This is a genomic window from Zhongshania aquatica (assembly GCF_027257955.1).
GTDB lineage: Bacteria > Pseudomonadota > Gammaproteobacteria > Pseudomonadales > Spongiibacteraceae > Spongiibacter > Spongiibacter aquatica.
In genome coordinates, this window is sequence record NZ_JANZNQ010000004.1 from 169273 (window position 1) to 226505 (window position 57233).

Consider the following 57233-nt stretch of genomic DNA (forward strand, 5'->3'; position numbering starts at 1 on the left):
GGAGGTGCGAATGCCGCGCATTTTTTGATCTAAAAATTGCCCAGCCTGCATTAAGGCAGTTTGCTCTTCGGGCGGACAGGCGACCTGATATTCTTTGTCTAATATTTTTAAAGTGACGGTGTTAGTGCTCACGACTCTTTCTCCAGCGCGCGCAGGCGCTGAATCATGGACTCAACTTTTGCACGGGCAATATCTGTTTTTTCGATCAGTTGTTCGCGTTCAGAACGCCAGTGAAGTGCGTCCGCTTTTAAAGCGCGATTTTCTTTGTCTAATTGCTCGCACAACTGGACAATTTCGTCCACTTTTCGTTCCAAAAGTTGCAACTGTCGCTGATCCATTTTTAGATTGCGTCCGTTTGTAGAAAGATATCGGATAATAGTAGAGCGGGCGCTGCGGGTGGGTCAATGTAATTAAATAACACCGTAACAGGATTGCGCTTTTGTCCGTTGTTAGCGTTGTCTGCGCGCGGCTTATAGTGCGAAAAGTTCGTTTAATGGGCGATTCATGGGTATAAAGCGCCGTTATTAAAGTACTTTTGCCGTATTTCCGGCGGAGGCGTGGGGTTTTTATAGTGGTCATGCATAGGTATTCATAAATCTATTGCTTTGACATTCGATTTTATCCGGCTGCGGCGCTACCATTGCCGGCCAATGATGTCGTTATGGAATTGTATAAATGACCGCCAGTTTAGAGCACGATGATCTCGCCAATTTGTTTTTGAGCCTAGGTGCTTTGCAGCCCCCCGCTGAGTTGCATGGCTACGCCGCTGGATTCGTCTCGGTAGGCGGACGCCTCGAGGCTGATGGCTGGCTCAAACACTGCATCGATTTGCTGGATTGTGAGACTCCCGATCCAGAGCAAAGTCAGGCGTTATATGCGGTTTACACCTCTGCGCTAGATGGTATGGAATCTGGTGAAATGAGTTTAGATTTACTGCTACCTGATGATGAGTTCGATTTAGATCAACGTATATCGAGCTTGGGGCAGTGGTGCCAAGGTTATTTAACCGGCTTTGCGATGGCTGGCAAGCAGCAGAGTGTGGACAAGCAAAAGGCCTATTCTGCCGATTTGTCCGAGGCGATTAGTGATATTGCCGCTATCGCGCAGGTATCTGCCGATGAGCAAACTGATGAAGATGGCGAGCAGGATTATTTTGCGGTCTGCGAGTATGTTCGCGTGGCGGCCATGACTATTTTTATTGAATGTAATGGCGGCGCCGAAGACGCCGACGACTCTGGTAATGCGCCACGTTTACATTGATTTACATTCGTAGCCGTCACTAAGTCTGGCTGCGCTTGTGATAAGCTTTTGCGACTAACCACCTTGGCGTTTGCGCCAGCTTCATATAGGTATTGAGAAAAGCATGACGATTAGTAAGCAGGAATTTGCCCGTCGCCGTAAAAATTTGATGGCTCTCATGGAGCCAGACAGCATTGCGGTTATACCTTCTGCCAAAATGGTCACTCGCAATCGCGATTCGGAATATGCCTTCCGACAGGATAGCGACTTTTATTACCTAACTGGTTTTGACGAGCCCGATGCCGTATTGGCTTTATTGCCGGGCCGCGCGGCGGGTGAGTGTGTGATGTTCTGTCGCGACCGCGACCCCACGATGGAGCTATGGACTGGATACCGCGCTGGCCCGGAAGGCGCATGCACAAATTTCGGCGCCGACGATGCCTTTCCGATTAGCGATATCGACGACATTTTGCCGGGGCTGCTAGAGGGGCGCCAACGTGTGTATTACGCGATGGGCCGTCACAGTGAGTTTGATCAGCAGGTTATGCAGTGGGTTAATGTGATCCGCTCTAAAGTTCGCACTGGCGCCCAGCCTCCCGGTGAGTTTTTAGATTTAGATCACCATTTACATGATCTACGTTTGTACAAATCTGCCGCTGAATTAAAGCTGATGCGTCGCGCCGGAGAAATTTCTGCCGAGGCGCATGCCCGCGCAATGCGCACATGCCGCCCCGGCGTGTATGAGTATCAGCTTGAAGCGGAAATTCTTCATGAATTTGGCCGCAATGGTGCGCGCTTTCCGGCCTACAGTACGATTGTGGGGGCTGGTAAAAATGGCTGCATCTTGCACTATGTTGAAAATAGCTGCGAAACCCGCGACGGCGATTTGGTGTTGATCGATGCCGGTTGCGAATTGAATTACTACGCCGCAGATATAACTAGAACCTTCCCTGCTAACGGTCGTTTCTCCGCCGAACAGCGGGCTTTATATGAGGTCGTTCTCGATGCTCAAAAAGCCGCTATTGCGGTAGTGAAGCCCGGCAATCATTGGAATCAGCCCCACGATGAAACCGTGCGTGTAATCACTGAGGGGCTAGTGAAACTGGGGCTTCTAAGTGGCGAGGTAGATGCGTTGATTACTGCCGAGGCTTATCGTCCCTTTTATATGCACCGTGCCGGTCATTGGTTGGGCATGGATGTGCACGATGTTGGTGACTATAAAGTGGGTGGTGAGTGGCGAGTACTTGAAGAGGGCATGGTGCTCACGGTGGAGCCTGGTATTTATGTGGCGCCGGACAATATGGATGTGGATGCAAAATGGCGTGGCATTGGCATTCGTATCGAAGATGATGTGGCGGTGACTAAAAGCGGCTGCGAGGTATTGACGGCTGGTGTGCCCAAAGAAGCCGACGAGATTGAAGCATTAATGGCGGAGGCGTGTCTTGCCGCACACTGATTACGACGTCGTTATTGCTGGCGGCGGTATGGTTGGGGCCAGTTTGGCCCTGTGCTTAGATCGCTTTAGTTGTGCCGGTTTACGGGTGTTGGTTGTTGAAAATTTCCCCCTGCCGCCGCTCAGCGACGAAAAGCCTGCGTATCGGCCGAGCTTTGATGCACGTTCCACTGCGCTGTCATTCGGCAGCGCACAAATCTATGAAGAGCTGGCGATGTGGCCGCTGCTTACAGAGCATATTTGTGCGATTTCTCAGGTTCATGTTTCTGATCGCGGTCATTTTGGCAGTGTATTAATGAATGCCGCTAGCCAGGGCTGGCCTGCCTTGGGCTATGTTGTTGAAAATGCCTGGCTTGGGAATGTGTTACTTAGTCAGCTCCGCAAAAATACTAAAGTCGAGTTCTTGTCACCGGCCTCCGTTGAGTCAGTGTCCGTTTTTCAAGGCTATGCAAGCTTGAGTGTGCGGGAAGGCGATGCCGTGAAGGAGGTGACGACCCAGTTGGTGGCGATTGCTGATGGAGCCGACTCGGGCCTGCGCAGTCAGTTAGGTATTGGCGCCAGTATTGATGATTATCATCAGGTCGCGGTGATTGCCAATGTTGCCACAGAGAAACATCATGATGGTTGCGCTTTTGAGCGTTTCACCGAAAGAGGGCCTCTGGCTCTGTTGCCATTATTAGCCGATGAATCCGGCATGTCGCGTTCTGCCCTTGTGTGGACTTTTCCAGAGGCAATGGCTGACGAAGTGGCTGCGTGGTCTGATGAGGAATTTTTAGCTGAGCTGCAGCGTAATTTTGGTTATCGTTTGGGGCGCTTGCGCAAAGTTGGTCAGCGCGGCGCCTTTCCATTGCGCTTGATGCAGGCTGAAGAGCAGGTGCGTGGCCAAGTCGCCGTGCTGGGTAATGCTGCGCATTCCTTGCATCCCGTGGCTGGTCAGGGTTTTAATTTGGCGCTGCGCGACGTGGAGTGTTTGAGCCGTTTAGTGGCGGGTGCTCACCGCCGTGGTGATAATCTTGGTGACTTAGCTTTACTGCAGAAATACACCAGTAGCCAGCGCGGCGACCAGTTCGTCACGACGACCTTTTCAGACCAGCTGACGGGGATTTTTAGTAACCGGAAGCCGGTGTTGAGTCTTCTCAGAAACCTCGGTCTGTCTATGCTGGATATAACCCCGCCGGCAAAATCACAGTTTGTGGCAAGAGCAGCGGGTATTTTGCCCGGTGCGGCAGCGGAGTAATTGTAATGTCGGCAGAGAATGTTGCTGATTTTGATTTGGTGATAGTTGGCGCTGGTTTGGCCGGCGCGGCGCTCGCTTTAGCTGTGGCAGATTTGCCTCTTAAGGTCGCCTTAGTGGAGGCGCAGGCAGTGCGCGAAGGTTGGCCGCCAATTGATGAAAGCGTGTTCGATTACGACGCGCGAGTAAGTGCCTTGACCGAAGCCTCGCGGTCATTCTTGGAAGGCGTTGGCGCGTGGTCTGATATCGCAAGTCGTCGCGCCTGTGCTTATACCGATATGGACGTGTGGGACGGTGAGGGCACCGGGCGTATTCATTTTGCGGCTAGCGAGGTGAAGCGCGCCGCTCTTGGTCATATTGTTGAAAATCGCTTAATTAATGCGTCGTTGATCAATAATCTGCGGGAAAATGGCCGCGTTAAGTGTTACTTCGGTACGCCAGTAGACACCATGAGTCGGCACCAAGGTTTGATTAGCCTGCAGCTTGCCGGTGGCAAAATTGTGCGCAGCCCTGTTGTGGTTGCGGCCGATGGCGCAAATTCAAAGGTGCGTGATTGGGCGGGTTTTGTGACCCGTGAATGGGATTATCATCATCACGCCATTGTCGCCACGGTAGAGACCGAGCGTCCGCACGGCAAAACCGCGTGGCAGCGATTTTTACCCGAGGGGCCGTTGGCCTTTTTACCTTTGCCGGATAACGCCGATGAGCAGCGTTATTGTTCCATTGTGTGGTCGGTAAAACCGGAAATCGCAGAGCAATTGATGTTGTTGGACGATGACGATTTTTGTCGCGAGCTGGGAGCCAAGTTTGAACATCGCTTAGGTGCGGTTGTGGCCTGCAGTCGGCGCTTTAGTTTTCCGCTGCGCCAGCGTCATGCGGCGGATTATGTGTGTGATGGCGTGGTGTTATTGGGCGACGCCGCGCACACCATTCACCCTCTTGCGGGGCAGGGCATTAATCTTGGTTTTCAAGATGCGATGGTGTTGGCTGAAGAATGTCGCCGCGCTTGCGATCGCGGGTTGGCGCTCTCTGATACTGCGGTGCTTAGCCGCTATCAGCGTCGGCGAAAAGGCGGAAACTTAGCGATGATGGCGATGATGGAAGGCTTCCAGCATTTGTTTGAAACCCCTGCCATGCCCCTGCGATTGCTGCGTAACACCGGGATGCGCTGGCTGGATTCTGCGCTGCCCTTGAAGCGGCAGATCATTGCAAAGGCAATGGGCTTGTCGGATAAGCCGCAGTAAATTTTTCGTTTAACCCCTTATTTTGCGCGGCGAGCTTCGTGCCGATCGGGACATTAATTTCGATTATAGTGCGGAATGCATTGAGAAGTTTAATGATAATAATTATCATCTACGCCCGAATTTCTCCTGAGAGGCTTGGATGATGCGAAAAATCGCGCTGATCATTGCAGCAACTATCGTTCTAGGCGCCTGTGGCAAAAGTGAGCCATCCCAGCCAGATGGGCCAGAATTGGTGATTTATAGCTCACGGATCGAGCAGCTGATTAAACCCATATTCGATGACTTTACCAAGGAAACCGGTATTACCATTCGCTATGTCACCGACGAGGCGGGGCCGTTGCTGGCTCGTTTGAAAGCCGAAGGTGAAAACTCCCCAGCTGATATGTTGATTACTGTTGATGCCGGCAATTTATGGCATGCCGCTGATATGGGTATTTTGGCGCCGGTGAAATCTGAGGTTTTGAATACCAATATTCCACCTGCGCTGCGCGATGAGCAGGGGCGTTGGTATGGGGTATCTATTCGTGCGCGCACGATCGTGTACGCGACTGACCGTGTTAAGCCAGAAGAGTTGGCGGGATATGAAGATCTTGCTGGCCCGCAATGGAATGGTCGCCTGTGTCTGCGAACCTCTAAAAAAGTGTATAACCAGTCTCTTGTTGCCAGTTTGATTGTGGCCTTGGGTGCAGAAAAAGCTGAGGAAGTGGTAAGCGGCTGGGTTAATAATTTAGCGGTCTCGCCGTTCGCCAATGACGTCAAAGTGGTTGAGGCCATTGATGCTGGTCAGTGCGATGTCGGCTTGGTGAATACCTACTATCTGGCGCGTATGTTGGAGGAGAACCCAGATTTGCCGGTGGGTCTTTTCTGGGCGAATCAGACCGGTGAGGGCGCAGCTGGGCGTGGTGTGCATGTCAATATTTCCGGTGCCGGTATTACTAAAGCCAGCAAGCACAAAGAGAATGCGATGCGTTTGTTGGAATGGCTGTCTGGGCCGACAGCGCAATACGACTTCGCGCATTTGAATCAGGAATACCCTGTTAATGACAAAACTGCACCGTCTGAATTGATAGAGCAGTGGGGGCGTTTTCGCGCAGACACCATGCCCTTGAGCGAGGCGGGCAGACTGCAGGGTGATGCGATCAGATTGATGGATAGAGTGGGATACCGCTAGGTGCCAGTCGCAGCGCCAATCGTTTCGCATATCGGGCCGGGCCAGTCGAGGGCGGGCTTGTGGGTTCTGCGGCTGGTTGGTATTGCCGCCGTGCTCGGTGTATTGGCGCCTATTTTAGTGGTGGTGATGAGTTGGTCTTCTGCGCAGACCGATGTCTGGCAACATTTGATCGCGACCCAGCTAGGAAGCCTATTATTTAATACCTTGGTGTTATTAGTCGGGGTTGGCTTGTTGGTTAGTGTGTTGGGTATCGGCTTGGCGTGGTTCACCGTGATGTGTGACTTCCCCGGCAGAGGCTGGTTTGAGTGGCTACTCATGTTGCCCATGGCGGTACCTGCCTATGTTATGGCGTTTGTGATTCTTGGCATATTTGATTTCGGCGGCCCATTTCAGAGTTTTTTGAGGCTGCAGTTTGGGCAAGAATACGGCAGCATGGATGTCCGTAATGCCTTTACGGTTATTGTCGTTTTTTCCCTAGTTTTATATCCCTACGTTTATATGTTGGCACGCAGTGCCTTCCTCTCCCAAAGTAGCGATACTACCGAAGTGGCGCGGGCGCTAGGGTGCAGTCCTTGGCAGGCATTTTACCGCGTTGCACTGCCTATGGCGCGCCCAGCGATCATTGCTGGGGTGAGCTTGGCGATGATGGAAACCTTGGCGGATTTTGGCACCGTTGCGGTATTTAATTATGACACCTTTACGACGGCTATCTATAAAGCGTGGTTTGGCTTTTTTAATATTCAGGCGGCGGCGCAGCTGGCATCGATACTGTTATTGTTTGTGGCGATAACCGTGTTTGCCGAGCGTCATTCTCGTGGTGGTCGCCGGTTTGTGCAGGGTGGTCGTTTACAGCATCGCTATCGATTCCCATTGAAGCCAATGAAGGCGTGGGCAATGACTGGGATTTGTTCGCTGGTCTTGGTGTTGGCCTTTGTGTTGCCCGTGTTGCAATTAATTCAATGGGCGGTAGCTGAAGGTGCCGCGCAGTTAACTCAGCGATTTTTTGAGTTGCTACAGCACACTTTGTTATTGGCTGGTTTTGCGGCGCTGATCACGGTGTTCTTGGCGATGGTGCTGGCGTTCAATCGCCGCCAAGTAAAGCGCGGTGGTTTTTTTAGCATGGCCCAGCTTGGTTATGCTTTGCCGGGTTCGGTATTGGCGGTGGGTATTATGCTGTCCTTTACCTTTATTGATAATCAGCTTTTTATCCCCATTCAGAAGTGGTTTGGCATGTCGCCAGCGCCGGTGTTGCTCGGTTCAATTTTAACCTTATTGGCGGCCTACTGGATTCGATTCTTGGCGGTCGCTAGTGGGCCATTGGAGTCGTCTCTTGAACGTATCCGCCCGAGCTTGCCCGAGGCGGCTCGCACCTTGGGCGCCCATGGTACTGAATTAGTCTGGCGCATTTATTTACCAATGTTGCGGCCCGGTCTGCTTACTGCGATGGTGTTGGTGTTTGTCGATGTAATGAAAGAAATGCCCGCCACACTGCTGCTTCGTCCCTATGGTTGGGATACCTTGGCGGTGCGGATTTATGAGATGACCGCGGAGGGGCATTGGCAGCTGGCGGCACTACCCGCATTAGCGCTAGTTGCCGCAGGATTGATTCCTGTGATAATAAGTATCCGTCGAACTAGTCATTGAGCACTTTGTATTTGTTGTTCGCGGCGTTAAAATGCGCACATCTAACGTATCGTCAGCAGAGGACGGCCTTCAATGAGCAATACCCCAAGCGAATTAAAATATGCCACAAGCCACGAGTGGGCGCGCCTCGAGTCAGACGGCACAGTGACAGTTGGCATTAGTTACCACGCGCAAAATGCACTAGGTGACGTGGTTTTTATCGAATTGCCAGAGGTCGGTTCTGAGTATTCACAGGGCGATGAAGCGGCTGTTGTAGAGTCTGTTAAAGCCGCATCCGATATTTATGCGCCGGTGTCAGGTGAAATAATTGAAGTAAACGACGCTTTGGATGAAAGTCCTGAGACAGTAAATGAATATCCCTACAGTGATGGTTGGTTTTTCCGTATTCAGCCCACTGACCTGAGTGAGTTGGATAACCTGCTTGACGCAGAAGCCTATGACGAGCAGTGCGACGAATAATATCCGCAGCTAGTTCATAAAAAAGCCCGGCATTGACCGGGCTTTTTTATGTGCGGCATTTATTAATTTAATCGCGAAGGCTAATGACTGGCCAGCCGGCCTCAATAGCGTTGGCTTTTAATGTATCATCTGGGTCGACTGCGATGGGGTTGTCAACGACCTTTAACAGTGGCAGGTCGTTGTGAGAATCGCTGTAAAAGTAACTGCCTTCGAGAGAGTGATCGGTTTCGGTTAACCAGTTTTGCAGTCGAGTCACTTTGCCGCTTTGAAAACAAGGTATACCGCTGGGATTGCCAGTGTAGCGGCCGTCAATAATTTCCCCTTCGCTAGCTAGCAGTGTTTTTACGCCCAATGCGTGGGCTATCGGTCTGGTGACGAAGCTGTTTGTGGCGGTGATTATCATAACGAAGTCGCCGGCGTCGCGGTGCTGCTGGAGAAGAGCGTCGGCCTTCGGGAGTCGCAGTGGTGCAATGTACTCGGCCATAAATGCTGCGTGCATGCCTGCTAGTTCGTCGCTGTTGTATTTGCTCAAGGGGCTTAAGGCAAAGCGCAGGTAGGCATCTATGTCGAGGCCGCCCTGCTGGTATTGTTGGTAGAATTCGTCGTTTTTAGCTTTAAACTCATCGCTATTCACGATGCCTTTGGCGACTAGAAACTCGCCCCACGCGTGGTCGCTATCACCGGCCAGCAAGGTGTTGTCTAAATCAAAGATTGCGAGGGCCATGCGTGTCTCCAGAAATGCGGTTTGCTAAGGCGGCATAGCATAGCCTTTGATGAGGGCTTTTTCATCTTTATGCGGACTTGGTGGTAGAGTGAATTCCCAGTGTCGGGAATTTGTGGAACAATAGAAAACAGACATAAAATCAAAACAATAGGTGATGTAGTGATTGACTCGGATGGTTTTCGTCCCAACGTTGGCATTGTGCTTGCAAATGAGCATGGTCAAGTGTTGTGGGCGCGCCGTGTCGGTCAAAGTGCGTGGCAGTTTCCCCAGGGCGGAATTCACGAAGGTGAGTCTCCTGAGGCTGCGCTATACCGAGAACTCTACGAAGAGGTTGGGCTGCGTGAAGACGACGTGAGTCTTCTTGCGTGTACCCGCGGTTGGTTGCGATATCGCCTGCCACAGCGATTGATTCGGCGTGACAATAAGCCACTTTGCATAGGTCAGAAGCAGAAGTGGTTTTTACTCCAAATGAAAACCGATGACAGTAAGATTAGCTTTGACTGTGGTGATAAGGCGGAATTTGATCATTGGCAGTGGGTAAGTTATTGGTATCCATTGGGTGAGGTTGTGGCTTTTAAACGTGAAGTTTATCGACGTGCCATGAAAGAATTGGCGCCTCGGCATGCTCGCTTGGTGAAAGATGCGGTGAGTGGTGAATTGCTATGATGCTCGAAGCGCTGCGAAGTATTGTTCAGGCAGTTAATGCTGCGGGCAACCTACAGGCAGCCTTAGACATTATTGTCAGCCGTATTGCCGAGGTTATGGGTACTGAGGTTTGCACCGTTTATTTGCGCGATCCCGAGACGGGTCGGCTCATCTTTATGGCGAACCAGGGTTTAAATCCCGAGCTCATTGGTAAAATAAGCATTAGTCCAGACGAAGGTTTGGTTGGTCAGGTCGCGCGTCGCGAAGAACCGGTTAACCTTGATCACGCGGAAAAACATCCCAATTTCTTATATTTGCCGGGGATCGGCGAAGAACAATATCATTCCTTTTTGGGTGCACCAATTATCCATCAGCGCACAGTAATGGGTGTGCTTGTTGTGCAGCAGAAAGACAGCCGTCGTTTCGATGAAAACGAAGAGGCCTTCTTGGTCACCATGTCGGCGCAGCTGGCCGGCGTTATTGCCCATGCACGTGCCACTGGTTCAATTACAACCTCGCAGAATGCAGTTGGCGCGACGGCGTCGTTTAAAGGTATTGCTGGCGCGACTGGGGTGGCGATTGGGCGCGCGGTGATTGTTGCTCCTGCCGCTGATTTACACTCTATTCCTCGTCGCCAAAGTGACGATCCGCAACTAGAGCTGCAGGCATTCGACGCGGCATTAAACGCCGTGCGAACAGATATTCGTGCCCTGAGCGAAAAATTACTCACCCAGTTGCCCGCCGATGAACATGCTTTATTCGATGTGTATCTGCGCATTATTGATGATGGCTCGTGGGCGGCGGAAGTCATTAAGAAAATCAATGATGGTGAGTGGGCTCAAGGTGCATTGAGTCAGGTTATGTCTAGTCATATCCGTACCTTTGAAATGATGGAAGATGCTTATTTCAAAGAGCGGGCGACGGATATCAAAGATTTAGGTAGGCGTGTGCTCGCGTATTTGCAATCGAGCGACGCTGAGCCAGCCGAGTATCCTGAAAAAACGATTTTGGTTGGCGAGGAACTGACGGCTTCTATGCTCGGTGAGGTGCCCAGAGAAAAGTTGGTGGGCATGGTGTCGGTGCGCGGCTCAAGTAACTCGCATGTTGCTATTTTGGCGCGGGCGATGGGTATTCCCACGGTGATGGGGGCCAGTGATTTACCCTATACCCAAATTGAGAATGCCAACCTTATTGTGGATGGCTACTCAGGGTATGTGCATTACAACCCGTCTGTGGAAGTGTACGAACATTTTCGTTCGGTGTCGGAAGAAGATCAGGTCCTAACCCAGGGGCTTGAGGCCTTGCGCGATTTGCCTAGCGAAACCCTTGATGGTCATCGTATGCCGCTTTGGGTGAATACGGGCTTGATGGCTGATGTGGCGCGTTCATTGGATCGCGGTGCGGAAGGTGTAGGGCTGTATCGTACCGAAATTCCGTTTTTGCTTCGCGAACGCTTTCCTAGCGAAGAAGAACAGCGCGCGATTTATCGTGAGCAATTAATCGCGTTCGCACCTCTGCCGGTGACGATGCGTACCCTAGACATTGGTGGTGATAAAGCGCTGCCGTATTTCCCTATCGAAGAAGAAAATCCTTTCTTAGGCTGGCGTGGAATTCGCGTTACGCTCGATCACCCAGAGATTTTTCTGGTGCAGGTGCGGGCGATGCTAAAGGCAAGTGAGGGCCTCAATAATCTGCGCATTATGTTGCCGATGATTAGTAATGTGCAGGAAGTGGACGAAGCACTTGAGCTTGTGCGACGGGCCTACGACGAGCTGATAGAAGACGGCTGGGATATCACCTTGCCGCCCATCGGCGTGATGGTTGAGGTGCCTGCGGCCGTATATCAGGCCCGACAATTAGCGCGGCGGGTAGATTTTTTGTCGGTGGGGTCGAACGATTTAACCCAATATCTGTTGGCGGTGGATCGCAACAATACCCGTGTTGCAGACTTGTATCATGCTTATCATCCTGCAGTGTTGAATAGTTTGCAGCAGGTTGTGGATGCCGCTCACGCCGAGGGCAAACCGGTGGGGATTTGTGGCGAGCTCGCCGGTGACCCGGCAGCGGTACTTTTATTGATGGCGATGGGCTATGACATGCTGTCGATGAATGACAATAGCCTACTCAGGGTGAAAGCGGTTGTTCGCAGCTGCCGCTTTGAGGATCTCCAGGCTTTGTTAGAGAGCACGATGCTGGTTGATACCTCCGACGAAGTGAAAGCCTTGTTGCGGAAAATGATGATTGATATTGGAATGGAACGTCTGCTTCAACCAATCGGTGCCTGAGCACAGGCTTGGGTATGGCTAGTCGGTCATAAAGCTGAAATGTTTAATCGTGCCTTCTTGGGCGGTGCCATCTGTATATTGTTGTTCCCAGAAGTCCCACTTTCCGCGCTCGCTCAGCGTAACAATACTACTTGAGCGGGTGCCGTAGCTGTCATAACTGACAAAACGGCAGGATAGTGCGCGATAAAGCTCTTCGTCGAGGTTGTCGGTCGGTGTTTTGTCTTGAAGCATAGTAAGTAGGGTTTTGTATTCTGCGCCCGCTGCCAATGTGGTGCGCATGTCATTGCGGCCTTTTTTTGTTTTTTCATTTTCGGCGCTTAAGAGAATATTACCAATGGCGTGAATACCCGCTGGTAACACTCGCCAGCCAGATTCGACATTATTTATGTAGCTAAGTGTTTCGCCGTCGCAGGCAATAAAATTGAATGGCCGATATTGCTGTTTCTCTGCGTCTAACTGGGCGACGAATTCGGTACTTGTTTGCGAGCTAAGTAGGAAATTTTTGACTAAATCGCCTCGACTTCGCTCCCCCGTCGCGGCTTCCTCTCTTAGATTGGTCACTGCCGCGAAGTGTCCGTTGCGGCTAATACCAAGCCAACTGCCGCCAAACTCTAAGTCCTTGCCAGCCAGTATTTGAGGGTGCTCGGGCCAGAATTCTGTTGCTAGGGTGGGGCGCTGAAAAAACTCATCGCGGTTTGCTGCGACAGTTAAAGGCTGCTTGGGGTCATTTTGCCAGCTTATTAATATTAAGCACATCAATCCATTCGCTGTTGTTTACGGTTATTGGTCGTCATAATAGCAGCTTTGCCGAGGGCGTCAGTGGCATGATTTTATTGGTTTACTTGGCCGTTGGCGCTGTCGCCGGGGTCGCTGCGGGTTTGTTTGGGGTGGGCGGTGGTTTGGTTATCGTGCCTGCGCTGGTTGTTTGTTTTAGTTTTTTGTCGGTTGCGCCAGAGGTTACCATGCAGTTGGCGGTAGGTACCTCCTTGGCAACTATTGTGGTGACTTCGCTGAGTTCAGTGCGTACACACCATCAGCTAGGTAACATCGATTGGTCGTGTTGGCGCTCCTTGGCGCCGGGTATTGCTTTGGGTGTCGTGTTTGGCGTCGCAACCGCGGCCTCTTTGCCGGGCCAAGTTTTGAAATTAGCCTTCGGTATTTTTAGTATTGTTATTGCAGCGTACATGGGTTTTGGTAGGCTGCCATCGGCGTCACGGCAGCTGCCTAAAGCAATAGGCCTGGCCGCGGCAGGGACTGGCATTGGATATTTTTCGGCCATGTTTGGTATTGGTGGTGGTTCCTTAACCGTACCGTATTTAAGTTGGTGTAATGTGCGTATGCAGGCGGCGGTGGCAACGTCAGCGGCTTGTGGATTGCCAATTGCAGTTGTTGGCTCGGCTAGTAATATGGTCGCTGGTTTTGGTCAAGCCGATTTACCTGAATACAGTTTTGGGTTTATCTACTTGCCGGCATTTATTGGTATAGCTTTGTTGAGCGCGCCGTGTGCAAAATTCGGCGCGCTCTTGGCTCAGCGTCTTTCGGCTAAGCGTTTAAAACAAAGTTTTGCGATGTTTCTGCTCCTGGTGGGCGGTCAGTTTATATGGGGAGCGCTTTAAGGCATGTTGAGACATCCTGATTTTGATCCGGTGGCGATTAGCATCGGGCCACTGGCGGTACATTGGTACGGGCTAATGTATTTGGTTGGCTTTGCAGCTGCGTGGTTTATTGCTAAAAGCCGAACTAAACAGCCTTGGAGTCCACTGAACGAGGCTCAGGTAGAGGATTTAATCTTTTACGGTGCCGTTGGGGTAATTGTCGGTGGTCGATTTGGCTACGTCATTTTTTATAATTTTCCGCAGTTTTTACAGGACCCTCTGTGGTTGTTCCGTGTGTGGGAAGGCGGAATGGCATTTCATGGTGGGCTGCTTGGGGTGATCGTCGCCGTTGCTTTATACGCTCGTAAGATAAAAGTGCCGGTCGTATCGCTATGGGATTTTATCGCGCCGTTGGCGCCGATAGGTCTCGGACTGGGACGTATTGGTAATTTTATTGGTCAAGAGTTGTGGGGCCGTCCTACTGATCAGCCTTGGGGTATGTTGTTCCCGCGAGATCCCTTGCAATTGCCTCGCCACCCGTCGCAGCTATACCAGTTCGCACTTGAAGGGGTGGTGTTATTTATTATCATTTTTTGGTTTACCCGCAGGCAACGGCCGCCCTATGCAGCGGGGTCTTTGTTTCTATTGTGCTACGGATGTTTCCGATTCCTTGTGGAGTTTGTGCGCGAGCCAGATCAGCATATCGGTTTTGATGTGCTCGGGTGGATGACGCGCGGGCAAGAGCTATCATTGCCCATGATTTTGATTGGCGGTGGTTTGTTTATTTGGGCTTACACACGGCCTAGCATAAAACAGAGGAAGTAAGATGCAGCAGTATTTGGATTTGTTGCGCGACGTACGTGACACGGGCACTGACAAGGGTGACCGCACGGGAGTAGGTACGCGTTCGGTGTTTGGTCGGCAATTGCGCTTTGATTTAAGGCAGGGTTTTCCCCTGTTAACCACGAAGAAAGTACATTTGCGCAGTATTATTAATGAGCTAATTTGGTTTTTACAGGGCAGTTGCGATAATAATTGGCTGCGCGAACGCGGTGTCTCCATTTGGGATGAGTGGGCGCTTGAGAATGGTGATCTTGGTCCAATTTATGGCAAGCAGTGGCGAAGCTGGGCTTGTCCAGATGGTTCGACCATCGATCAGATCAGTGAAGTGGTGGATATGATCCGTCGCAAACCAGATTCTCGTCGTCTATTGGTTAATGCGTGGAATCCCGCCGATTTGCCCGATGAGTCTTTGAGTCCTCAGGAAAATGCCCGACGGGGTAAGGCTGCACTGCCACCTTGTCATACCCTGTTTCAGTTTTACGTTGCCAATGGGCGCTTGTCTTGTCAGCTATATCAGCGAAGTGCAGATCTGTTTCTAGGCGTGCCGTTTAACATTGCAAGCTATGCTTTGCTAACGCATATGATCGCTCAGCAGTGCGATTTAGAGGTGGGTGATTTTGTTCATACCTTTGGTGATTGCCATCTCTACCAGAACCATCTTACCGATGAGATTGTTGAGGAGCAGTTGCGACGTCAGCCAAGGCCACTGCCTCAATTAATTATCAAGCGGCGCGCCGCATCTATTTTTGAATACACCGCGGAGGACTTTGATTTCGAGGGGTATGATCCCTATCCCGCTATAAAAGCGCCGATTGCGATATAACACGAGGAGTAGAGGTGGTTACCGTTTCACTTATTGTTGCCATGGCAAAAAACCGAGTTATCGGTGTAAATAATCAATTACCGTGGCATTTGCCCGCCGACTTAAAGCATTTTAAAGCGACCACCATGTCCAAGCCGATCATTATGGGCCGGAAGACTTGGGAGTCGATTGGTCGGCCTTTGCCGGGGCGCAGTAATATTGTTGTTAGTCGCCAGGAGGATTACGTCGCCGCTGGCGCGGAAGTTGTTGCTACTGTTGATGATGCGCTCGCTTTGGCTCGTCGCGAGGCCCTGTCAAGGGGGCTTGACGAGGTGTTTATCATAGGTGGTGAGACGATCTATCGGCAAGCGCTGCCAGAGGTCGATCAGATGTACGTCACAGAGGTTGATGTTGAGTTAGATGGTGACGCTTGGTTCCCAGAAATTGAACTAAATGAGTGGGAAGAGGTCTCGCGCGAGTGTTACCCAGTAACGCCCGAGGTGTCGCCCGGATTTTGCTTTGTCACTTGGCGGCGTGTGTAAGCGAAATAAGTTGTTTTATAAATGGTCGCGAATATTCCTGCTTTCGGTCTCGCTGTTTTTGTTGTCTTATTGAGCGTTACTTAAGTGGCGCGCTGTGTTACCACTCTTCACGAAACTGTAACTCTTTAACACATATAATTAGCAAGAAATTTTATATTACGAAACATTTAGTTTTGTCGTTGATTCTTATGTTTGCACATGATTAAAATAAGCCCCGCTGTATGAAAGCACGGTCTTACGACTGGCCGTACGGCTGACAGAAGATAATAAGCTCTGCTTTCACTAAACGTCCCAAATAGGAAAAGCAATTCCCATGAAAACGCAACGATTGAAAACAATCGCGCTGGCGGTCAGTGTGGCTGTTGGTATGCTGGCCGGATCGCCGGCCTACTCAGCTGATAAGACTGCTGGGCAAGATCCTGCCGCAGCGCAACCGCCAGCTAAACCACTTATCCCAGTCAGCTCAGTACTTGATGTTGGTATCAAGAGAACGAAGGCAGCAAAGCAATCTCAAGTAAAAGTTGATCGCTTGGCCGCTGAGACTGGTGATCTACTACAAGATTATAAAACTGTGATGAAGCAAGTAGACGGTCTCCGTGTCTACAACGCTCGTCTCGAAAAACAGATTGCTGGCCAATTGCGCCGTATAGCAAGTCTGGGTAAGTCAGTTGATGACGCAACTGTCATTCAGCGCCAGATCACTCCACTGTTGATTCGTATGATTGACGGTCTTGAGCAGTTTGTTTCTCTTGACGTGCCATTCCATAAAGAAGAGCGCGAAGAGCGTGTTGAATTCCTGCGCGCCAATATGGACCGTTCGGATATCACCATTGCAGAGAAATTCCGTCAAGTTCTCGAAGCCTACAAAATTGAAAATGAGTACGGCCGTAAAATTGACAGCTACAAAGGCGTTGCTTCGGTTGGCGGTTCTGACCGTGAAGTTAACTTCCTGCGTATTGGTCGTATCGGTTTGATGTATCAAACAACTGATGGTGAGCAATCAGGTGCTTGGGATCAAGATCAGCGCAAGTGGGTTGAGCTAGATTCTGGTGACTACCGCGGTGCTATCCAAAAGGGTCTGCGGATTTCGAACAAGCAGGCTTCTATCGATATCATGAAACTCCCGATTCCGGCTCCGGAGGCTGCTAAATAATGAAACGTAATCTATTAAAGGCCGCTGTGTTGGCATTCAGCGGTGCGATTGCCGTTGCATCCATGCCGGCGATGGCCGAAGACGCTAAGTCGCTTGACGAACTATTGAAAATGGTTAAGCAGGGCTACGCAACTGATGCTCGCGAAAACAAAGAACGCGAGCAACGCTTTGCAGCCGCTCGTTATGATCAGCAAAAAACCCTTGATGAAGCTAAGCGCACATTGGCTGCTGAAGAAAAGCGTTCGTCTGATCTAGAAAAAACATTTGAAGAAAACGAAACAGTTATCACTGAAAAGCAACGTCAGTTGAAAGAGCGTCTAGGTACCCTGACAGAATTGTTTGGTCACCTAACATCTACAGCGGGCGACCTTCGTTCTAACTTTTTGTCTTCTATCATCAGTGTTCAGTTTCCTAAACGTGACCAATTCATCGATGACCTAATCGCTAAAATGTCTGGCGCAGAAGAGCTGCCAAGCATCGAAGAGATCGAGCGGGTTTGGTTTGAACTTCAGCGTGAAATGACCGAATCTGGTCGCATCGTTAAGTTCAAAACTCCGGTGACAACTGCTGGCGGTGAGACAAACGAGCAAGAAGTTGTTCGTGTTGGTACTTTCAACATGGTTAACACTGAAGGCGAATACTTGCAGTACATCCCTGAAACTGGTGCGCTTGCTATTTTGTCTCGTCAGCCAAGTGGTCCATACATGAGCTGGGCTGAAGACCTTGCGCAAAGCACGTCAGGCATGAGCCCGTTTGGTGTTGACCCTACAGGCCCTACTGGTGGTTCATATCTAGCTGCATTGATTGATAGCCCGACTCTTACCGAGCGCTGGCATCAAGGTGGTGTGGTTGGTTATGTGATTACCGCAGTTGGTGCCTTGGCGATGTTAATTGCTTTCTGGCGCTTAATTGTTCTTTCTATCGAAGATATGAAAGTGAACAGTCAGCTGAAAAGCAAAAAAGCAAACACCAACAACAGCCTTGGTCGTGTGTTGAAAGTGCATGAAGATAATCCAACCATGGATTCAGAGACTCTTGAGCTGAAACTTTCAGAAGCAATTTTGAAAGAAACACCACGCTTAGAGAATTCTCTAAACCTTCTGAAAATTATTGCTGCAGTAGCGCCTCTACTAGGTCTACTCGGTACAGTAACCGGTATGATTATTACCTTCCAGGCGATTACTATCTTCGGTGCAGGCGATCCGAAAGCAATGGCTGGCGGTATCTCTGGTGCACTTGTAACGACTGTACTTGGTCTGGTGGTTGCGATCCCAACAGTTCTGCTGCACACCTTCGTTAGTGGTCGTGCCAAGAAGATTATCCATGTTCTTGATCAGCAAACTACGGGCATCATTGCCGAACACACGGAAGGTCACGCGGGGAATTAAGCGATGTACCTACTGAATGAATGGATCGAGATTATCCGAAGATTCATGGATTCGGGCGGCGACGTACTTTGGGCGATCGCCGGCCTAACTTTCCTGATGTGGACGCTCGCTCTAGAAAGACTTTGGTATTACAAATTTAGCCTGTCGAAAGACGTCAATGGTGCTATTGGTTCTTGGGAAAAGCGTGCGGAGCGCAAATCCTGGAATGCCAAGCAGGTTCGCGAGAAGTTGATATCTGAGGTATCGCTTAAAATTAATGCGAGTTTGCCGATGATCCAGACTATGGTGGCGTTATGCCCACTGCTGGGATTGTTGGGCACGGTTACCGGTATGATTGAAGTGTTTAACATCATGGCGGTAACTGGTGGTGGCGATGCGAAATCGATGGCTGGCGGTGTTTCAAAAGCAACAATCCCGACTATGGCGGGTATGGTTGCCGCTTTGTCAGGTGTCTTTATCAATACTTATGTAAAGAGTATTGCAGACCGTGAAAGCGAGCTTTTGGAAGACCATCTGACAACAGATCACTAAGAGAACGAACATGAGAAGGAATAAAAGAGCCGGAACAGAGGATAATCCCTCTGAAATAGACTTGACGCCGATGCTCGACGTTGTGTTTATCATGTTGATCTTCTTTATTGTAACGGCGTCCTTTATTAAGGAAGCTGGTGTCGAGGTGAATCGCCCTGACGCGTCAACATCAAGTAAGAAAGAGAATGTAAATATTCTGATTGCTGTAACAGCAACTAATGAAATATGGATTGATAAGCGCCGGGTTGATAAGCGTGCGGTTCGCTCTGTTGTTGAGCGGATGCATGCGGAAAATCCTAAAGGTGCCGTGGTTATTCAGGCTGATAAAGCTTCGAATACCGAAACGGTTACTGCGGTTATCGATGCCAGCCGTTCAGCGGGTGTATACGATGTTTCATTGGCCACTGAAGATAGCTGATCAATATGAATATTATTCGACTATTAATTGGTGCGGTATTGGCATTTGTGGTGACAGCATCGCTGTTCATCCTGATGCCATATCTTATCGAGATGGCTGACAAAACGCTGGACGAAAAGCCGCGTACAAAGCTAGCTGATATACAGATGCCGGACACCAAAATTGAAACAATGAAGGACAGCAAGCCCGATAAGCCGAAGGAGCCAGATGAGCCACCGCCGGATATGGAGCAACCTGAGATGGAAGACATCAATCCAAATTTGGATGTTGTCAATATGACCCCAGCTCAGAGTGTTGATTTGACAAATACCGCTGGCGGGCTTTCAGCCTCTGATGGCGAGTACTTGCCAATCGTTAAAGTTGCCCCTATATATCCGCGTCGTGCGCAGAGTCGTGGTGTAACTGGCTACTGTACGGTTGAGTACACGGTAACCAAGGCGGGTACCACTAGGGATATCGTTGCGGTAGATTGCGAGCCGTCGGGATATTTCGAGCGTGCTTCGATCAAGGCAGCTGAGAAATTTAAGTACAAACCGCGTGTGTCTGATGGCGAGCCTATTGAGGTTCCGGGCATACAAAACCGGTTCACTTATGAGTTGGAAAAATGATGTCTGATTATCACTTGAGCACTAAATCGTTGCGTCCGGTGTTGGTCAAGCTGGGTTGTTCTATCGCTCTCGGTGTAGCTACAGTGTTTGCCATGCCAATTGTAAGTTCATCCTTACAGCCGGTGCTTGGTGAGCAGAGCGTGGGCATTGCCCACGCCGCTGAGAAGAAAGAGAAGCCCAAAAAGAGCACACGTAGAACGCCAGCTATCCGCGCTAAAATTTATGAAAAGCTAAATGCAGCGCAGGAAGCGGCGGACGCGAAAAAGTACAATGAAGCCATCAAGTTACTCAATGATCTCCGTGATACAGAGGGTCGGAACTCGCTGAATAGCTATGAGCTTGCCAATCTCTACAATATGTATGCGTTTATTTACTTTACTCAGGAAAAGTATGAGTTAGCGCTAGATGCATATCGTAACGTTGTAAAGCAGCCGGATATTCCGGAAGCCATGGAGTTAAACACTAAATACACCATTGCCCAGCTTTACTTTGTAAAAGAAGATTACAAAGGCGGCGTAAGCACTCTGTTAGAGTGGTTCAAAGCCAAGCAAGCCTTAGGCGAAGATCCTGGTGCTGGCGCATATGCGCTTTTGTCGCAGGGTTACTACCAGCTTAAAGATCTTGACCGTGCGTTGAAGTATATTGAAGTTGCAATCAATGACTACACGAGCCGCGGGAAAGTCCCTAAAGAGCAGTGGTGGGGCTTGCAGCGTTATTTGTACTATGAAAAGAATGATATTAAGCGCGTAGCTGCGATTCTTGAAGAGACGCTAAAGTATTACCAGAAAAAAGCCTACTGGCTTCAGTTGTCAGCAATGTACAACGAACTCAAAATGGATGCTAAGTCTACTGCAGCAATGGAGACGGCTTACACCGAAGGTGTTCTGGATAATGATAAAGAGCTAATCAATATGGCGTACCTCTTCCTGTCTCAGGAAGTGCCATACAAAGCAGCTAAAGTGCTTGATAAAGGTATTAAAAAGGGTGAAATCCCTGCGACATCTAAGAATCTTGAGTTGTTAGGCAACGCCTGGCGCCAGGCTCAGGAATTGAAGAAGGCGATTCCAGAAATGGAAAAAGCAGCAGCGAAATCCGATAAGGGTGAACTGTGGTCGCGATTGGGGAACATCTATCTTGATAATGACGAGTTCGATAAGGCAGAAAAGGCCATAGAGAATGCGTTTAAGAAAGGTGATCTAAAGCGTCCTGATAGCGCGTATTTAGTGCTTGGTATGGCTCGTTTTAACCTTCAAGAGTATGACGGTGCTCGCAAAGCGTTTAAAGAAGCTGCGAAAAGCGAAAAGTCTGCCGACTATGCGAAGTCATGGATGGAGTTCATGACGAAAGAAATTGAACGGCAAGAAGGATTGAAGGATGGCTAAGTAAGCATCTTTGAAATTCTGCGAAAAGGCACCCTAGGGTGCCTTTTTTTGTATTTGAGTGATGGACGGATAGTGTTTCACTTCCTATAGTTCTATTGCGAGTTTTTAAATAAGAGTAGTTTTTTACATGCGCCCGCTGGTAATTAGTTTTAAACAGTTTTCGTTGCTAGCTTGTGCCTATCTATGGCTAGGTGCCGTGCATGCCGGCGATCAAGGAGAGCCGGATGATGAGGCGCGCGGGTTATTCAGTCGCACTCTTCATGGTGCAGAGTCTACTCGAGATACTTGGTCGGAGCGTTGGGTCGATTTTGCAGAGGGCGTTGACTACTTTTTTACGAAAGAAGATTCTCCACCGGACTACCAAAACGAGAGTTATGTTAAGTTGCAGCTAAAGCAGACCTGGGAAGAGCACGGTATTATTCAGACCGATGTTCGAGTGAAAGCGAAGTTTGATCTGCCAAATACTCAGCGAAATGCAAAGCTGTTCTTTAGTAGCGACGAATACACTGAAAACTCTCTGGAGGAGCGGGTTAGAAGTAATTCGACGGGAGAGCGTTTTCGCCGCAAAGAATCAGTGTCTGGTATCGAATTGACGCCAGAGGGCGAGTGGAATAAATGGAAGCGTTCGGCGAGGATCGGTATCAAGTTGCGCGCGCCATTAGTGACCTTCGGTAGATATCGCCTGACTCGTCCCATGGATAACTGGGGGGAGTGGCTACCGGAGTTTACTCAAGAAATTTGGTATTTCAGTGATCGTGGTTGGGGAGAGACTAGCGAGTTTGAAATGCACCGGCCCTTGGGTGAAAAAATGGGGCTTCGCTACTATACCGTTCTCGAGTTTGAGGACCAAAATGACTTTTTCGAAAATGTGCATGTTTTTTCATTAGCGCAGGGGCTATCTCAGCGGTCAGCAATGGAATATCGTGTCGGCACGGTCTTCTCAACGGAAGACAGTGCACGAATGACCGCTTATTTTGTTGGCTCGAACTACAGTTATAAGCTGTATGAGGACTGGATTTTTCTTACCGCTGGACCGGAAGTGTTTTTCCCAAGAACCGAAGGTTGGAATGCGGAAGCAAGTTTTACTATAAAGCTTGATGTCTATTTTTCAAAGTAAGCTTTACTGCATACCCCGTCTGAACTAGATTACCTTCTTCTTCGAGTGATACGTCATCTTTGATCCGCCTTGACGTGGCGAGTGTTAGTTGGCGCGATGTGTGCTAGAACTAGAAGTAGCACTAAGTAGATTGTGTTCCACGGGTTTAAATGTATCCCCCTTCAATCTTCGTGTTTCGCTATAAAGCCGTAGTTAATTTGTAAGGCACAAGGTCTATGCTTATAGGATATATGCATATTGGTCTATCAGAGTTGTTTAGCCAGGCCTTGTGTTTCGTAGATATATTCAATGTATAAACGGATGTTGACGTAAATGCGTTTTCCGCAGGAGAAGTAATGACAATTCGCGTGGCTATTCATCACAAGACTTATTATAGTTTTGACCGCCTAGTTAACCTTTCGCCACACATTATACGCCTGCGGCCGGCGCCGCATAGCAGAACGCCAATTCACAGTTACAGTATGAAGATTGTACCTGAAACGCATTTTTTGAACTGGCAGCAAGACGCGTTTGGCAATTACTTGGGCCGACTGGTTTTTCCAGAGAAAACCGATAAATTCTCGGTCGAAGTCGAAGTCCTGGCGGATATGACCGTTATCAACCCTTTTGACTTCTTCGTTGAGGAATACGCAGAGAAATTTCCTTTCTACTATAAAAAGCAACTTAAGAAAGAGTTGGCACCTTATCTTGAGAAAGAAAAACAGGGTAAATTATTCAATAAATTAGTGAAGTCAATTTCCAATACGAAGCGCCCGGTGAATGATTTTCTGGTTGAGGTAAACCAAACCCTTGAAAAGAAAATTGAGTACTGCCTTCGTTTTGAGCCTGGCGTACAGGACCCCGAAGAAACATTGCAATTGGCGAAAGGCTCCTGCCGTGATTCCGCGTGGTTAGCTGTGCAGTTGTTTCGTCACTTGGGTATAGCGGCGCGCTTCGCGTCCGGCTATTTGGTGCAGTTAACCTCTGACGAAAAGTCCTTGGATGGCCCGAGTGGTCCAGAAGAAGACTTTACTGATTTGCACGCTTGGTGTGAAGTATACATTCCGGGCGCCGGTTGGATCGGCCTTGATCCTACGTCAGGCTTGTTTGCTAGCGAAGGTCATATTCCGCTTGCGTGTACTCCCGATCCGGTGTCTGCGGCGCCCATAGAAGGTTATACCGATGAGTGTGAAGTGGAATTTGATTATTCCAATGTTGTTGAGCGTGTTCATGAAGATCCCCGCGTTACCAAGCCTTATAGTGACGATCAGTGGGCTGATATTTTATTGCTTGGCGAACAAGTTGACGACGATCTCATTAAAAATGATGTTCGACTTACGATGGGAGGTGAGCCTACATTTGTATCTGTTGATGATATGGAATCCCCCCAGTGGAATATAGAGGCGCTTGGCGCCGAAAAGATAAGTTTAGCGAAAACACTGCTGTTGAAATTGCGTGATCATTTTGCGCCGCAGGGCTTATTGCATTATGGCCAGGGGAAATGGTACCCCGGTGAGGAAGTACCGCGCTGGGCGCTAGGTTTGTTTTGGCGAAAAGATAATGAGCCGCTGTGGGCTGATTCGGCGCTTTTGGCTCGAGTTGATAATGACTACGGCCACAATGTGGCGACCTCAGAAAAGTTCGCGTTAAGTCTGGCAGAAAAGCTAAGTTTAGCTAAAGACTATGTGCAACCCGCATACGAGGATGCCCTGTACTACTTATTACAGGAGCAAAAAATACCGAAGAATATCGATATTCTAGCGTCTAAAATCAGTGATGATCTTGGTCGTCGGCGTCTTGCGCGATTGCTAGAGCAAGGTTTTAAAGACCCTACTGGCTATGTCGTTCCGCTAGCGTGGGAGCCGGTGATAGGCGAGTGGATAAGCAGTGTTTGGAATGTAAAGCGCGAGCGTCTGATACTCACTCCCGGTGATTCTCCGATGGGGTTGCGCTTGCCTTTGGGGGACTTGCCTGAATTAGAAGAGCCTGAAATTCAGCCAGATCGCGATCCTTTTGAAGAGCGAGGCCCACTGCAGGCTCGTCAAGATATTCATTTTCCAATTGAGCCTACCGCGCCGACGCCACAGCGCTTGCAAAGTGCGTCTAAGGCGTTGGCTGACAAGCTCAAGTACGCCCAGAGCTTGGTAAGAACGGCAATGTGTCTCGAGGCGAGGGCAGGGAAAGTGCATATCTTTATGCCACCACTACACAGCCTTGAACATTATGTTGAACTAGTGGCGGCGATCGAAGAAACCGCTAAAGAGCTCAGTGTCCCGGTAATTTTAGAAGGCTATGAGCCGCCACGTGATCCTCGCTTACAAAAGCTCTTGGTGACGCCGGACCCAGGTGTTATCGAGGTGAACGTACACCCCACATCGAGCTGGAAAGAATTGGTGGCGAACACCACTGAGTTGTATTCCGCGGCACGTGAATCGCGTCTCGCAGCAGAAAAATTTATGTTAGATGGCCGTCATACCGGGACCGGCGGCGGTAATCACATTACTTTGGGCGGTGTAACGCCTAGTGACAGCCCCATATTACGACGTCCAGATCTGTTGCGCAGTTTGGTCACGTTTTGGCAGCATCATCCAAGCTTGTCATATATTTTCTCAAGTGCATTTATTGGGCCGACGAGTCAGGCGCCGCGAGCTGATGAGGGTCGCGATGAAATGATGTACGAGATGGAGATCGCGTTTCAGCAAATGCCTGACGGGCTGGCGGAGCAGCCTTGGTTGGTGGACAGGTTAATGCGTAACCTGCTCATCGATATTACCGGTAATACCCATCGCGCTGAGTTTTGTATAGATAAGCTGTATGCGCCGGGCAGTGCAACCGGCCGATTGGGCATACTCGAATTTCGGGGCTTCGAAATGCCGCCACATAGCCGGATGTCCTTGGTGCAGGCTTTGTTGATTCGAACTATGGTTGCACGATTCTGGAATGAGCCTTACAAGAAACCTTTGGTTCGTTGGGGTACAGCCCTGCACGATAAGTTCATGCTGCCGCATTATTTGTGGCAAGACATGAAAGATGTTGTGGCCGATTTGGAGCGCGCGGGCTATCCATTTAAAGCCGAATGGCTATTGCCTTTTGAAGAGTTTCGTTTCCCTCACTACGGTCGCGTCAAGCTTGATGAGATTGAAATCGAATTGCGCTGGGCTGTTGAGCCTTGGAATGTGCTCGGTGAAGAGGTAGGCAGCTTTGGTACGGCACGATATGTTGATTCGTCTGTTGAGCGGCTACAAGTTAAACTGACCGGGTTAACCGATAGTCGCTATGTTCTTGCGTGTAATGGTCGCCGAGTGCCGCTGGCAAATACTGGGCGTCATGGTGAATATGTCGCTGGTGTGCGCTATCGGGCTTGGGCACCGCCATCAGCGTTGCATCCTACTATCGGAGTGCATACGCCGCTGGTGTTTGACCTGATCGATACTTGGACGGGGCGTTCTGTCGGGGGCTGCAGTTATCATGTGTCTCATCCCGGTGGGCGTACCTACGAAACCTTCCCGGTGAACGCGTTTGAAGCAGAATCGCGACGTGGTAATCGCTTCAGTACGGTAGCGCACACACCTGGGCCATACACACCAAGGCCTGATTTGGACGCGGTGCGGGAGTTCTTTGCCGAGCCACCACGACCTATGGCGCCGCCGCCAGAAGAGTCACCTGGTGAGTATCCACACACCCTCGACTTGCGTCGCAAGCCAAACTGGATCGGTTAGCCACGTTTGCTTAGTTAGGCTAGCGATAACTCGATCATTTTGAGTTGTCGCTAGCTCTAGCTGTTTCCCCCTCCAGACGGACGACGTCTATACCTCATTGATGCCTATACAATATTGAGTCAGCCCTCACTTAGGGGAGTAGATGTGTTCGCTACTTTCCGCTCTAGCTATAGCTCTACGAGAATAAAAATATGACGAAGAAGCTTGATTACGTGAAAACTCGTCGGGAGGATGTCGACGAGATTCCACTGAAGTGGCAGCGTTTGATTCAGCGAGTGATGAAACATTACACGCGATTCAATGTGTGGGTTTATAAGAAAAGTGGCGGACGGTTATTAAAAAATTTCCCCGGTGGTTTCCCCATTTGTATCGTTGGTATGACTGGCCGTAAGAGCGGTGAACGGCGCGAAATTGCCTTAATTCATCTGCCGTGGGGTGATAATAAATTATTGGTGGCATCTCAGGGTGGTATGGAAAAGCATCCGCAATGGTATTTCAATATCGCCGCTCAACCAGAGATCGATATCATGGTGCGCGGTGATAAAAAGTCCTACCTTGCAATTCAGGCGGATGACGATCAAAAGAGAGATCTGTGGCCGCATTTACTGAGTTTGTACCCAGATTTTGACGAGTATCAGGCGCGAACTGATCGAGATATTCCCGTGTTTATCTGCAAGCCACAATAGCGGACATCTGCGCAAAAAATAATAAAGGAATAGTGTATGTCGGATTCTGTAGTTGCGGCTGAGCAACAGCGTAGCTTGGCTTTGCATGGCGTTGTCATTTTGTTTCTCGGTCTGCTAGCGGGAATCGGGTTTTCATATGCTGCATCCACGATGGAGGTGGTTGATCCTGCTTACGGTGCGTGGCGCTTTGCACATATGGAAGGCATTCTAAATGGTGTTCTTGTGTTGGCTGTGGCCGGAGTGTGGCAGCGTGTAAATCACGCGGGAAAACTAATTACTCTTGCTCGGATAGCGTTAGTGCTGGGTTGTTATGCCAATATCGTCGGCCCACTGATTAATGCCTTGTTTATAGGGAAGCGGCTAATTATTCCCGAAAGCGGTATTGAGGCATTGGTGGTCTACGGGTTTTATATTCCCGGCACTTTACCGCTATTTTCGTTTGCCGTGTTTGCGCTAAACCTCTTTCGCCAGCGTAGAAATACATTGGTTTAAAGAATAAAGCAGTTACCCGCACCCGCACCCGCATTACCGAGTGTGTAGCTTATAGGGGCTGCTTGATTTTGTTCACGTTCAGTGCATGGTGCTGTCTACGACATCTAAAATGGTGCGGTTAAATATTTAAATAGGTGTGCTCATTATTCATGTGTGTCAGCGAAGCCCCCTAAAGCCAACTTCATGAGGCGGGTGAGAGTTTGTTTGGGTATTTAAACTCGCACTCTTTGTTGATTGTTTTTGGTGCTGAAGGATAGTGTGGCGCCTTTATTTGGTGCGATTTTTTTATTTGCTTGCTCAGTGTTTGAAAAATATTTGTGATGACTGTCCTTTGGGCTTTTATGGCGTGGCTATCGAACCGAAATAAACTCACGTGTGGCTACTTAGAAGATCATGCTAATCGAGTCCAGAGCTCGGGAGAATTCCCTTAGTAAGGTCTGATTTTTCTTAAGAACTGACTGAGATCAGGCGGTAATTGACCTGGCCCGCTTTCTTTTCTTTTTCAATATGCCAATTAGTCGGCAACGATGGCAGCGGCTCGTCAGTCGCTGTTTCAATATAAATAAGTGTGCCGAATTTTAAGTGTTTACTCGCTAGTGCTGCTATCACCGGTGCCAGCAGCGCTTTGTGAAATGGTGGATCTAGAAAAATAATGTCGTGCGCTATTGTTCTGTTAGCCAGATATGTCTCGGCGCTTTGGCAGTGAACGAGTCCGGAGCTGCACTGCAATATGTTTAGGTGCTCGCGTATATCGCGGCAGGTATTGGCGTCGGTTTCGACAAAGTCACAGTGGTCGGCGTAACGTGACAGGGCTTCTAGTCCCAATGCTCCCGAACCGGCAAATAAGTCGAGGCAGTGTGCGCCGTGAATCGTCGGGCTGAGCCAGTTGAACAGGGTTTCTCGAATGCGGTCGCTGGTTGGGCGCAGTCCCTCGGCGGCCTGAAAGTGCAGCTTTCTGCTGCGCCACTGTCCGCCAATGATTCTCAAAATGCCTTGTGGTTCTTTATTGTGATGGCCTTGCGGTTTGCGCATGGGTATTCCGGTGCCAGTTACTCAGAGAAATGGTAGGATAAGGCTTTTATTTTTGCTGTAAACCTTACCTCGGAATTTAAATACCCGCATGACAGATAACGCAACACCGTCGGAACTTGAACCGGAAGTAAAAAAGAAGGGTTTATTTGCCCGTTTTAAAGAGTCTTTTGTCGGCTCAGAGGAAGACCAGGCGGCGCTAGCGGCGGCCGAAGGTTTTATCGATGATGCGGAAATAGCGCCTTGGCAACATCTTGAATTATCACCCGAAGAGCAGGCGTCACTGTTGGTTCGCTTTCGCGAAGGCTTGAGCAAGACCGGCGCGCAGCTCGGCGAGGGCATGGCTAATTTATTCCTCGGTCGCAAAGAAATTGATGACGAGTTACTTGAAGAGATCGAAACCCATTTATTGATGGCCGACGTTGGTGTTGATGCAACCCAAGAAATCATCGGTAATCTGACCAGCCGGGTATCGCGCAAAGAGCTCAATGACCCTGAGACTTTGTATGTCGCCTTGCAGGAAGAACTCAGTACCATGCTCGCCGCAGCAGAAGAAGAATTGGTGATACCGGTCAGCGATAAGCCCTATGTGATTTTGATGGTGGGTGTAAACGGTGTTGGAAAAACCACCACCATTGGCAAACTGGCTAAACAGTTTCAAGCTGGGGGCCGTTCGGTGATGTTGGCAGCGGGGGATACCTTTCGTGCGGCGGCGGTGGAGCAGTTGCAGGTTTGGGGTGAGCGCAATGAGGTTCCGGTGATCGCTCAGCATACCGGGGCTGATAGTGCATCGGTATTGTTCGATGCCTTGCAAGCGGCCAAATCCAGAAAAGTCGACATATTGATCGCAGATACCGCAGGGCGCTTGCACAATAAAGACAATCTGATGGAAGAATTGAAAAAGGTGGTGAGAGTGCTCAAAAAGCTCGACCCTGAGGCCCCCCACGAAGTGATGTTGGTGCTGGATGCTGGTACTGGTCAAAATGCCCTGTCGCAGGCCAAGCATTTTCAGCAGGCGGTTGGTGTCACGGGGCTTACTTTAACGAAGCTAGATGGCACGGCAAAGGGCGGTATTGTCTTCGCGATCAGTAAGCAGCTCGGTATTCCCATCCGTTTCATTGGTGTGGGTGAAAGTATTTTGGATTTACGTCCTTTCCGAGCGAATGAGTTTGTCGGTGCCTTATTTGGGTGGCAGCAAAAGCAATGATTGAATTTGATCAGGTTTGCAAGCGTTACGAAGGTGGTTATGAAGCGCTCACCAATCTGAGTTTTCATATTCCCCGCGGCGAAATGCGCTTTTTAACTGGCCACAGTGGCGCCGGAAAAAGTACCTTGCTAAAGCTGATCATGGTGATGGAGCGGGCCAGCTCTGGACAAGTTATTGTCGGCGGGCGAAATCTATCGCGCCTGCCTGCCCGCCGCATTCCAGAAGTGCGCCGCGAGGTTGGCGTGGTGTTTCAAAATCATCAGCTATTGTTTGATCGTACGGTATACGACAACGTGGCGTTACCGCTGATTATTGCGGGCTATGGTCATCGCGATATTGGTCGCCGTGTGCGAGCGGCGCTCGACAAGGTGGGCCTGCTGGACAAAGAGCGTAAAAACCCGGTGACGTTATCCGGTGGTGAGCAGCAGCGTGTGGGTATTGCCCGTGCGGTGGTGAATAAGCCTGCTTTATTACTGGCGGATGAGCCTACTGGTAACCTCGATCCGCAATTGTCTGCGGAAATTATGCATTTGTTTGAGCAGTTCAAACAGGTCGGTGTCACCGTATTAATCGCGACCCATGACTTAGGTTTGATTGCGCGCATGCCATATCGGCTGCTGACCTTGCGTAATGGTCAGCTAGTGACTGCGGGGTTGGATAATCATGGCCCCGAATAAACAAAATAAAATGAACAAACGCCGCTTGGGTCAGTTGCAGGCGCCGCCGGGAAGAAAAGACGTTAAGGGCGCGCGTAAGCACAAGACCAGTTTTAGTGACCGACTGGCGGGGTATCGCAGTCACCATCAGCAGGTAGCAATAGATAGTTTGCGCCGCTTGGTGAGACGTCCGGCAACAAGCTTAATGACCACGCTGGTGATTGCTATCGCCTTAGCACTGCCTGTGGGGTTATATGTTGGCTTGAATAATTTAGATGAAGTGAGTGACGGTTGGGAAGGCGCCGCGCGCATCTCACTTTTCTTAAAGCCGTCGGTGAGTGCGGGTCAGGCAGATGCCCTGCGGAGCAAAATAGCGGCGCGTGATGGTGTGGTTGCCGCTGAATATATATCGCCGGCCAGCGCCTTAGAAGAATTTCGCGCCAGTTCAGGCTTTGGTGATGTACTTGACGAACTGGAATCAAACCCCTTGCCAGGTTTGATTGTTGTGACGCCGCGGGAGGCCAGCGTGTCGGCAGCGACCGTCATGGATCTGCAAAGAGACCTTGGTCTGCTTCCCGAGGTGGATTTAGCGAAATTAGATATGGAGTGGCTGCAGCGGCTTAATCGCATTACCGAATTGGGTAGACGCTTAACCCTAGGGTTGGCGGCAATGTTGGCTGTGGGTGTACTGCTTATTATTGGTAATACCATTAAATTAGCGATCGAGAGCCGTCGAGATGAAATTCTGGTGGTGAAATTGGTCGGCGGCACCAATGCCTTTGTGCGTCGGCCATTTTTGTATACCGGATTCTGGTATGGTTTAGGGGGTGGCCTTTTGGCGTGGCTGCTTGTTCAGGGTGGCCTGTGGTGGTTGCGCGGCCCAATTGCTGAATTGTCACTGTCTTACCAGAGTGGTTTCCACCTATTGGGCCTCGGTTTTGTGGATACTATAGTATTGTGGCTTTTTGCTGGCGCACTCGGCCTATTGGGAGCCTGGTTAGTAGTAGGCCGCGAATTACGGGCCATAGAGCCGCGTTAAAACCTCGCAAAATCCCGGGTAATAAGGGTTTTGGCTTGGTACTTGAACTTTGCGGCGTTTGGTACTCTAATAAGCATCGGTGTTTCACTTGGTTTCATCAACGAATTTAGGAGGATGTGCAATGAGTAGTCATTTACAGCCGTTACAGCAGCTTGTACCGGGTGGTGATCTCTCTGCATATATTCAGTCGGTTGGCAGCATCCCTGTGCTTAGCCCAGAGCGTGAGCGTGAGCTAGCCGAAGATCTGTTTTATCACGGCAATGTAGAGGCGGCCCGTCAGTTGGTTATGTCGCACCTCCGTTTTGTTGTGCACATCGCCAAGAGCTACAAAGGTTACGGCCTAGCTCAGGCAGACCTGATCCAAGAAGGCAATGTTGGTTTAATGAAGGCGGTTAAGCGTTTTGATCCTGAAAAAGGTGTTCGCTTGGTGTCCTTTGCTGTCCACTGGATTAAGGCTGAGATCCACGAATACGTGTTGCGTAATTGGCGCATAGTTAAAATTGCTACCACAAAGGCCCAACGTAAATTGTTCTTTAATTTGCGTAGCGCGAAAAAAGAACTGTCTTGGTTAAGCAATGATGAAGTTCATGCAGTTGCCGCCGATTTAGGTGTTGATGTCGCTGAAGTTCGCAGAATGGAAGGACGTTTAAGCTCGGTAGATGTTGGCTTTGACGCCGACACTGATGACGAACGGGGCCCTGTGGCACCGGTCCATTATCTTGAAGATCACAGTGCGGATCCGGCCCTATTGCTTGAATCTGACAATCTGGAAGAGAGTAATCACCAGAATTTGTCTATGGCATTGTCAGGTCTAGACGAGCGTAGCCGCGATATTCTGCAGAGCCGCTGGTTAAACGATAACAAAGCTACCCTGCATGACTTGGCTGACCGCTACAGTGTGTCTGCTGAGCGTATACGTCAGCTCGAGCAGGCCGCCATGAAAAAACTACGGGTGGCGATGGAGGCCTAAGGCTTTCTACTGTCCCTGCATATATTTAACTGAAAGCCTCGCGTCGCGGGGCTTTTTTATTCGTGTCTATCACTACTCTGTTCCCGTAAAACTGACTCGCCATAGAAAGACTGACTTTTTTAAGCCCACAGAGATACGTACAATAGCGCCACTTATTACTTTCAGGGCAAACACATGGCATCCCTAACGCTTTTTGCGGCGGCGATTCTCGGCTTTTTTGCGGTTGGCTTGGGTGCCTTTGGCGCGCATGGCTTAAAGGCAAGCTTGTCGGCAGAGATGATGGCGGTATATCAAACCGCTGTTCAGTACCACTTCTATCATTGTTTCGCCCTATTGATTGTCGGCGTGCTTATGCACAGTGGCGTTCAGCATGTATCGCTGCGTATATCAGCAGTATTGTTTTTTGTCGGTGTGCTGGTATTTAGTGGCAGCCTATATGCCTTGGCGTTAACCGGCACGCGGTGGTTGGGGGCGATTACACCTATTGGTGGGCTTATGTTTCTTTTGGCTTGGGCTTGTTTGGCATATTCAGCATGGAAGGCGATGTAATGACTGAGAACGCAGCGCCGATTCGTCGTCGAATTAAAAGCTTTGTCCTTCGCACGGGGCGTATGACCGATGGCCAGCGACGAGCTTACGGCATTAATATGGCTGAGTTAGGTTTGCAGCGCGGCGACGGCATGCAAAATTTTGAGGCCACCTTTGGGCGTGTTGCGCCGGTGGTGCTAGAGATTGGCTTTGGTATGGGTGACTCCCTCGCAGAGATGGCGGCCGCGGCGCCAGAAAATGACTTTATCGGTGTAGAGGTTCACACGCCGGGCGTGGGACGTTTGCTCTATTTGGCGCAGGAAGCTGGCCTTAAGAATCTTCGTACCTATTGCGACGATGCGGTGGAAGTATTGGCGCAATGTATCCCCGACAACAGTCTTAGCCGTGTTCAGATCTACTTTCCAGATCCTTGGCATAAAGCGCGGCATCACAAGCGCCGTCTTATACAGCCACTATTTGTTCAAACCCTGCGAAGCAAACTTAAGCTGGGTGGTATTTTGCACTTGGCGACTGACTGGGAAAATTACGCTGAGCATATGATGGACGTCATGAGTGATGCCGAGGGCTATAGCAATATGGCTGATGGTCGCGAATATTCTCCCAGACCGGATTATCGGCCAGTGACTAAATTTGAAAAGCGCGGCGAAAGTTTAGGTCATGGCGTGTGGGATTTACTGTTTACTAAAACGGCTTAGCTGATAGCTGTATATTGAAGATGTAGCACCATTTTGAATATTGCGGTAGTCCCCGGTGTTCTGAATTTTAAAGACGTTTGTTTCTGTGCCGAGCGCTGTGCACTGCCCGCTCAAATAAGTCATTTAAATCGCCGGGCGTCACATCGATAAACGAATTCATTTGCTGCAGCGCCGCAGCGAAATCCTCTTGAGAAATAGCAGTCGCGATATCGCTACTATTGAGTTTCGCTGTGGTGTATTCCTTGGCGTATTGATGATGAAACCAGTAGCTAGGGTAGCGGCGCCATCGAAATAAGGCGTTAAATAGCACGCCGCAAAACACAAGGCTAAGTACATTTAGCATGACCGGGAAGGCGGCATAGCGATAAGCTAATGAAAAGATACTGCTGCCGCCGACGACAGCGAAAAGTGCGGTGGCGCCTCCGGGAGGATGTAGGCAGCGCAGATAATACATAGCCATTATCGACAGTCCGACAGCGGAAGCAGCGGCTATATGGGTGTTAGGTATATGCTGTTGGCAGAACACGCCGATACAGGCCGAGATAAGGTGGCCGCCAATAACTGGCCACGGTTGTGACAGGGCGCCATGAGGTACGGCGAAAATAAGTACCGCTGATGCGCCTGTCGAGGTAACGAGGAGCAGCGCTGCGCTGTCTTTCACAAATAAGTGCGAAACAAAGTAACAAAGGTAGATACTGGCGAAACCACCGAGCCCGGATAGCCACTTTTCCAGATGGCCTGTGACGTTTTGTTCGATACCGATGATTAGGCCGAGTTCATTAATAAATTTGCGCATTGGCGATATGTTCTTACTTTGAGTGGTTTTGGGGCGCCTTGAACAATTGGTGCCACATATTGGGGCGGCGATAGTAAAGACTTCTTTTATATCTGTATAATGAATATATGTGATAGTTTGCTTCGTATTTTCGGAAGTAAGTTGTGGTGTAAGTGCGCTGCAATGTTGAGGGTCGCAAATGGATATTGAGTTAGCGCGCACATTCCTAGAGGTGATGAGTGCAGGGAGCTTTTGCGGCGCGGCAGAGCGGTTGCATGTCAGCCAGACGACTGTTACCGCCAGAGTTCAGTCCTTAGAGGAAACAGTGTCCTGCCAATTATTCGTTCGCAATCGTAGCGGCGCTAAACTGACGGCAGAAGGCGAGCGATTCGTCGCCTACGCAACAACACTCGTTCAGACTTGGGAATGCGCTAAGGCGGAAATGAAGCTACCGCGAGGGCGAGAGTCACGTTTGCGTGTGGGGGCGGAAACCAGCTTGTGGAATCCAGTTTTGACAAGCTGGGTAGCTTGGTTGCAACAGTACTGTCCTAGTGTGGCGGTTAATGCAGATGTGTCCGATGCGAAAACTTTACTCAGGAAACTCGAAAAGGGGCTCCTTGATGCAGCAATTGTTCATCAACCTAATTATTTCTCAGGTTTTATGGTGGAGCAGCTGCTGGAAGAAAAACTGATACACGTGCAGGTGCCAGATAAGCCCACACCGAACTTGTTTGTCGATTGGGGGCCCGAGTTTAAAGCGCAGTATGATGCCGCATTGCCGCAGCCTAGGCAGGCGGCATTCTCATTTAACCTCGGGCCATTGGCACTGCGTGTTATGTTGAGTGGTGGCGGAAATGGCTATTTTAGAACGCGGGTGGTTGAGTCTCATCTACGAAGTGGTGAGTTGGAGCGTGTTATCGGTTCTCCTGAATTTACGCATCCCGTGTTTTTAGTTTATCGCTCGCCTTGTTCAGACTCGACATTATCTATGGGGCTAGAAGGCTTGCGGTCAATCGTTCGCGACCATGCTGAATGGCAGGTCTAGTGCAACCCCGTTCTTGGGTGAAAATCTAAAATTTACTGGTATACGTATTTTGCCGGCAACGGCATAGCGAGGTCGCAATGACAATGATATTTGAGCCACTGGTATTTCCATGTGGAAAGAAAATGCCAAACAGGCTGTCTTTGGCGCCGTTAACAAATACCCAAAGTTTTGCGGATGGCTGCCTGTCTGACGATGAAATTAAGTGGTTAACAATGCGGGCCGAGGGGGGCTTTGGTCTAACGATGACTGCTGCGGCGCATATTCATGCTAATGGGCAGGGCTTTCCTGGGCAGCTTGGTATTTTTAGTGATAGCCAATTGCCGGGTTTGCGGAAAATGGCTAAAAAGATTAAGGCTGAGAACAGTCTTGCGGTGGTGCAGTTGCATCATGCAGGATTGCGCTCTCCTCGTGAGCTTACCGGCGAAGTGCCGGTGGCGCCCTCACCATCGGAAAAGTTTGCGGCGAGGGGCTTAAGTCATGGTGAAGTTAAAAGCTTAATTGAGGACTTCATTCAAGGGGCTGAGCGAGCCAAAGCAGCAGGGTTTGACGGTGTTGAATTGCACGCCGCGCACAACTACATTATTTGTCAGTTTTTGAGTTCCGAATTTAATCGACGAACAGACGAATACGGTGGATCACTGGAGAATCGCTCGCGGGTATTATTCGACATTATCAGTGGCATTCGTAAACGTTGCGGTGCTGATTTCCTGCTTGGCGTGCGCTTGACGCCGGAGCGCCACGGTATTGAACTTGGCGAGGCCGTAGCGACAGCTAAGGTCTTATTTGCTAAGCAGGAAATAGACTTTCTCGATATCTCGGCGTGGAATATTTATAAAGAGCCAGTTGACGAAACCCTGCAGGGGCGGAGTTTATTGTCGTATTTTACTGAGCTTGAACGCGGTGCTGTGCGCTTGGCGGCGGCGGGAAAAGTCTACACGCCAGAGGATATTCAGTTTGGCTTGGATGCGGGGTTAGATTTTGTGCTCATGGGGCGTGCAGCGATGTTGCATCATAATTATCCGATGCTATTGAATGCCAATGCTGATTTTGTACCAAACAGAACGCCGGTTAGTCGAGCGTATCTTTTATCCGAAGGGCTGAGTGAAACGTTTATAGATTATGTGGGCGGTCAGTGGCCCGATTTTATTGCCCAGTAATTTATTTGCCTTTATTTGTTTTTTTAGATTAAATAATTAATTATGTAAATATTTAAGCGCGATAACCGCCGCCGCGGTGCGGTTCTCAACGTTTAGTTTGCGGAAAATTTGTTCTAAATGTTTGTTCGCGGTGCGTGGGCTCATACTCAAAATTGTGCCAATTTCACGATTGGTTTTACCATGGGCTATCCACAGTAAGACTTCCGCTTCGCGTTCGGTAATTGGTAATGCTGAGCGTAGTAGATCCACGTCTGATGGGCGCTCCAGATCAATTAATTGTAGCAAGTATTCGTCGTTACCAGTCTGGCTAATGTAGCGAATCTCCAGCGGCTTTTCTGCGGCTTTTATTAGCAAGCCTTTTTCTTTGTTAAAGTGGGGTGCGAGTAATTGTCGCAGTTGAGCGGGCAAGTTCTCGTTTAGCCACTTACTGTCTAGTCCTGCCTCTTCGAGTAAATGATAAGCCTGTGGTGTTGCCCATAATAGACTGCCATCCGCCGCTGCAGAAAACAAAAATTGTCCCGCACTATCTAATGCAACTCTGGCGCTCAAAGTCAGGCGAGCGTTTGCTAGATGTGCTTTCATTCTAGCGATGAGTTCGTCGCCTTTTACCGGTTTGGTTATATAGTCTACGCCGCCGGCAGCGAAACCTTTCACAATACTTTCTGTGTCGCTAAGGCCCGTCATAAAAATAACCGGAATATGGGCAAGGTCGCGATTTTCTTTAAGTCTACGGCAGGCTTCGAATCCGTCCATATTTGGCATCAGTGCGTCCATCAAAATCACGTCTGGGGTGATATTGGCCGCAATAGTAAGTGCTTGGGCACCTTCGAGAGCGACTAGCACTGTAATGCCAGCTTGGTCCAAGGTATCGTTCAGCATACTGAGTGTGTCGGGTGAGTCGTCGACAATCAGTACGACGTCTTTTTTGCCGCGGTTTGTATTCATGACTTGCTATCTTCCAATGCGTTGATGAGAGCGGCAAACTGAAATCCAGCGGCAAGCTCTTGTAATGTGTTTAGCGTTGCGGGGTCGGCATTCCCCTTTTCAGATATTTTTTCTAGACAATGTTTAATGCCTTTGGCGTAACCGATTTTTGCTAATTGGATAAGTTCGCGACGGTTTTCCTCGGTGAGAGGTGAGCCTAAATTAGGATGGTTTGGCCTGGCCGAAAGAGACGCGGCTCGGTGTTCTTCTGATTCGTAGCGCCAGACAATGTCAGCATGCTTGCTGAGGTAATCGAGTGCTTGAGAAAGCCGGATGGGCTTAAACAAATAGGCGTCGTGCGGTGGCACGCCGCTGCTTGCCGGAGTGACTTCGGCGGCATTCGCCGAGATCATAATAATGGTCGCATTGTGTATTCGCTCACGGATTGCGGCGGCGAGCTCCCAGCCGCTCATCCCGGGCATCGAAATGTCTAATAAGAAAACCTGCGGCTGTGGTTCACAGTAACGTAACATATCTAAGCAGGTATTCCCGTCCGGCGCAGTAATGACATTAAAACCAAGTGGGTTGAGCATGTCACTGAGCAGGCTGCGGTGAGTGGGCTCGTCGTCTACAACGAAGATCGTTCTCTCGTCGCCTTCGTAGCCAATAATTTTGCGTTCAAGCGGCGTCGAGGTGGCGAGCTTGTCTGTGCTGCTTAGCATGAGCGATACTTTCACTTCGCTGCCTACGCCTACTTGGCTGTGTATGGCAATGTCGCCACCCATGATGTCGGTTAGCAAGCGAGTAATAGTGAGACCTAATCCGGTGCCGGCAACGTGTGGCGAGCCTGGTTTACGGACTCGTTCAAAGGGTTTAAATACCCGCTCGATATCCTCAGCTGCAATGCCGACCCCTGTGTCGTTAATACGAAACTCTGCGACTTGATTCCGGTAACTTACGGTGAAATTAACTCGCCCTTCGGGCGTGTATTTTATCGCATTTGAAATAAGGTTGATCAGGATTTGGCGCAGTCGTTTTTCATCGGTTTTAACTGTCTCCGGTAACGGTGTGAGTCGGTCAAAGCTAAAGCCTATGCCCTTAGCCTGCGCTTGAACTTGGAACATACTAATAATTTGATCAAGCAAATTGCCGAGATTCACATCAGAGGGAGAAAGCTCGAGTCGGCCCGCTTCTATTCGGGAAATATCTAGCAGTCCCTCTATTAAATCGGCCAAGTGCTCGCTACTACGTCTAATCACGCGAAGCGCGTCTAGGCGGCTTGCTGGAATGCTGGGGTCTTTTTCGAGGAGTTGTGCGTAGCCCAAGATAGCATTAAGTGGTGAGCGCAACTCATGGCTAATGCCGGTCAGATAACGGGTTTTGGCTTGGTTGGCAGATTCCGCTATTTCTTTGGCTTGCTGCAATTGCATATCGGTTTGTTTGTGTGCAGCGATCTCAGTCATCAGCAACTCTGTTTGCCGTTGCGATTCTTCCTGTGCAACGCGGCGGCTGTCGTGCACCAAGGCAAACATCCACGCCAAAATGCCAGATACAATGAGCAGTATGAAGAAGACATTGCTGAGTGCGCTGGCCGCGAGGCTACGCTCCATGCCTTCGTCAATGGTGATTTGTATATAGACCAGCGCAAGTACACTGGCGATCATAAAGCTGATTAAGGTAAACAATCCGATAAAGTGGCCGGTTCGCGTATTTAGCGAACGAATCCATGTGTCGGGTAATAAAAAGCTTAATGCGCTGGTTAGTTGCTCCGCCATACGAGAGTTGGTCTTGCACATATCGTGGCAGCGACTATCTAATGAGCAGCATAGCGAGCATATCGGCCCGGAGTAGGCCGGGCAGTGGCTCATGTCTTCGCTTTCAAATTGATGGTAGCAAATGCAGCAGCGTAAGGATATTTCAGTGCTGGCTAATACAGGTTCTCGGGCGATATAGAATCTACCCTTGGTTATCCAGCAAATCAGTGGTGCGAAAATGAAAGTGCTGCCAAGTGCGATAAACGAAGCGAGTGCCTGCGCGGTTTCACCTAGTTGACCGAGGTGGGCGAGAAAGCCAAGCACTGACGCGATCAGCATAGAGCCGACGCCAACAGGATTGATGTCATAGAGGTGGGCGCGTTTAAATTCCATCGTCGCCGGGCGCAGACCAAGTGGTCTATTGATGACAAGATCTGCGACCAGCGAGCCGACCCACGCTAAGGCAATGATGGAGTAGGCAGTGAGAATTTCTTCAAGAATTCGATAAATGCCTAACTCCATCAACATTAGCGCTATGGCGACATTGAATACTAACCAGACCACGCGACCGGGATGGTTGTGGGTTAGGCGAGAGAAAAAATTAGACCAGGCAATAGAGCCTGCGTAGGCGTTGGTCACATTAATTTTAAGCTGGGATAAAATAACAAAGCTACCCGTTAAAAATAGCGTTAACTGAGGTGAATTGGTGAGATAGCTAAAGGCGGTTAGGTACATTCGATTGGGGTCGGATGCTTCTGTAAATGGTATGCCGTGGCTGAGTGCCAAGACGGCTAAAAATGAACCAATGAGAATTTTGACCGAGCCGCTAATTATCCAGCCGGGGCCGGCCGCAATTAATGCCAGCCACCAGCGTTTATTTGGTTTTTCTTGGTGGGGTAAAAACCGCAGAAAATCGACCTGTTCACCGATTTGTGCGATAAGCGAAAAAATCACTGCGGAGGCTGCACCAAAGGCAAGGATATTTAAATTTCCATTTCCTTCTGTTGGTGTAAAGGCAACCCAGTTGTCAAAGGCATCGTCAGACTGAAAGACGATGCAGACCAAGGGAAGAAGTTGCAGTACAACCCACAGCGGTTGTGTCCAAACCTGGAAGCGACTGATCAGGGTAATTCCGTGGGTCACCAATGGAATAACGACAACGGCGCTAATTAAGTAGCCATATTTAAGCGGGATATCCATCGTTAACTCTAAGGCTAAAGCCATAATGGCTGCTTCTAGCGCAAAGAAAATAAACGTGAACGACGCGTAAATAAGTGACGTAATGGTTGAGCCGATATAGCCAAAGCCCGCACCGCGGGTCAGTAAGTCTATGTCTACGCCGCGCCGCGCCGCGTGGTAGCAGATAGGCAGGCCGGTAAGAAAAATAATAATACCGACGACAATAACCGCGGCGACGGTGTTGCTAAAACCGTAGCTAAGGGTAATTGCGCCGCCAATGGCTTCAAGCGCAAGAAATGAAATTGCCCCCAAGGCGGTATTCGACACTCGCCCAACAGACCAGCGACGCGCACCTTTGGCGGTAAATCGAAGTGCGTAGTCTTCCAGCGTTTCGTTCGCTACCCAGCGATTGTATTTACGGCGAACGCGGAATACCCGTTGTTGGGGGTTCATGACTGTAAGTTCATAACAATAAATTCATAGCTAGGCATTCATCCGGTCAACGTAATTTTAGCAATCGTACATTGGCTAATAAATGCAGGTGAGTGGCAGCGAATACAAAGTAGACGGCAGCTATGTGGAAGTAAGCAGGAACAGTGCCACTATAGATAATGCCCTCGTTCAAGGTCTTTCGGTCTGCTGGAATCTATTTTATCAGTGTCTAACGCTATCGCGCGGGAATTTTCGGCTATATACGTCATTTGACTTATTAGGGGGGAGCATTCACCTCATGGTGGGGAAAGGAACTTCTGCGGACACTGTTACCTGTCGAATCAAGTAACCGTAGCGTAGGAGAAGTAACGATGAGTGACAAATCCGATAGTCGGCGTTTATGGGGCCGCCGTAAGGTGGTTCGAGCTATAAGCGCTCTGCCGCTAGGGATCATCCTAGCATCGCAGTTGAGCTTGGCAGCGCCAGCCACCACCACTGGGCAAGCGGTAACAGATGATACCGTGACCGTGGGTATTTTACATTCACTGACTGGCACCATGGCAATCAGTGAGACCGGTGCGCAAGAGGCTGAGAAATTAGCGATCAAGCAAATCAATGAAATGGGCGGTATTTTAGGTCGTCAAATCAAAGTCATTCAGGAAGATGGCGCCAGTGATTGGCCGACCTTTGCTGAAAAAAGCCGCAAATTGTTGGTAAATGACAAGGTTGCTGCGGTCTTTGGTTGCTGGACTTCAGCATCACGGAAGGCGGCATTACCCGTGTTTGAAAAAGAAAATGGTCTGCTTTACTACCCGACTTTTTATGAGGGGTTGGAGCAGTCTAAGAACGTTATTTACACCGGTCAGGAAGCAACCCAGCAGATTCTAGATGGTTTGAACTGGGTAGCTAAAGAGAAAGGGGCTAAAACCTTTTACTTGATTGGATCTGACTATATCTGGCCACGTACGTCGATGAAAATTGCCCGTAAACACATAGAGAACGTGTTAGGTGGCAAGGTTGTCGGTGAAGAATACAAGCCGCTGGGCGATACCCAGTTTGGTTCGGTCATCAACAAAATCCGCCTGAAAAAGCCTGATGTTATTTACGCCGCAGTTGTGGGTGGTAGTAACGTTGCATGGTTTAAACAGTTGAAAGCTGCGGGTATCACATCCAAGAAACAAACTCTGCTGACTATCTCGGTAACGGAGGATGAAGTATTGGGCATTGGTGGTGAAAACCTCGAGGGCTTCTACTCGATCATGAAGTACTTCCAGAGTCAGGATAACCCCAACAACGTGGCCTTCGTAAAAGCGTTTAAAGAAATGTGGGGCGACGACAGTGTAATTGGTGATGTTACTCAGGCTGCTTATCTAGGACCTTGGTTGTGGAAAGCGGCTGTAGAAAAAGCTGGCACCTTCGATGTTGACGCGGTTGTGGCGGCATCTGAAGAAGGCGACATCGAGCTGACTACGGCACCTGAAGGCTATGTGAAGCTTCATCCTAACCACCACTTGTGGAGTAAAGCGCGAGTAGGTATGTGGAAGAAAGATGGTCAAGCTGAAGTGGTATATACCTCTGAGCTTATCGAGCCAGATCCATTCCCAGAAGGTTACCAATAAGCCCGAGGGCTTGTACTGAAAATATCAGAAATACCGGCGAACAGGGATGTTCGCCAATCCTTTCCAAGTAATTAAATAGTGCAAAGAATGTTGACGTATATATTAGCGGAGGCTAAGTAATGGGCGGTTATAGCTACGATGAGTTAGGCGCGATATTCGCAATGCAGGGCTTCGCCGGCATCAGCTTGTTTAGCGTACTGTTGCTGATGGCCTTGGGGCTCGCAATTATTTTTGGACAGATGGGTGTTATAAATATGGCTCACGGCGAATTCATGGCCGCGGGTGCGTACACAACCTATTTAATCTCTTCTTTAACAGAAACCTATATACCCGGCTTTATGCCGTACTATTTTGTATTCTCGATAGTGGCTGCATTTCTGGTTGCGGGAGTACTGGGCTATCTCGCCGAGTTTATTTTGATAAGGCATCTCTACAAACGTCCTTTAGATACCTTACTGGCAACTTGGGGTTTGAGCTTAATCATGCAGCAGTCTTTCCGCTCCATTTTTGGCGCGCGTGAAGTAAGCCCAACTCTGCCAGACTGGCTGATGGGATCAGTGCAACCCACAGACATGATCGATATTCCCATCAACGGCATGTTCGTGCTCGGTTTGACTGTTTTCACGACCTTGGCGGTGTTCTATTTAATGTTCAAATCTAGCTGGGGTCTGCGCGTACGCGCCACCACGCAAAATCGGGTTATGAGTGGCGCAGTGGGTATCAATACCAAGAAAATTGACCGTTATACCTTCGCCCTAGGCTGCGGTATTGCGGGCATGGCTGGCGCGGCGTTTACGACTATTGCGTCAACCGGGCCAACTACTGGAACACTGTATATCGTAGATACGTTCATGGTTGTGGTCTTCGGTGGTGCTGCCAGTCTGTTCGGCACAATTGCCTCGGCGTTTTCAATTGCCCAGGCGCAATCAATCCTCGAGTTTTTTATCAGCGGATCAATGGCCAAAGTCTTTACCTTGCTCACCTTGGTAATAATTTTGATGTTCAAACCAGAAGGCCTGTTTGCCAGCAAGGTTCGTCGTTAAGACGAGCCTTGCTCACTAGTAACAAGTCTGGTTGTAAATTATTGGGAGTTAATGATGAGCTTTGTTTACGAAAAATTATTTGGCGATAAAAAGGGGATGATAGGGTTTTGCCTACTCGCAATACTCATTCTTGTTGTCTTCCCCCTTATGCTTGATTCCTTTCGCTTAAACCTTGTTGGTAAATACCTGACCTATGCGTTTGCGGCGGTTAGCTTGGTATTGCTCTGGGGATACGGTGGCACCTTAAGTTTGGGGCAGGGCATATTTTTCGGGATTGGCGGTTATGCCATGGCAATGTTTTTAAAATTAGAAGCATCGTCACCGGAAAACACGGCGATCCAATCTACTCCTGGTATTCCCGACTTTATGGACTGGAACCAAATAACGGAACTACCGTTTTTCTGGATGCCCTTCCACAGTTTCACCTTTACCTTAATAGCTATTTTAGTCGTGCCAACATTCTTCGCATATATCATCGGTGCGGCTATGTTTAAACGACGCGTTGGTGGTGTGTACTTCGCGATCATCACTCAGGTTATCTCCGTAATTTTAACGGTACTGATTGTTGGTCAGCAGGGTTTAACCGGCGGCATCAACGGTATTACCGATCTACGTACACTCAATGGTTGGGATATCACCTCTGACAGCGCTAAAAATCTGTTTTACTTTATTAACTGTTTCTTACTTTTAGCAGTCATCATCGCCTCGCGTTTTGTGCTTACCAGCAAGTTTGGTCGTCTACTTTTAGCGATGCGAGACAAAGAGGATCGAGTTCGATTCTCAGGCTATGACGTCGCTAACTTTAAAATATTTGTGTTCTGCTTTGCGGCGTTGATTTCTGCCGTTGGTGGCGCGATGTTTACCCTGCAAGTTGGCTTTATGTCACCGTCCTTTGTCGGCATCGTACCGTCCATAGAAATGGTCATCTTTGCTGCAGTAGGTGGGCGGATGTCACTGATTGGTGCGGTATACGGCACCTTACTTATTAATTTTGGTAAGACGGCATTCTCAGAATCTTTCCCTGAGTTGTGGCTGTTCTTAATGGGCGGTCTGTTCATTGCGGTTGTAATGTTCTTTCCAAACGGCTTGGCAGGTTTGTGGGAGGACTACGGTCACCACATTACTAAGCACTTCCGTTTTCTAAACCGCTTTTACGACAAGCTTGTGCCGGCGTCCAGCAAGGAAGTTAATGCCAGCAACTCTGTTGATAGTGCCGAGCTAGAGGGGTCAAAATCATGAACATGTCCACGAATACCGATTTCACCCTCGCAATAGAAGATCTAACGGTATCGTTTGATGGTTTTAAAGCCGTAGATTCCTTGAACTTCTATCTGGATAGAAACGAACTGCATGTGGTTATTGGGCCGAATGGTGCAGGTAAAACCACCGTACTTGACTTGATCTGCGGCAAAACAAAATCAACCTCGGGTAGCATAAAGTTTTTGAATAAAGAATTAACTAACCTGTCCGAGCACGAGATTGTTCGCGCAGGGGTAGGACGAAAATTCCAAACACCGTCCATCTACGAAAATCTGAGCGTGATGGAGAACTTAGAAGTTTCTTATCCCCGTGGTCGCGGTGTATTTGGTTCATTGCTGTTCAAGCACGATGCAGAAGTGCATAGCAAAATTATCGAAGTGGCTCAGCAGATTATGCTGGAATCCTTTTTGGATACCGAGGCAGGTCTGCTAAGTCACGGCCAAAAACAGTGGCTAGAAATTGGCATGCTGCTCATTCAAGACCCTCAGCTCTTGATGCTAGATGAGCCTGTTGCCGGTATGAGCGTAAAAGAGCGAGAACAAACCGCAGAGTTGTTGAACAAGATTAGTAAAGGTCGGTCAGTGCTGGTTATTGAGCACGACATGGAATTCGTCGCTCGAATTGCTCATAAAGTAACGGTGCTGCACCAAGGTAAAATTCTTGCCGCTGGCGAAATGGAAGAAGTGCAGAAAGACCCTAAAGTTATCGAAGTGTATTTGGGTCACTAGTGAAATTCTGAAATCGTTTGCGTTACAGCGGCTACGGTGAGGTGAAATAATTTTATGTTGAATGTCTCTAATTTAAAAGTGTGCTACGGCCAAAGTGAAGTTATTCATGGCCTAGATTTTAGCGTCCCTAAAAATGAAACTCTTGCGATAATGGGGCGCAATGGTATGGGTAAAACCACCTTGTTTAAATCGCTTATTGGCATATTGCCTAGTTCAGAGGGCAGTATTTCTATCGACGGTGTCGATGTGACGAATAAGGAAAGCTTTCAGCGGGTGGCAAGTGGCATCGCCTATGTTCCACAGGGCCGTATGATTTTTCCATCCTTAACCGTTCAAGAAAACATTGAGACCGGTATGGAAGTGTCTAAACTTAAAAAAATTCCCGATGATATTTACGCCCTGTTTCCTGTGCTTGCGGAGATGCGTAAACGTAAAGGTGGCAATTTATCTGGTGGTCAGCAGCAACAGCTTGCCATCGCTAGAGCATTAGTCACAAATCCGAAAGTACTGTTGCTCGACGAGCCTACCGAAGGCATTCAGCCCTCGATCATTAAGGATATTGCCAATGTCCTGAATGAAATTAAAAAATTACGCGACATTACAATTATTGTGTCGGAGCAGGTACTGAGTTTTACCATGACAGTTGCAGACCGCATTATCGTTATCGACAAGGGTAATTTTATTCACGAGAACCTGCGTGAAGAAGTTGATACCAACAAGATTAAAGCTTATTTGTCAGTGTAATAGATTGCAATGAGAGCGTTGAGGAATTGATAAAAATTCGGAGGTAGAAATGAGACACGGTGATATTTCCAGTAGCCCAGACACCGTTGGTGTGGCGGTGGTTAATTATAAAATGCCGCGCTTACATACCCGTGAGCAGGTTTTGGATAATGCTCGTAATATCGCCGAGATGATTAAGGGCATGAAAATCGGCTTACCCGGTATGGATCTGGTGGTGTTTCCCGAATACAGCACCATGGGCATCATGTACGACAACGAAGAAATGATGGCCACCGCAGCGACGGTGCCCGGCGATGAAACCGCCATTTTCAGTGCGGCATGCCGTGAAGCCAAAACCTGGGGAATATTCTCCCTAACCGGTGAACGTCACGAAGACCATCCCCATAAAGCACCGTATAACACCCTTGTACTCATCAATGACCAAGGCGACATTGTTCAGAAATACCGTAAATGTATTCCCTGGTGTCCGATCGAAGGTTGGTATCCCGGCGACAGAACCTACGTCAGCGAAGGTCCTAAGGGCATGAAGATCAGCCTGATTATTTGTGACGATGGCAACTATCCAGAAATTTGGCGCGATTGTGCAATGAAGGGCGCAGAATTAATTGTTCGCTGCCAAGGTTATATGTATCCCGCAAAAGAACAGCAGATAATGATGGCAAAAAGCATGGCGTGGGCCAATAACTGCTATGTTGCTGTTGCCAACGCCAGCGGCTTTGACGGTGTGTATTCCTACTTCGGCCACTCCGCAATTATCGGTTTTGATGGCCGTACCCTTGGTGAGTGTGGCGAAGAGGATATGGGTGTTCAGTACGCCCAGTTATCCGTGAGTCAAATTCGAGACGCGCGGGCCAATGACCAGTCCCAAAACCATTTATTTAAATTACTGCATCGCGGTTATACCGGTGTATTTAACTCCGGTGATGGCGACAAAGGCGTGGCGGATTGCCCCTTTGATTTCTATCGCAGCTGGGTCTTAGACGCAGAGAAAACCCGCGAAGACGTTGAGAAAATAACCCGTTCTACTATTGGCGTAGCCGATTGTCCGGTTGGCGAGCTGCCCTACGAAGGTAAAGAGCGGGAGGCCTGATTTTCGGGTTTATAGAAGCAGAGGTATATGCCCTACATCAATGATCGTTTAACTGCTGAGCGGGATGTGGCTGATCGGCAGCGCTACACGCAAACGCTTAGTAGGCAGTCTCGATTCCTGTTTGAGCCAGCGCAGGTAATGGCATTGCTGTGTAAGCGGATTATCGGCCAAAACGGCGTATTAGATGCCATTGACGATATGCTGCACGTGGTGAAAGCTGATATTGGCAATAAGCAGCGCCCGCTTTCGGTGATGATGTTTCTTGGCCCCACCGGGGTAGGTAAAACGGAAACCGCGAGGCTGATTGCGGAAGCGATTCAAGGCAGCTGCGATGCCTTAGTTCGTATCGATATGAATACCCTTGCACAAGAGCATTACAGTGCCGCGCTTACTGGCGCGCCACCGGGTTATGTGGGCAGCAAAGAAGGGCATAGTTTACTCAGTGTTGATGCCATCGCTGGCAGTTTCAGTGCGCCAAGTGTTGTGTTGTTTGACGAAATTGAAAAGGCGAGCGATGAGGTAATCCGAGCGCTTATGAATGTGCTCGATACCGGTAAGTTAACATTAGCCTCGGGTGTAAAAGAATTAGATTTCCGCAATAGCCTGATCTTTATGAGCAGTAATATTGGCGCGAGTGAAGTAGAGAACTCCCGTTCTAAGCGATACCGGTTCTGGCGGCGTCATCATCAGGAAAAACAGTTAATTGACCTTGCTCTGCGTAAGAAATTTGATCCTGAATTCATTAATCGCATCGACGCTGTACTCTCCTTTGGCCATCTGGAGCGTGCGCACTTATCGCATGTGCTAGATATAGAATTAGCGAAGTTTCAGCAGCGCCTCGGCAAGCGCCAAGTTGAACTTCAGCTGGATGCTGAGTGCCGAAGCTACCTAGTGGAAAAATACGACGAACGTTACGGCGCTAGGCATATCGCAAGACGCTTGCGCCGTGATTTAGAACCCGCCGTTGCTCGTGCCATGTTGGCAAACCCTGAGCATGGCGAGTTTATCGCTTTTCTGCAAAACGAAAGGATTTCGGTTGAGTCGATATAGTAATCAGCAGCTGGTGATATTTATTTTTGTTTGGGAAAAATAAGCTTTTCGGTATCAAAACCCCGCGCCTTGGACATGCTAATAAAATTTTCAATAACCTCAGGTTTTACTGTCGGGGTTCTTGATAATAGCCAGAGATACTCCAGATCTGGTCCCGATATAAATGCATATTGATAGTTTTGATGATCGAGTTCAAAAATCACATACGAGCCGTAAAATGGCCCAAAGAATGAGACTTTTAAATAGCCATCGGTTTCTGAATTGACAAAATACGCCTTGCCCTCAGCTTCTTTCCATTCCTTGTCTGCCTCAGAATATCCGCGATTGATTACCGACACACCGCCATCTTTTTTCATGCTGTATTCGGCAGTTACTTGGCTGAGCCCTTTTTCAAAAGAGTGATCCAGCCTAGCAATCTCATGCCATTTTCCAAGGTACTTGTTCAGTTCAAAATTGGATACCGGACTTACTTTTTCCGGCATGCCTAAACATGCGCTAAGCAATAGCGCGCTCAAAACCAAGACTAACTTTCTCATATGAAGCTCCCAGTGACTGCGTTTATCCAGGCAGTGTTGTTGGTATGTGGGAATGATATACGCCAAATTCTTATATCAAGACGACCACTGCCAAAAGTGGGTAAGGCCAGAATAGGGCATTTGGCTTTAGGAGCACAGCTTCGTCTTGGCTCTAGAAATATCATGTGCTGTTCTGCGGCGCTTATATTCCAATAGCGCGTAGTAAATACCAGCCGGAAACAATGGCCCTAAAGCGGTACGGAAACATGGCTACGTCATTTGACGTAGCCATAAGGGCAATTAACTAATACCCGTTTTGACGGTGATTACCGATAGTAAGGTCATGGCGACGGTGTTGTTTAGGCGTATCAGGCCCCTGGCAAGATATAAAAATAAACAGCTCGTGGTGTTATCTCGAATTTCTATGACTGATCCGGAGAAGAACGATGGCAGAAACAATCATCAAAGTTGATTTGAGTAAATCGGCATACGACAACGATATGATACACAACCGCTGGCATCCAGACATACCAATGGTACAGATGGTTAAACCCGGTGATGATTTTAAAATTGAGTGTGTCGATTGGACCGGAGGTCAAATTAACAACAACGACTCAGCAGATGATGTGCGTGATGTTGATCTCAGTAAAGTTCATTTTCTATCTGGCCCAGTAGGTGTAGAGGGTGCAGAGCCCGGTGATTTGTTGGTGGTCGATATTTTGGATATCGGCACTTTTGAAGAAAGTCAGTGGGGTTTCAACGGTTTCTTTTCTAAGCAAAATGGTGGTGGATTTTTAACAGAGCATTTCCCCGAAGCGCAGAAATCGATCTGGGACTTTAATGGAATGTTCACCAAGTCTCGCCACGTTCCTAATGTTGAGTTCGCAGGTTTGATCCATCCCGGTTTGATTGGCTGTCTGCCATCAAGAGAGATGCTGGATGAATGGAACACGCGTGAGAAAGCGCTGGTCGATACTGATCCCCATCGTATTCCTGAATTAGCGACTTTGCCTTATGCCGATACCGCGCACATGGGACGTATGACCGGCGACGCAGCTAAAGCGGCCGCGGCTGAAGGCGCACGTACAGTGCCGCCGCGCGAGCACGGTGGTAACTGCGACATTAAAGATTTGTCGCGGGGCGCTAAAGTTTATTTCCCAGTTTATGTTAAAGATGCCGGGCTCAGTGTGGGTGACCTTCACTTTAGTCAGGGCGACGGTGAAATTACATTCTGCGGCGCTATCGAAATGGCGGGTTGGATTCACCTCCGTGTGAATTTGATTAAAGATGGTATGAAAAAATACGGCATTAAAAACCCCATTTTCAAACCAAGCCCGATCACGCCTAAGTATGACGATTACCTTATATTTGAAGGTATTTCTGTTGACGAGGGTGGCAAACAGCATTACTTAGACGTGCATATTGCTTATCGCCAAGCCTGTTTGAATGCCATCGAATATATGACTAAGTTTGGCTATAGCCGAGCCCAGGCCTACACCATTCTCGGGGTCGCACCGGTACAGGGACATATAAGTGGGGTGGTCGATATACCCAATGCCTGCGCTACGCTGTGGTTGCCGACTGATATCTTTGACTTTGATATGCAGCCCAATGCCGACGGTCCGACCAAGGCGGTTGATGGCAGTGTTGATGTGCCTTTGTCGCCGGATTTGTAAATCTAGCGCAAACGGTGGCGGCTTATTTGCCCGTGACGCTTTTAGCGAGCGGGCAAGTATTTAAAGAATTAAGTTTGGAGGCAGGCAATGCCAGTATACGACTACAAATGCAATGAACACGGTTTGTTCCATGATCTTGCGAGCATGGAGCAAGCTGCTCATCCATGCGCTTGTCCGCAGTGCGGAAAACTCAGTGCGCGGGTCATTATGATTCCACCAGAGGTGTTGGCCATGTCGCCGGCGAGACGACAGGCAATGGCAAAAAACGAAAAGGCGATACATCAACCGATTTTTTCTACAGTGGATTCCAGGGAGGAGTCAGCGCAGCGGCGCGCTCATGCAGTTGCGAAAAAGGGCTGCGGTTGCAGTGGCGACGCACATCCTGATCGCAGCAGTTTGCGTCAGAAGGCGATTTACATGGCTGACGGTAGTAAGGTTTTCCCCTCTCAACGACCCTGGATGATTAGTCACTGATGTGATTCTGAAATTCTCCGTGGAAAGGGGCATTGAAGGGGCCGCTTATGCGTTGCTCCTTCTTTTTTCATTTTATCGCAGTGAGTTTGACTGATAGCCGATATTACTTTGCTCGTCCCCGCGCGTGTTAAGCTAGGAGCGTAACTAATTGCTTCTACTCTTATTGGGTGTCAACGAGCGCTTTTCATGCACGCCTTTCTGCAGTCACTGTCATTCTCCTTTTCTATCACCGGCCCAATCTTTGCCGTACTAGGCTTGGGCGTTTATCTGTATCGCATTGGCCTAATTAACGATAATTTTGTCGACGTTGGCTCGAAGTTAGTCTTTAACGTCACCTTGCCGGCTTTATTGTTTTTGAGTATTAGTCAAACGCATATCGCGGATTCTGCTAATTTAGAGTTGGTCGCGTTTGGTTTAATTGCTACCTTGTTGGCCTATTTGATGTTGGAGCTATTAGCCGCGTTGCTAGTGCCGAAGCGGGAGGATCGCGGGGTAGTCGTGCAGGGTGGTTTTCGATCCAATATGGGTATTATTGGACTGGCCTACTGCGTTAATGCCTATGGTGATGCGGGCTTGGTGGCGGCGTCTTTGTATTTGGCGCTAGTGACTATTTTATATAATATCCTTGCGGTGATAACACTCAACCGCTCCTTGAATCATCGCGGTGGCTTGTCTGCGACCTTCAAGGGCATTGTCCGAAATCCCTTAATAATTAGTATTGTTGCCGCCTTGGTTGTTGCTGGGCTAGAGCTAGAGCTTCCGGCTTTATTAACTCACAGCGGCGGGTATTTTTCTCAGATGACCCTGCCCTTAGCCCTACTATGCACTGGCGCGAGTTTAGACTTTAGAGCCTTAAGAGCGGATTTGAGTAGCGCGATGATGAGTGCGCTGTGTAAATTACTTTTCGTGCCGTTATTGTTAGTGGGCGCTGGTATTGCGCTGGGATTTCGCGGATTAGAATTGGGTGTGCTGGCGCTAATGTCTTCAGCGCCATCGGCGGCAGCGAGTTATATTATGGTCAGGGCAATGGGAGGGAATTCTGCTCTGGCCGCAAATATTATCGTGCTTACCACGATAGGTTCTTTATTCACGACCAGTTGCTTAATGATGGTACTACGAAGTTTTGCTTTGCTGTGATGTGATGGTATTTCTGCTGCGCACAGGCTCTCGCGATTAGCCGCGGAGCCTAGTACAAATCAGAGGCGGCTTAGTTCGCGCTCTACCCAATCAAAGACGTCAGCGTAATTGTCTGGAAAGAGACCACGCAGTTCATCAAGTGCAGTTTGCACAAACTTCTTCTTGGGATGGTTGATGTTGATATGGCCAAGTTTGCGGCCGGGTCGAACGTCTTTGCCATACCAGTAGCACTGGGTAGACGGAATTTTCATCCAGTCGATTTCGCGCTCAACGCCAATGACATTAATCATCACGCTTTGGCCGCGTTCTTCAGGCGATTTAATTGGCAGGCCGCTCACCGCACGTAAGTGCATTTCAAATTGACTGACGCAAGCACCCGCCTGTGTCCAATGGCCGCTGTTGTGAACCCGAGGAGCAAGTTCATTTACGATAAGCTGCTCTCCTACGCGGAAGCACTCCATCGCCATCACGCCAACGTAGTTGGCAGAGTCCATGATCTTACCCAGCATAGATTCAGCCATAGGCTGTAAATGCGCCACTCTGGCAAGCGGCGCAATCGATGCCATTAAAATACCATTGCTATGTAAATTCAGCGTAAGTGGGTAGAAGACTTTTTTGCCGTTTTTGTCTCGCGCGCCTACCAGTGACAATTCTTCGTTAAACGGAATTTTCTTTTCGGCAATGCCCGTACCTAGCCAGTCGGTAGGGACTTCATCGCCCTGATCTTCATAGAGCCAGTATTGGCCTTTACCGTCGTAGCCGCCTTCGCGGCGTTTGAGTAATACGTCGCGACCAAGCTCTGCATGCAGCGATTCTGCTTTGGTATCAACTTCCACAGAGCGCCACGGCGCAGTAGTAATGCCGAGTGTATCCAGCATGGTTTTTTGATGAAAGCGGTCGGCGATTTTGCCAAAGATATCGGCATTCATGAAGCCAGATTGCTGGCTCATATAGCGGGTCACCGGGGTGTCTGGCCACTGTTCACGTTCAACGGTGACAATGTCACCGTCGTTGATGCTGGGAATCTGATCGCTTTCAGGTTCCACCGGTTCCACGTGCAGCGCAAGTGGGTAAGCTGCCTGTTTTAGCATGGCGCCTAGTTGTCCGGCGCCGAGAACCCAAACCGTTGGCATTACGCGTTCCTCGGGTCCGGGTTATCTAATACGTCCTGAGTCTGTTTGGCGCGAAACGCCTCCAAGCGTGCTGCTAGGTCAGCATCAGTCAGGGCCAAAATTTGGCACGCCATCAAACCGGCATTAAATGCGCCTGCACTGCCAATTGCTAAGGTGCCCACGGCGATTCCCTTCGGCATTTGCGCAATAGAGAGCAAGCTGTCTACGCCATTCAGTGCCTTGCTTTGTACCGGCACACCCAGAACAGGCAAGCGGGTTTTTGCCGCAACCATACCGGGTAAGTGCGCTGCGCCGCCCGCGCCCGCAATAATAACGTCAAAGCCACGGCTGACAGCCTGACTGGCAAATTCCATTAATTTGTCCGGAGTGCGATGGGCCGAGACCACTTCTACGTGGTGCTCTACGCCAAGTTCGCTCATGATCTCGGTGGCTGGGCGCATGGTTTCCCAGTCACTTTTTGAGCCCATGATCAGGGCAACTTTTGCGGTCATTGCATTGGTCTCTTCGCGTGAAAGCGGCGTATTATACGGGAATTCCTGCAATTAGGCCGAATCTCGGGATAAATCTCGCCAAAAGTCTAATTTCAGCACGTCATTTTTATTGCAGCAAGAATTATCAGCTGCGGTAAGGTATTGTAATTATAAGAAAAAAATCGCGATGATAGGCATTATCCGCGCTGTATTATTTTTGATCAAAAACGTGGTTTTTAGACGAAAAAAGGCGCTGCGCGATGGTCTGTTAGTAAAACAGCGTCGTAGTATCTCGTTAGGTATGAGTTGTAACAATGTTGAACACGACGAGTCAGTGTTCAGCATGACTAAAAATAGGGGTGAAAATGCACGATACCATGGCGTTACTGGAGGTCACTGATTTTCCAGCAATAAGCAGAAAATCGCTAGATACCCTGCAGGTAAATCTTGGCTATAAATGCAATCAGCGCTGCCTGCACTGCCATGTGAATGCCGGTCCTACTCGTACAGAAATGATGCCTGCCGACCTTATCGCACTTATCCCTGAGGTATTGGCCGCGAGAAACATCAAGACCCTCGATCTAACCGGCGGCGCGCCGGAACTGCATGAGCAATTTCGGGAATTGGTCAGTACCGTGACTGATATGGGTGTTAAGGTTATCGATCGCTGTAATTTAACCATTCTGTTTGAGCCCGGTCAGGAAGGCTTGGCGGAGTTTTTGGCCGCGAATAAGGTAGAGATCGTCGCCTCCTTGCCCTGCTACTCCTTAGAAAATGTCGATGCCCAGCGTGGCGAAGGTGTGTTTGATAAGAGTATTGCGGGGCTCCAACTATTAAATTCCTTAGGTTATGGTATGCCGGGCTCAGACTTGGTGTTGAATTTAGTTTACAACCCGCAGGGGCCGTCTTTACCGCCAAATCAGCAGGCGTTAGAAGCTGATTATCGCCGCGAATTGCGCGCCCATTTCGATGTCGAATTTAATAATTTATTTGCGCTGGCAAATATGCCGATAAAACGCTTTGGCTCTACGCTCGTGTCTAAGGGGCAATTTAAACCTTACATGGATTTGCTGAAAAATAATTTCAGCGAAGCAAACTTAGAATCTCTCATGTGCCGTAATTTAGTCAGTGTGGATTGGCTGGGTAATCTTTACGACTGCGATTTTAATCAGCAGCTAGAACTTCATACGCCAAGTACCAGCACGCGTCATCTGCGCGATCTATTGAAAAATGACATTGTTGGACAAGGTATCTCGATTGCTGACCACTGTTTTGCTTGCACCGCAGGTCAAGGTAGTAGCTGCGGCGGAGCTTTGTAATTTACGCCACATAAATAATTTAAAAATAATAAAAAAGGAGACGTTAATGGAATTAAAAACGAAGGCATTAGTTGGTCTGTATTTGCTTACAGCACTGCTAGCATTGATATTTACGTGGCTACATGTACCGGCGTATTTTGGTAATGGCTTCCTAGATGCAAATATTCAGTTTTGGAATGATGCCCTTTTTAATGCGAACCCCGCTGGAAATTTTCTAACAGTCGATATTCTATTTCTCGCCTTTGCCTGCAATGTGTGGATGTTTATTGAAGCCAGACGCTTGGGCATTAAGCATGTGTATCTTTATGTCATCGGTGGAGTCGTCATCGCCATTAGCGTGGCCTTTCCTCTATTTATGGCGGCAAGGGAATTGCGTATAGCCGCTACCGATCCGAACTTTACTTCTTACAAAATAAAAGCGGGCGATGTGGTCGCTTTGATAATTTTGTTCTTAGTAGGATTACTGGCGGCGATTGTCGTTATGTGATTTGTTATTTAGTTGGCTAGTTGTTATTGCCAGTCAAATTGGGAGACTTCATGCACGACCTTGTACAAGATTATTACGGCAAGCAATTACAAAGTTCCGCCGATTTAAAAACCAGCGCATGTTGCGATATTAGCCTGATGCCTGAGTGGCTTAAACCTATATTGGCCAATATTCATCCTGAAGTACTGTCGCGCTATTACGGCTGCGGCCTCGTTTGTCCGCCATTGCTTGACGGCTGCCGAGTTCTGGATTTGGGCAGCGGCAGTGGCCGCGATGTTTATGCCTTGGCGCAGATGGTTGGATCGACAGGTGAGGTTGTTGGCGTTGATATGACCGATGAACAGCTGGCTATAGCAATAGAATATCAAGCTTATCACGCTGAAAAATTCGGGTTTGATAATGTGCGATTTATCAAGGGCTATATCGAAAAACTGGATGAGCTTGGCTTAGAGCCTGCGAGTTTCGACGTAGTAGTGTCGAATTGTGTTATTAATTTATCGCCAGATAAAGACGCCGTTATTCGCAGCATAAAGCGTCTATTAAAACCGGGTGGAGAATTTTATTTTTCAGACGTGTATGCGGATCGCCGCGTACCAGATGAGGTGAAAAACGATCCGGTGTTATATGGCGAGTGTTTGGGCGGCGCACTGTATTGGAATGACTTTATTCAGCTGGCCAAACGCCACGGTTTTATCGATTCTCGATTGGTGGAAGATCGTCCATTAGAGATTACTGATCCTGTATTAGCGGCGCGTTGCGGAAATATCCGTTTCTACTCCGCCACCTATCGACTGTTTAATCTCGATGCCATCGAAAGTGACTGCGAAGACTACGGTCAAGCAGTTGTGTATCGCGGCAGCATTGCCGACAGCCCGCACCGCTTTGTGCTAGATAAGCATCACGATATTCAAACCGGGAAAGTGTTCCCGGTTTGCGGCAATACCTGGCGCATGCTGCACGACACTAGATTCGCTGCGCACTTTGATTTTATCGGTGACTTTAGTCGTCACTACGGAATTTTTGAAGGCTGTGGTGTTGGGTTACCGTTTGATAGTGTTGTTTTTGGCGAAGGGGCGCCATGTTGTTAGTAAGGACGAGGGTTCTTTACTACTCCATCATACCCGGCCCCGATCGAGTATCCATATGAGCGAGGCGAATGTCTTAGGGTCTAACGAAGTACCCAGCAGCATAACGTATGCGGCCCATGGATACTCAGCCTCCAGACCGCTCGGCAATACGTTTTTTAAACGTTGCTAGGTCTTCTTTGCGCTCAGAATAGCGATCAACAAAATAGTCCGCACTACCTCTAGTGAGTAGGGTGAATTTCACCAGTTCTTCCATCACGTCAACGATACGGTCGTAGTATGACGAGGGTTTCATGCGATCGTTTTCGTCAAACTCCAGCCATGCTTTAGCAACGGATGATTGATTGGGAATGGTCAGCATCCGCATCCAGCGGCCTAATACGCGCAATTGATTTACTGCGTTAAAACTTTGTGAGCCGCCGCACACCTGCATGACGGCGAGGGTTTTGCCTTGGGTGGGCCTCACGGCGCCGATGGCGAGTGGAATCCAATCTATTTGCGCCTTCATAATTCCCGTCATTGCGCCGTGGCGTTCCGGTGAGCACCACACCATGCCTTCGCACCAGTTGGCTAGCTCCCGTAACTCATTCACTTTAGGGTGGCTGTCTTCGGCGTCGTCAGGAAGCGGCAATCCAGAGG

The 57233-nt window shown here is 49.1% G+C and carries 56 protein-coding genes (2 of these 56 only partly in view); 44 read left to right on the plus strand and 12 right to left on the minus strand.

The window, feature by feature from the left end:
• Both O9X78_RS05575 and O9X78_RS05580 read right to left on the minus strand, forming a co-directional pair.
• A protein-coding gene (locus tag O9X78_RS05575) for a cell division protein ZapA (protein ID WP_103683104.1) crosses the window boundary here: on the minus strand, positions 1–132 show its start. 177 nt of this gene lie to the left of the window's left edge; the window shows 132 of its 309 coding nt (coding positions 1–132); it begins with the start codon at positions 130–132; its stop codon lies off the left edge, out of view.
• Positions 129–302: a TIGR02449 family protein gene (locus tag O9X78_RS05580; RefSeq protein WP_269618626.1), complete on the minus strand. Its 174-nt coding sequence runs from the start codon at positions 300–302 to the stop codon at positions 129–131. Before O9X78_RS05580 ends, O9X78_RS05575 begins: the two co-directional genes overlap by 4 nt.
• A 373-nt stretch (positions 303–675) precedes the next feature.
• Between O9X78_RS05580 and O9X78_RS05585 the strand changes: the two genes are divergently transcribed.
• The 7 genes from O9X78_RS05585 to gcvH all read left to right on the plus strand — a co-directional run bounded on the left by O9X78_RS05585 (position 676) and on the right by gcvH (position 8444).
• Positions 676–1260 carry a UPF0149 family protein gene (locus O9X78_RS05585; protein ID WP_269618627.1) on the plus strand — a complete coding sequence of 195 codons (585 nt, stop codon included), beginning with the start codon at positions 676–678 and terminating at the stop codon, positions 1258–1260.
• 103 nt (positions 1261–1363) lie between these two features.
• Positions 1364–2695, plus strand: coding sequence for a Xaa-Pro aminopeptidase (gene pepP / locus O9X78_RS05590; RefSeq protein WP_269618628.1), 1332 nt, complete (start codon positions 1364–1366; stop codon positions 2693–2695).
• The gene (gene ubiH / locus O9X78_RS05595; RefSeq protein WP_269618629.1) at positions 2682–3929 is read left to right on the plus strand and encodes a 2-octaprenyl-6-methoxyphenyl hydroxylase; all 1248 of its coding nucleotides are present in this window, start codon (positions 2682–2684) and stop codon (positions 3927–3929) included. The genes pepP and ubiH overlap by 14 nt, the downstream gene beginning before the upstream one ends.
• A 5-nt stretch (positions 3930–3934) precedes the next feature.
• Positions 3935–5170, plus strand: coding sequence for a UbiH/UbiF/VisC/COQ6 family ubiquinone biosynthesis hydroxylase (locus tag O9X78_RS05600; RefSeq protein ID WP_269618630.1), 1236 nt, complete (start codon positions 3935–3937; stop codon positions 5168–5170).
• A gap of 139 nt (positions 5171–5309) precedes the next feature.
• Complete coding sequence (locus tag O9X78_RS05605; protein WP_269618631.1) at positions 5310–6341, plus strand: extracellular solute-binding protein; 1032 nt, start codon at positions 5310–5312, stop codon at positions 6339–6341.
• Positions 6342–7985 (plus strand): ABC transporter permease, encoded by a 1644-nt coding sequence (locus tag O9X78_RS05610; RefSeq protein ID WP_269618632.1) that lies wholly within the window; start codon positions 6342–6344, stop codon positions 7983–7985.
• Between the two features lie 72 nt (positions 7986–8057).
• Positions 8058–8444, plus strand: a complete 387-nt coding sequence (gene gcvH / locus O9X78_RS05615) for a glycine cleavage system protein GcvH (RefSeq protein WP_269618633.1) — start codon at positions 8058–8060, stop codon at positions 8442–8444.
• A 67-nt stretch (positions 8445–8511) separates the two neighbouring features.
• On the opposite strand, the gene O9X78_RS05620 is transcribed toward gcvH, so the two are convergent.
• Positions 8512–9168 (minus strand): histidinol-phosphatase, encoded by a 657-nt coding sequence (locus tag O9X78_RS05620; protein WP_269618634.1) that lies wholly within the window; start codon positions 9166–9168, stop codon positions 8512–8514.
• 159 nt (positions 9169–9327) lie between these two features.
• Between O9X78_RS05620 and rppH the strand changes: the two genes are divergently transcribed.
• Together rppH and ptsP are read left to right on the plus strand one after the other, a co-directional pair.
• Complete coding sequence (gene rppH / locus O9X78_RS05625; RefSeq protein WP_269618635.1) at positions 9328–9834, plus strand: RNA pyrophosphohydrolase; 507 nt, start codon at positions 9328–9330, stop codon at positions 9832–9834.
• The gene (ptsP, locus tag O9X78_RS05630) at positions 9834–12098 is read left to right on the plus strand and encodes a phosphoenolpyruvate--protein phosphotransferase (RefSeq protein WP_269618741.1); all 2265 of its coding nucleotides are present in this window, start codon (positions 9834–9836) and stop codon (positions 12096–12098) included. The genes rppH and ptsP overlap by 1 nt, the downstream gene beginning before the upstream one ends.
• Positions 12099–12116: 18 nt before the next feature.
• Here the strand turns inward: ptsP and O9X78_RS05635 are convergent, their stop codons facing one another.
• Positions 12117–12854, minus strand: coding sequence for an NRDE family protein (locus O9X78_RS05635; protein WP_269618636.1), 738 nt, complete (start codon positions 12852–12854; stop codon positions 12117–12119).
• Between the two features lie 68 nt (positions 12855–12922).
• On the opposite strand from O9X78_RS05635, the gene O9X78_RS05640 reads away from it, so the two are divergent.
• The 14 genes from O9X78_RS05640 (at position 12923) to O9X78_RS05705 (ending at position 27353) form a co-directional block, all read left to right on the plus strand.
• Complete coding sequence (locus O9X78_RS05640; protein WP_269618637.1) at positions 12923–13714, plus strand: sulfite exporter TauE/SafE family protein; 792 nt, start codon at positions 12923–12925, stop codon at positions 13712–13714.
• A 3-nt stretch (positions 13715–13717) separates the two neighbouring features.
• Positions 13718–14518, plus strand: coding sequence for a prolipoprotein diacylglyceryl transferase (gene lgt, locus O9X78_RS05645; protein WP_269618638.1), 801 nt, complete (start codon positions 13718–13720; stop codon positions 14516–14518).
• A 1-nt stretch (position 14519) separates the two neighbouring features.
• Positions 14520–15359 (plus strand): thymidylate synthase, encoded by an 840-nt coding sequence (locus O9X78_RS05650; protein WP_269618639.1) that lies wholly within the window; start codon positions 14520–14522, stop codon positions 15357–15359.
• Between the two features lie 14 nt (positions 15360–15373).
• Positions 15374–15880, plus strand: coding sequence for a dihydrofolate reductase (locus O9X78_RS05655; protein WP_269618640.1), 507 nt, complete (start codon positions 15374–15376; stop codon positions 15878–15880).
• A 313-nt stretch (positions 15881–16193) separates the two neighbouring features.
• A complete protein-coding gene (locus O9X78_RS05660) occupies positions 16194–17033 on the plus strand; it encodes a DUF3450 domain-containing protein (RefSeq protein ID WP_269618641.1) in 840 nt (279 codons plus the stop codon).
• Entirely contained in the window at positions 17033–18421 is a 1389-nt protein-coding gene (locus tag O9X78_RS05665) for a MotA/TolQ/ExbB proton channel family protein (protein ID WP_269618642.1), read from the plus strand. Before O9X78_RS05660 ends, O9X78_RS05665 begins: the two co-directional genes overlap by 1 nt.
• Before the next feature lie 3 nt (positions 18422–18424).
• The gene (locus tag O9X78_RS05670) at positions 18425–18952 is read left to right on the plus strand and encodes a MotA/TolQ/ExbB proton channel family protein (RefSeq protein ID WP_269618643.1); all 528 of its coding nucleotides are present in this window, start codon (positions 18425–18427) and stop codon (positions 18950–18952) included.
• Positions 18953–18962: 10 nt separating this feature from the next.
• A complete protein-coding gene (locus O9X78_RS05675) occupies positions 18963–19370 on the plus strand; it encodes an ExbD/TolR family protein (RefSeq protein WP_269618644.1) in 408 nt (135 codons plus the stop codon).
• Between the two features lie 5 nt (positions 19371–19375).
• Positions 19376–19978 carry an energy transducer TonB gene (locus O9X78_RS05680; protein WP_269618645.1) on the plus strand — a complete coding sequence of 201 codons (603 nt, stop codon included), beginning with the start codon at positions 19376–19378 and terminating at the stop codon, positions 19976–19978.
• Positions 19978–21360 carry a tetratricopeptide repeat protein gene (locus tag O9X78_RS05685; RefSeq protein ID WP_269618646.1) on the plus strand — a complete coding sequence of 461 codons (1383 nt, stop codon included), beginning with the start codon at positions 19978–19980 and terminating at the stop codon, positions 21358–21360. Before O9X78_RS05680 ends, O9X78_RS05685 begins: the two co-directional genes overlap by 1 nt.
• A gap of 127 nt (positions 21361–21487) precedes the next feature.
• Positions 21488–22477, plus strand: a complete 990-nt coding sequence (locus tag O9X78_RS05690; protein WP_269618647.1) for a hypothetical protein — start codon at positions 21488–21490, stop codon at positions 22475–22477.
• Positions 22478–22812: 335 nt separating this feature from the next.
• Positions 22813–26175, plus strand: coding sequence for a transglutaminase family protein (locus O9X78_RS05695; RefSeq protein WP_269618648.1), 3363 nt, complete (start codon positions 22813–22815; stop codon positions 26173–26175).
• A gap of 191 nt (positions 26176–26366) precedes the next feature.
• A complete protein-coding gene (locus O9X78_RS05700) occupies positions 26367–26861 on the plus strand; it encodes a nitroreductase family deazaflavin-dependent oxidoreductase (protein ID WP_269618649.1) in 495 nt (164 codons plus the stop codon).
• A 36-nt stretch (positions 26862–26897) separates the two neighbouring features.
• Positions 26898–27353, plus strand: a complete 456-nt coding sequence (locus tag O9X78_RS05705) for a styrene oxide isomerase (RefSeq protein ID WP_269618650.1) — start codon at positions 26898–26900, stop codon at positions 27351–27353.
• 447 nt (positions 27354–27800) lie between these two features.
• On the opposite strand, the gene rsmD is transcribed toward O9X78_RS05705, so the two are convergent.
• Positions 27801–28385 carry a 16S rRNA (guanine(966)-N(2))-methyltransferase RsmD gene (gene rsmD / locus O9X78_RS05710; protein ID WP_269618651.1) on the minus strand — a complete coding sequence of 195 codons (585 nt, stop codon included), beginning with the start codon at positions 28383–28385 and terminating at the stop codon, positions 27801–27803.
• Positions 28386–28473: 88 nt separating this feature from the next.
• On the opposite strand from rsmD, the gene ftsY reads away from it, so the two are divergent.
• The 6 genes from ftsY (at position 28474) to trmB (ending at position 33498) form a co-directional block, all read left to right on the plus strand.
• Complete coding sequence (gene ftsY, locus O9X78_RS05715; RefSeq protein ID WP_269618652.1) at positions 28474–29589, plus strand: signal recognition particle-docking protein FtsY; 1116 nt, start codon at positions 28474–28476, stop codon at positions 29587–29589.
• Positions 29586–30266, plus strand: a complete 681-nt coding sequence (gene ftsE / locus O9X78_RS05720) for a cell division ATP-binding protein FtsE (RefSeq protein WP_269618653.1) — start codon at positions 29586–29588, stop codon at positions 30264–30266. Before ftsY ends, ftsE begins: the two co-directional genes overlap by 4 nt.
• A complete protein-coding gene (gene ftsX / locus O9X78_RS05725) occupies positions 30253–31284 on the plus strand; it encodes a permease-like cell division protein FtsX (RefSeq protein WP_269618654.1) in 1032 nt (343 codons plus the stop codon). The genes ftsE and ftsX overlap by 14 nt, the downstream gene beginning before the upstream one ends.
• A gap of 121 nt (positions 31285–31405) precedes the next feature.
• The gene (gene rpoH, locus O9X78_RS05730) at positions 31406–32254 is read left to right on the plus strand and encodes an RNA polymerase sigma factor RpoH (protein ID WP_269618655.1); all 849 of its coding nucleotides are present in this window, start codon (positions 31406–31408) and stop codon (positions 32252–32254) included.
• Between the two features lie 174 nt (positions 32255–32428).
• Positions 32429–32803: a DUF423 domain-containing protein gene (locus tag O9X78_RS05735; RefSeq protein ID WP_269618656.1), complete on the plus strand. Its 375-nt coding sequence runs from the start codon at positions 32429–32431 to the stop codon at positions 32801–32803.
• Positions 32803–33498: a tRNA (guanosine(46)-N7)-methyltransferase TrmB gene (trmB, locus tag O9X78_RS05740; protein ID WP_269618657.1), complete on the plus strand. Its 696-nt coding sequence runs from the start codon at positions 32803–32805 to the stop codon at positions 33496–33498. Before O9X78_RS05735 ends, trmB begins: the two co-directional genes overlap by 1 nt.
• 67 nt (positions 33499–33565) lie before the next feature.
• Here trmB and O9X78_RS05745 read toward each other — a convergent pair whose 3' ends face one another.
• Positions 33566–34294: an HPP family protein gene (locus O9X78_RS05745; protein WP_269618658.1), complete on the minus strand. Its 729-nt coding sequence runs from the start codon at positions 34292–34294 to the stop codon at positions 33566–33568.
• A gap of 178 nt (positions 34295–34472) precedes the next feature.
• Between O9X78_RS05745 and O9X78_RS05750 the strand changes: the two genes are divergently transcribed.
• Positions 34473–35318 (plus strand): LysR family transcriptional regulator, encoded by an 846-nt coding sequence (locus tag O9X78_RS05750; protein WP_269618659.1) that lies wholly within the window; start codon positions 34473–34475, stop codon positions 35316–35318.
• Between the two features lie 77 nt (positions 35319–35395).
• Positions 35396–36475 (plus strand): NADH:flavin oxidoreductase, encoded by a 1080-nt coding sequence (locus O9X78_RS05755; RefSeq protein WP_269618660.1) that lies wholly within the window; start codon positions 35396–35398, stop codon positions 36473–36475.
• A 36-nt stretch (positions 36476–36511) separates the two neighbouring features.
• Here O9X78_RS05755 and O9X78_RS05760 read toward each other — a convergent pair whose 3' ends face one another.
• Positions 36512–37420 carry a response regulator transcription factor gene (locus tag O9X78_RS05760; RefSeq protein ID WP_269618661.1) on the minus strand — a complete coding sequence of 303 codons (909 nt, stop codon included), beginning with the start codon at positions 37418–37420 and terminating at the stop codon, positions 36512–36514.
• Positions 37417–40785 (minus strand): hybrid sensor histidine kinase/response regulator, encoded by a 3369-nt coding sequence (locus tag O9X78_RS05765; protein ID WP_269618662.1) that lies wholly within the window; start codon positions 40783–40785, stop codon positions 37417–37419. Before O9X78_RS05765 ends, O9X78_RS05760 begins: the two co-directional genes overlap by 4 nt.
• A gap of 350 nt (positions 40786–41135) precedes the next feature.
• Here O9X78_RS05765 and urtA point away from each other — a divergent pair, with 350 nt between their 5' ends.
• The 7 genes from urtA to O9X78_RS05800 all read left to right on the plus strand — a co-directional run bounded on the left by urtA (position 41136) and on the right by O9X78_RS05800 (position 48298).
• The gene (urtA, locus tag O9X78_RS05770) at positions 41136–42383 is read left to right on the plus strand and encodes an urea ABC transporter substrate-binding protein (RefSeq protein ID WP_269618663.1); all 1248 of its coding nucleotides are present in this window, start codon (positions 41136–41138) and stop codon (positions 42381–42383) included.
• Positions 42384–42502: 119 nt separating this feature from the next.
• The gene (urtB, locus tag O9X78_RS05775; RefSeq protein WP_269618664.1) at positions 42503–43426 is read left to right on the plus strand and encodes an urea ABC transporter permease subunit UrtB; all 924 of its coding nucleotides are present in this window, start codon (positions 42503–42505) and stop codon (positions 43424–43426) included.
• A gap of 54 nt (positions 43427–43480) precedes the next feature.
• A complete protein-coding gene (gene urtC / locus O9X78_RS05780) occupies positions 43481–44665 on the plus strand; it encodes an urea ABC transporter permease subunit UrtC (protein WP_269618665.1) in 1185 nt (394 codons plus the stop codon).
• A 2-nt stretch (positions 44666–44667) separates the two neighbouring features.
• Complete coding sequence (gene urtD, locus O9X78_RS05785; protein WP_269618742.1) at positions 44668–45414, plus strand: urea ABC transporter ATP-binding protein UrtD; 747 nt, start codon at positions 44668–44670, stop codon at positions 45412–45414.
• Positions 45415–45468: 54 nt separating this feature from the next.
• Positions 45469–46158 (plus strand): urea ABC transporter ATP-binding subunit UrtE, encoded by a 690-nt coding sequence (urtE, locus tag O9X78_RS05790; protein ID WP_269618666.1) that lies wholly within the window; start codon positions 45469–45471, stop codon positions 46156–46158.
• A 49-nt stretch (positions 46159–46207) separates the two neighbouring features.
• A complete protein-coding gene (locus O9X78_RS05795) occupies positions 46208–47248 on the plus strand; it encodes an aliphatic amidase (RefSeq protein WP_269618667.1) in 1041 nt (346 codons plus the stop codon).
• Positions 47249–47275: 27 nt separating this feature from the next.
• Complete coding sequence (locus O9X78_RS05800; protein ID WP_269618668.1) at positions 47276–48298, plus strand: AAA family ATPase; 1023 nt, start codon at positions 47276–47278, stop codon at positions 48296–48298.
• 20 nt (positions 48299–48318) lie between these two features.
• Here the strand turns inward: O9X78_RS05800 and O9X78_RS05805 are convergent, their stop codons facing one another.
• On the minus strand, positions 48319–48834 hold the full coding sequence (locus O9X78_RS05805; protein ID WP_269618669.1) for a lipocalin family protein: 516 nt from the start codon (positions 48832–48834) through the stop codon (positions 48319–48321).
• Positions 48835–49259: 425 nt separating this feature from the next.
• Between O9X78_RS05805 and fmdA the strand changes: the two genes are divergently transcribed.
• From fmdA to O9X78_RS05820, 3 genes are all read left to right on the plus strand, one after another.
• Positions 49260–50489: a formamidase gene (gene fmdA, locus O9X78_RS05810; RefSeq protein ID WP_269618670.1), complete on the plus strand. Its 1230-nt coding sequence runs from the start codon at positions 49260–49262 to the stop codon at positions 50487–50489.
• A gap of 87 nt (positions 50490–50576) precedes the next feature.
• Complete coding sequence (locus O9X78_RS05815) at positions 50577–50963, plus strand: FmdB family zinc ribbon protein (protein WP_269618671.1); 387 nt, start codon at positions 50577–50579, stop codon at positions 50961–50963.
• Positions 50964–51149: 186 nt separating this feature from the next.
• Positions 51150–52100, plus strand: coding sequence for an AEC family transporter (locus O9X78_RS05820; protein WP_269618672.1), 951 nt, complete (start codon positions 51150–51152; stop codon positions 52098–52100).
• A 59-nt stretch (positions 52101–52159) separates the two neighbouring features.
• Here O9X78_RS05820 and purK read toward each other — a convergent pair whose 3' ends face one another.
• The gene (gene purK / locus O9X78_RS05825; RefSeq protein ID WP_269618673.1) at positions 52160–53233 is read right to left on the minus strand and encodes a 5-(carboxyamino)imidazole ribonucleotide synthase; all 1074 of its coding nucleotides are present in this window, start codon (positions 53231–53233) and stop codon (positions 52160–52162) included.
• Positions 53233–53724, minus strand: a complete 492-nt coding sequence (purE, locus tag O9X78_RS05830) for a 5-(carboxyamino)imidazole ribonucleotide mutase (RefSeq protein WP_269618674.1) — start codon at positions 53722–53724, stop codon at positions 53233–53235. The genes purK and purE overlap by 1 nt, the downstream gene beginning before the upstream one ends.
• Positions 53725–54068: 344 nt before the next feature.
• Here purE and arsS point away from each other — a divergent pair, with 344 nt between their 5' ends.
• From arsS to O9X78_RS05845, 3 genes are read left to right on the plus strand one after another with little or no spacing between them, the layout of a single operon-like run.
• Complete coding sequence (gene arsS / locus O9X78_RS05835) at positions 54069–55022, plus strand: arsenosugar biosynthesis radical SAM (seleno)protein ArsS (RefSeq protein ID WP_269618675.1); 954 nt, start codon at positions 54069–54071, stop codon at positions 55020–55022.
• Between the two features lie 46 nt (positions 55023–55068).
• The gene (locus O9X78_RS05840; RefSeq protein WP_269618676.1) at positions 55069–55509 is read left to right on the plus strand and encodes a DUF2834 domain-containing protein; all 441 of its coding nucleotides are present in this window, start codon (positions 55069–55071) and stop codon (positions 55507–55509) included.
• A 50-nt stretch (positions 55510–55559) separates the two neighbouring features.
• Positions 55560–56597, plus strand: coding sequence for a methyltransferase domain-containing protein (locus tag O9X78_RS05845; RefSeq protein WP_269618677.1), 1038 nt, complete (start codon positions 55560–55562; stop codon positions 56595–56597).
• Positions 56598–56721: 124 nt separating this feature from the next.
• Here the strand turns inward: O9X78_RS05845 and arsH are convergent, their stop codons facing one another.
• Positions 56722–57233: the 3' portion of an arsenical resistance protein ArsH gene (gene arsH / locus O9X78_RS05850; RefSeq protein ID WP_435056045.1), read on the minus strand. The gene runs 196 nt beyond the window's last position; 512 of the gene's 708 nt are visible here — the last part of the coding sequence; the start codon falls outside the window, past its right edge; its stop codon occupies positions 56722–56724.

Bases quoted from the DNA above. Each gene is read 5' to 3' on its own strand.
- O9X78_RS05680 (WP_269618645.1), top strand. From the start codon at position 19,376: ATGAATATTATTCGACTATTAATTGGTGCGGTATTGGCATTTGTGGTG.
- O9X78_RS05605 (WP_269618631.1), top strand. From the start codon at position 5,310: ATGATGCGAAAAATCGCGCTGATCATTGCAGCAACTATCGTTCTAGGC.
- rpoH (WP_269618655.1), top strand. From the start codon at position 31,406: ATGAGTAGTCATTTACAGCCGTTACAGCAGCTTGTACCGGGTGGTGAT.
- O9X78_RS05815 (WP_269618671.1), top strand. From the start codon at position 50,577: ATGCCAGTATACGACTACAAATGCAATGAACACGGTTTGTTCCATGAT.
- O9X78_RS05650 (WP_269618639.1), top strand. From the start codon at position 14,520: ATGCAGCAGTATTTGGATTTGTTGCGCGACGTACGTGACACGGGCACT.
- O9X78_RS05820 (WP_269618672.1), top strand. From the start codon at position 51,150: ATGCACGCCTTTCTGCAGTCACTGTCATTCTCCTTTTCTATCACCGGC.
- urtE (WP_269618666.1), top strand. From the start codon at position 45,469: ATGTTGAATGTCTCTAATTTAAAAGTGTGCTACGGCCAAAGTGAAGTT.
- ptsP (WP_269618741.1), top strand. From the start codon at position 9,834: ATGCTCGAAGCGCTGCGAAGTATTGTTCAGGCAGTTAATGCTGCGGGC.
- O9X78_RS05705 (WP_269618650.1), top strand. From the start codon at position 26,898: ATGTCGGATTCTGTAGTTGCGGCTGAGCAACAGCGTAGCTTGGCTTTG.
- O9X78_RS05755 (WP_269618660.1), top strand. From the start codon at position 35,396: ATGACAATGATATTTGAGCCACTGGTATTTCCATGTGGAAAGAAAATG.
- O9X78_RS05750 (WP_269618659.1), top strand. From the start codon at position 34,473: ATGGATATTGAGTTAGCGCGCACATTCCTAGAGGTGATGAGTGCAGGG.
- purK (WP_269618673.1), bottom strand. From the start codon at position 53,233: ATGCCAACGGTTTGGGTTCTCGGCGCCGGACAACTAGGCGCCATGCTA.
- O9X78_RS05695 (WP_269618648.1), top strand. From the start codon at position 22,813: ATGACAATTCGCGTGGCTATTCATCACAAGACTTATTATAGTTTTGAC.
- O9X78_RS05620 (WP_269618634.1), bottom strand. From the start codon at position 9,168: ATGGCCCTCGCAATCTTTGATTTAGACAACACCTTGCTGGCCGGTGAT.
- O9X78_RS05635 (WP_269618636.1), bottom strand. From the start codon at position 12,854: ATGTGCTTAATATTAATAAGCTGGCAAAATGACCCCAAGCAGCCTTTA.
- O9X78_RS05745 (WP_269618658.1), bottom strand. From the start codon at position 34,294: ATGCGCAAATTTATTAATGAACTCGGCCTAATCATCGGTATCGAACAA.
- trmB (WP_269618657.1), top strand. From the start codon at position 32,803: ATGACTGAGAACGCAGCGCCGATTCGTCGTCGAATTAAAAGCTTTGTC.
- O9X78_RS05640 (WP_269618637.1), top strand. From the start codon at position 12,923: ATGATTTTATTGGTTTACTTGGCCGTTGGCGCTGTCGCCGGGGTCGCT.
- O9X78_RS05585 (WP_269618627.1), top strand. From the start codon at position 676: ATGACCGCCAGTTTAGAGCACGATGATCTCGCCAATTTGTTTTTGAGC.
- O9X78_RS05600 (WP_269618630.1), top strand. From the start codon at position 3,935: ATGTCGGCAGAGAATGTTGCTGATTTTGATTTGGTGATAGTTGGCGCT.
- rsmD (WP_269618651.1), bottom strand. From the start codon at position 28,385: ATGCGCAAACCGCAAGGCCATCACAATAAAGAACCACAAGGCATTTTG.
- O9X78_RS05760 (WP_269618661.1), bottom strand. From the start codon at position 37,420: ATGAATACAAACCGCGGCAAAAAAGACGTCGTACTGATTGTCGACGAC.
- O9X78_RS05700 (WP_269618649.1), top strand. From the start codon at position 26,367: ATGACGAAGAAGCTTGATTACGTGAAAACTCGTCGGGAGGATGTCGAC.
- O9X78_RS05685 (WP_269618646.1), top strand. From the start codon at position 19,978: ATGTCTGATTATCACTTGAGCACTAAATCGTTGCGTCCGGTGTTGGTC.
- ftsE (WP_269618653.1), top strand. From the start codon at position 29,586: ATGATTGAATTTGATCAGGTTTGCAAGCGTTACGAAGGTGGTTATGAA.
- O9X78_RS05795 (WP_269618667.1), top strand. From the start codon at position 46,208: ATGAGACACGGTGATATTTCCAGTAGCCCAGACACCGTTGGTGTGGCG.
- O9X78_RS05845 (WP_269618677.1), top strand. From the start codon at position 55,560: ATGCACGACCTTGTACAAGATTATTACGGCAAGCAATTACAAAGTTCC.
- ftsY (WP_269618652.1), top strand. From the start codon at position 28,474: ATGACAGATAACGCAACACCGTCGGAACTTGAACCGGAAGTAAAAAAG.
- O9X78_RS05675 (WP_269618644.1), top strand. From the start codon at position 18,963: ATGAGAAGGAATAAAAGAGCCGGAACAGAGGATAATCCCTCTGAAATA.
- urtB (WP_269618664.1), top strand. From the start codon at position 42,503: ATGGGCGGTTATAGCTACGATGAGTTAGGCGCGATATTCGCAATGCAG.
- O9X78_RS05690 (WP_269618647.1), top strand. From the start codon at position 21,488: ATGCGCCCGCTGGTAATTAGTTTTAAACAGTTTTCGTTGCTAGCTTGT.
- O9X78_RS05735 (WP_269618656.1), top strand. From the start codon at position 32,429: ATGGCATCCCTAACGCTTTTTGCGGCGGCGATTCTCGGCTTTTTTGCG.
- lgt (WP_269618638.1), top strand. From the start codon at position 13,718: ATGTTGAGACATCCTGATTTTGATCCGGTGGCGATTAGCATCGGGCCA.
- purE (WP_269618674.1), bottom strand. From the start codon at position 53,724: ATGACCGCAAAAGTTGCCCTGATCATGGGCTCAAAAAGTGACTGGGAA.
- O9X78_RS05660 (WP_269618641.1), top strand. From the start codon at position 16,194: ATGAAAACGCAACGATTGAAAACAATCGCGCTGGCGGTCAGTGTGGCT.
- O9X78_RS05805 (WP_269618669.1), bottom strand. From the start codon at position 48,834: ATGAGAAAGTTAGTCTTGGTTTTGAGCGCGCTATTGCTTAGCGCATGT.
- ftsX (WP_269618654.1), top strand. From the start codon at position 30,253: ATGGCCCCGAATAAACAAAATAAAATGAACAAACGCCGCTTGGGTCAG.
- pepP (WP_269618628.1), top strand. From the start codon at position 1,364: ATGACGATTAGTAAGCAGGAATTTGCCCGTCGCCGTAAAAATTTGATG.
- O9X78_RS05765 (WP_269618662.1), bottom strand. From the start codon at position 40,785: ATGAACCCCCAACAACGGGTATTCCGCGTTCGCCGTAAATACAATCGC.
- O9X78_RS05800 (WP_269618668.1), top strand. From the start codon at position 47,276: ATGCCCTACATCAATGATCGTTTAACTGCTGAGCGGGATGTGGCTGAT.
- urtA (WP_269618663.1), top strand. From the start codon at position 41,136: ATGAGTGACAAATCCGATAGTCGGCGTTTATGGGGCCGCCGTAAGGTG.
- O9X78_RS05670 (WP_269618643.1), top strand. From the start codon at position 18,425: ATGTACCTACTGAATGAATGGATCGAGATTATCCGAAGATTCATGGAT.
- urtD (WP_269618742.1), top strand. From the start codon at position 44,668: ATGTCCACGAATACCGATTTCACCCTCGCAATAGAAGATCTAACGGTA.
- gcvH (WP_269618633.1), top strand. From the start codon at position 8,058: ATGAGCAATACCCCAAGCGAATTAAAATATGCCACAAGCCACGAGTGG.
- urtC (WP_269618665.1), top strand. From the start codon at position 43,481: ATGAGCTTTGTTTACGAAAAATTATTTGGCGATAAAAAGGGGATGATA.
- O9X78_RS05665 (WP_269618642.1), top strand. From the start codon at position 17,033: ATGAAACGTAATCTATTAAAGGCCGCTGTGTTGGCATTCAGCGGTGCG.
- arsS (WP_269618675.1), top strand. From the start codon at position 54,069: ATGCACGATACCATGGCGTTACTGGAGGTCACTGATTTTCCAGCAATA.
- O9X78_RS05840 (WP_269618676.1), top strand. From the start codon at position 55,069: ATGGAATTAAAAACGAAGGCATTAGTTGGTCTGTATTTGCTTACAGCA.
- fmdA (WP_269618670.1), top strand. From the start codon at position 49,260: ATGGCAGAAACAATCATCAAAGTTGATTTGAGTAAATCGGCATACGAC.